General features: G+C 63.3%; 53 protein-coding genes and 1 riboswitch (2 of these 54 only partly in view). Of the genes, 17 read left to right on the forward strand and 36 right to left on the reverse strand.

Annotation, left to right across the window (positions count from 1 at the left end):
• The 3 genes in view from IB263_RS07995 to ccoN are tightly spaced (at most 13 nt apart) and all read right to left on the reverse strand, a layout consistent with a single transcriptional unit that may run on beyond the window.
• Positions 1-97, reverse strand: partial view of a CcoQ/FixQ family Cbb3-type cytochrome c oxidase assembly chaperone gene (locus IB263_RS07995; protein WP_034788377.1) — the 5' portion only. It extends 56 nt beyond the left edge of the window; the window shows 97 of its 153 coding nt (coding positions 1-97); it begins with the start codon at positions 95-97; the stop codon falls past the left edge of the window.
• 12 nt (positions 98-109) lie between these two features.
• The gene (gene ccoO / locus IB263_RS08000; protein ID WP_034788367.1) at positions 110-841 is read right to left on the reverse strand and encodes a cytochrome-c oxidase, cbb3-type subunit II; all 732 of its coding nucleotides are present in this window, start codon (positions 839-841) and stop codon (positions 110-112) included.
• Positions 842-854: 13 nt separating this feature from the next.
• Positions 855-2483 (reverse strand): cytochrome-c oxidase, cbb3-type subunit I, encoded by a 1629-nt coding sequence (gene ccoN / locus IB263_RS08005; RefSeq protein WP_060584907.1) that lies wholly within the window; start codon positions 2481-2483, stop codon positions 855-857.
• A 253-nt stretch (positions 2484-2736) separates the two neighbouring features.
• Here ccoN and IB263_RS08010 point away from each other — a divergent pair, with 253 nt between their 5' ends.
• The gene (locus IB263_RS08010; RefSeq protein ID WP_234852497.1) at positions 2737-3171 is read left to right on the forward strand and encodes a hemerythrin domain-containing protein; all 435 of its coding nucleotides are present in this window, start codon (positions 2737-2739) and stop codon (positions 3169-3171) included.
• Positions 3172-3265: 94 nt separating this feature from the next.
• On the opposite strand, the gene IB263_RS08015 is transcribed toward IB263_RS08010, so the two are convergent.
• The 8 genes from IB263_RS08015 to hemN form a co-directional block, all read right to left on the reverse strand.
• Positions 3266-3976, reverse strand: a complete 711-nt coding sequence (locus tag IB263_RS08015) for a PAS domain-containing protein (RefSeq protein ID WP_034788334.1) — start codon at positions 3974-3976, stop codon at positions 3266-3268.
• Positions 3977-4347: 371 nt separating this feature from the next.
• A complete protein-coding gene (locus IB263_RS08020; RefSeq protein ID WP_034788563.1) occupies positions 4348-5277 on the reverse strand; it encodes a lipid A biosynthesis lauroyl acyltransferase in 930 nt (309 codons plus the stop codon).
• 11 nt (positions 5278-5288) lie between these two features.
• On the reverse strand, positions 5289-6317 hold the full coding sequence (locus tag IB263_RS08025; protein ID WP_034788322.1) for a zinc-binding dehydrogenase: 1029 nt from the start codon (positions 6315-6317) through the stop codon (positions 5289-5291).
• 277 nt (positions 6318-6594) lie between these two features.
• Positions 6595-7878, reverse strand: coding sequence for a beta-ketoacyl-ACP synthase (locus tag IB263_RS08030; RefSeq protein WP_060520623.1), 1284 nt, complete (start codon positions 7876-7878; stop codon positions 6595-6597).
• A gap of 12 nt (positions 7879-7890) precedes the next feature.
• Positions 7891-9093 (reverse strand): beta-ketoacyl-ACP synthase, encoded by a 1203-nt coding sequence (locus IB263_RS08035; protein ID WP_113079775.1) that lies wholly within the window; start codon positions 9091-9093, stop codon positions 7891-7893.
• A 1-nt stretch (position 9094) separates the two neighbouring features.
• Positions 9095-9580 carry a 3-hydroxyacyl-ACP dehydratase FabZ family protein gene (locus tag IB263_RS08040; RefSeq protein ID WP_192438203.1) on the reverse strand — a complete coding sequence of 162 codons (486 nt, stop codon included), beginning with the start codon at positions 9578-9580 and terminating at the stop codon, positions 9095-9097.
• A gap of 115 nt (positions 9581-9695) precedes the next feature.
• Positions 9696-9980: an acyl carrier protein gene (locus IB263_RS08045; protein ID WP_089044188.1), complete on the reverse strand. Its 285-nt coding sequence runs from the start codon at positions 9978-9980 to the stop codon at positions 9696-9698.
• A 118-nt stretch (positions 9981-10098) separates the two neighbouring features.
• Positions 10099-11448: an oxygen-independent coproporphyrinogen III oxidase gene (hemN, locus tag IB263_RS08050; protein WP_034788311.1), complete on the reverse strand. Its 1350-nt coding sequence runs from the start codon at positions 11446-11448 to the stop codon at positions 10099-10101.
• Between the two features lie 216 nt (positions 11449-11664).
• On the opposite strand from hemN, the gene IB263_RS08055 reads away from it, so the two are divergent.
• Positions 11665-12402, forward strand: coding sequence for a Crp/Fnr family transcriptional regulator (locus IB263_RS08055; protein ID WP_192438205.1), 738 nt, complete (start codon positions 11665-11667; stop codon positions 12400-12402).
• A 232-nt stretch (positions 12403-12634) separates the two neighbouring features.
• On the opposite strand, the gene IB263_RS08060 is transcribed toward IB263_RS08055, so the two are convergent.
• The 6 genes from IB263_RS08060 to IB263_RS08085 form a co-directional block, all read right to left on the reverse strand.
• Complete coding sequence (locus IB263_RS08060) at positions 12635-13063, reverse strand: L,D-transpeptidase (protein ID WP_034788308.1); 429 nt, start codon at positions 13061-13063, stop codon at positions 12635-12637.
• A gap of 129 nt (positions 13064-13192) precedes the next feature.
• Positions 13193-14164: an adenosylcobinamide-phosphate synthase CbiB gene (gene cbiB, locus IB263_RS08065; RefSeq protein ID WP_192438207.1), complete on the reverse strand. Its 972-nt coding sequence runs from the start codon at positions 14162-14164 to the stop codon at positions 13193-13195.
• A 1-nt stretch (position 14165) separates the two neighbouring features.
• Positions 14166-15167, reverse strand: a complete 1002-nt coding sequence (gene cobD, locus IB263_RS08070; RefSeq protein WP_192438209.1) for a threonine-phosphate decarboxylase CobD — start codon at positions 15165-15167, stop codon at positions 14166-14168.
• Entirely contained in the window at positions 15164-16468 is a 1305-nt protein-coding gene (locus tag IB263_RS08075) for a cobyrinate a,c-diamide synthase (RefSeq protein WP_192438211.1), read from the reverse strand. The genes cobD and IB263_RS08075 overlap by 4 nt, the downstream gene beginning before the upstream one ends.
• Complete coding sequence (cobA, locus tag IB263_RS08080) at positions 16465-17304, reverse strand: uroporphyrinogen-III C-methyltransferase (protein ID WP_176960267.1); 840 nt, start codon at positions 17302-17304, stop codon at positions 16465-16467. Before cobA ends, IB263_RS08075 begins: the two co-directional genes overlap by 4 nt.
• Positions 17305-17434: 130 nt before the next feature.
• Positions 17435-17899 carry a cobalamin biosynthesis protein gene (locus tag IB263_RS08085; RefSeq protein WP_112976536.1) on the reverse strand — a complete coding sequence of 155 codons (465 nt, stop codon included), beginning with the start codon at positions 17897-17899 and terminating at the stop codon, positions 17435-17437.
• Between the two features lie 457 nt (positions 17900-18356).
• Between IB263_RS08085 and IB263_RS08090 the strand changes: the two genes are divergently transcribed.
• Positions 18357-19142: a TSUP family transporter gene (locus IB263_RS08090; protein WP_060584895.1), complete on the forward strand. Its 786-nt coding sequence runs from the start codon at positions 18357-18359 to the stop codon at positions 19140-19142.
• A 180-nt stretch (positions 19143-19322) separates the two neighbouring features.
• Here the strand turns inward: IB263_RS08090 and IB263_RS08095 are convergent, their stop codons facing one another.
• Positions 19323-19850, reverse strand: coding sequence for an HD domain-containing protein (locus IB263_RS08095; RefSeq protein ID WP_113187891.1), 528 nt, complete (start codon positions 19848-19850; stop codon positions 19323-19325).
• 115 nt (positions 19851-19965) lie between these two features.
• A complete protein-coding gene (locus IB263_RS08100; protein ID WP_192438213.1) occupies positions 19966-20298 on the reverse strand; it encodes a hypothetical protein in 333 nt (110 codons plus the stop codon).
• Positions 20299-20610: 312 nt separating this feature from the next.
• On the opposite strand from IB263_RS08100, the gene IB263_RS08105 reads away from it, so the two are divergent.
• Positions 20611-21204, forward strand: a complete 594-nt coding sequence (locus IB263_RS08105; RefSeq protein ID WP_060520613.1) for an isoprenylcysteine carboxylmethyltransferase family protein — start codon at positions 20611-20613, stop codon at positions 21202-21204.
• Between the two features lie 198 nt (positions 21205-21402).
• Here the strand turns inward: IB263_RS08105 and IB263_RS08110 are convergent, their stop codons facing one another.
• From IB263_RS08110 to cobU, 5 genes are all read right to left on the reverse strand, one after another.
• Complete coding sequence (locus IB263_RS08110) at positions 21403-21828, reverse strand: EamA family transporter (protein WP_060520612.1); 426 nt, start codon at positions 21826-21828, stop codon at positions 21403-21405.
• A complete protein-coding gene (gene cobO, locus IB263_RS08115) occupies positions 21828-22472 on the reverse strand; it encodes a cob(I)yrinic acid a,c-diamide adenosyltransferase (protein ID WP_043617391.1) in 645 nt (214 codons plus the stop codon). Before cobO ends, IB263_RS08110 begins: the two co-directional genes overlap by 1 nt.
• 146 nt (positions 22473-22618) lie before the next feature.
• A complete protein-coding gene (gene cobN, locus IB263_RS08120; protein WP_192438215.1) occupies positions 22619-26449 on the reverse strand; it encodes a cobaltochelatase subunit CobN in 3831 nt (1276 codons plus the stop codon).
• Between the two features lie 103 nt (positions 26450-26552).
• A complete protein-coding gene (gene cobW, locus IB263_RS08125; protein WP_192438218.1) occupies positions 26553-27617 on the reverse strand; it encodes a cobalamin biosynthesis protein CobW in 1065 nt (354 codons plus the stop codon).
• Between the two features lie 3 nt (positions 27618-27620).
• Entirely contained in the window at positions 27621-28145 is a 525-nt protein-coding gene (gene cobU, locus IB263_RS08130; protein ID WP_034788264.1) for a bifunctional adenosylcobinamide kinase/adenosylcobinamide-phosphate guanylyltransferase, read from the reverse strand.
• Positions 28146-28279: 134 nt separating this feature from the next.
• Positions 28280-28738, reverse strand: a riboswitch (cobalamin riboswitch).
• A 230-nt stretch (positions 28739-28968) separates the two neighbouring features.
• Between cobU and IB263_RS08135 the strand changes: the two genes are divergently transcribed.
• Positions 28969-29550, forward strand: coding sequence for a cation transporter (locus IB263_RS08135; RefSeq protein ID WP_034788257.1), 582 nt, complete (start codon positions 28969-28971; stop codon positions 29548-29550).
• 72 nt (positions 29551-29622) lie between these two features.
• On the opposite strand, the gene IB263_RS08140 is transcribed toward IB263_RS08135, so the two are convergent.
• Positions 29623-31080, reverse strand: a complete 1458-nt coding sequence (locus tag IB263_RS08140) for a cobyric acid synthase (RefSeq protein ID WP_192438576.1) — start codon at positions 31078-31080, stop codon at positions 29623-29625.
• A gap of 250 nt (positions 31081-31330) precedes the next feature.
• On the opposite strand from IB263_RS08140, the gene IB263_RS08145 reads away from it, so the two are divergent.
• The 4 genes from IB263_RS08145 to IB263_RS08160 all read left to right on the forward strand — a co-directional run bounded on the left by IB263_RS08145 (position 31331) and on the right by IB263_RS08160 (position 35499).
• A complete protein-coding gene (locus tag IB263_RS08145) occupies positions 31331-31474 on the forward strand; it encodes a hypothetical protein (protein ID WP_089044242.1) in 144 nt (47 codons plus the stop codon).
• 783 nt (positions 31475-32257) lie between these two features.
• A complete protein-coding gene (locus tag IB263_RS08150) occupies positions 32258-33256 on the forward strand; it encodes an ABC transporter substrate-binding protein (RefSeq protein ID WP_034788254.1) in 999 nt (332 codons plus the stop codon).
• 292 nt (positions 33257-33548) lie between these two features.
• On the forward strand, positions 33549-34460 hold the full coding sequence (locus tag IB263_RS08155) for a proline/glycine betaine ABC transporter permease (RefSeq protein ID WP_034788251.1): 912 nt from the start codon (positions 33549-33551) through the stop codon (positions 34458-34460).
• Positions 34453-35499, forward strand: a complete 1047-nt coding sequence (locus IB263_RS08160; RefSeq protein ID WP_060520608.1) for a glycine betaine/L-proline ABC transporter ATP-binding protein — start codon at positions 34453-34455, stop codon at positions 35497-35499. Before IB263_RS08155 ends, IB263_RS08160 begins: the two co-directional genes overlap by 8 nt.
• 248 nt (positions 35500-35747) lie before the next feature.
• On the opposite strand, the gene IB263_RS08165 is transcribed toward IB263_RS08160, so the two are convergent.
• The gene (locus IB263_RS08165) at positions 35748-36614 is read right to left on the reverse strand and encodes a D-alanyl-D-alanine carboxypeptidase family protein (RefSeq protein WP_192438220.1); all 867 of its coding nucleotides are present in this window, start codon (positions 36612-36614) and stop codon (positions 35748-35750) included.
• A 365-nt stretch (positions 36615-36979) separates the two neighbouring features.
• On the opposite strand from IB263_RS08165, the gene IB263_RS08170 reads away from it, so the two are divergent.
• Positions 36980-38338 carry an O-antigen ligase gene (locus IB263_RS08170; RefSeq protein ID WP_192438222.1) on the forward strand — a complete coding sequence of 453 codons (1359 nt, stop codon included), beginning with the start codon at positions 36980-36982 and terminating at the stop codon, positions 38336-38338.
• 65 nt (positions 38339-38403) lie between these two features.
• Entirely contained in the window at positions 38404-39420 is a 1017-nt protein-coding gene (gene bmt, locus IB263_RS08175; protein WP_192438224.1) for a betaine--homocysteine S-methyltransferase, read from the forward strand.
• Between the two features lie 89 nt (positions 39421-39509).
• Here bmt and IB263_RS08180 read toward each other — a convergent pair whose 3' ends face one another.
• From IB263_RS08180 to IB263_RS08190, 3 genes are all read right to left on the reverse strand, one after another.
• A complete protein-coding gene (locus tag IB263_RS08180) occupies positions 39510-41477 on the reverse strand; it encodes an acyltransferase family protein (RefSeq protein ID WP_192438226.1) in 1968 nt (655 codons plus the stop codon).
• A gap of 168 nt (positions 41478-41645) precedes the next feature.
• The gene (locus IB263_RS08185; protein ID WP_192438228.1) at positions 41646-42776 is read right to left on the reverse strand and encodes an aminotransferase class I/II-fold pyridoxal phosphate-dependent enzyme; all 1131 of its coding nucleotides are present in this window, start codon (positions 42774-42776) and stop codon (positions 41646-41648) included.
• Between the two features lie 104 nt (positions 42777-42880).
• Positions 42881-43516 carry a transcriptional regulator gene (locus IB263_RS08190; RefSeq protein WP_192438230.1) on the reverse strand — a complete coding sequence of 212 codons (636 nt, stop codon included), beginning with the start codon at positions 43514-43516 and terminating at the stop codon, positions 42881-42883.
• Between the two features lie 205 nt (positions 43517-43721).
• Between IB263_RS08190 and IB263_RS08195 the strand changes: the two genes are divergently transcribed.
• A complete protein-coding gene (locus IB263_RS08195) occupies positions 43722-44069 on the forward strand; it encodes a hypothetical protein (protein ID WP_034788228.1) in 348 nt (115 codons plus the stop codon).
• 315 nt (positions 44070-44384) lie between these two features.
• On the opposite strand, the gene IB263_RS08200 is transcribed toward IB263_RS08195, so the two are convergent.
• From IB263_RS08200 to IB263_RS08225, 6 genes are all read right to left on the reverse strand, one after another.
• A complete protein-coding gene (locus IB263_RS08200) occupies positions 44385-46427 on the reverse strand; it encodes a VWA domain-containing protein (protein ID WP_246810982.1) in 2043 nt (680 codons plus the stop codon).
• Positions 46428-46429: 2 nt separating this feature from the next.
• Positions 46430-46957 carry an RNA polymerase sigma factor gene (locus IB263_RS08205; RefSeq protein ID WP_090294020.1) on the reverse strand — a complete coding sequence of 176 codons (528 nt, stop codon included), beginning with the start codon at positions 46955-46957 and terminating at the stop codon, positions 46430-46432.
• Between the two features lie 134 nt (positions 46958-47091).
• Entirely contained in the window at positions 47092-47841 is a 750-nt protein-coding gene (locus IB263_RS08210; protein WP_113135775.1) for a phosphodiester glycosidase family protein, read from the reverse strand.
• 90 nt (positions 47842-47931) lie between these two features.
• Positions 47932-48483 carry a hypothetical protein gene (locus IB263_RS08215; RefSeq protein ID WP_134886575.1) on the reverse strand — a complete coding sequence of 184 codons (552 nt, stop codon included), beginning with the start codon at positions 48481-48483 and terminating at the stop codon, positions 47932-47934.
• Between the two features lie 129 nt (positions 48484-48612).
• Positions 48613-49317 (reverse strand): 4Fe-4S dicluster domain-containing protein, encoded by a 705-nt coding sequence (locus IB263_RS08220; RefSeq protein WP_060520598.1) that lies wholly within the window; start codon positions 49315-49317, stop codon positions 48613-48615.
• A gap of 107 nt (positions 49318-49424) precedes the next feature.
• Positions 49425-50999 (reverse strand): trimethylamine methyltransferase family protein, encoded by a 1575-nt coding sequence (locus IB263_RS08225; protein WP_034788211.1) that lies wholly within the window; start codon positions 50997-50999, stop codon positions 49425-49427.
• Between the two features lie 334 nt (positions 51000-51333).
• On the opposite strand from IB263_RS08225, the gene IB263_RS08230 reads away from it, so the two are divergent.
• Complete coding sequence (locus tag IB263_RS08230) at positions 51334-52029, forward strand: B12-binding domain-containing protein (RefSeq protein WP_034788208.1); 696 nt, start codon at positions 51334-51336, stop codon at positions 52027-52029.
• A 96-nt stretch (positions 52030-52125) separates the two neighbouring features.
• Here the strand turns inward: IB263_RS08230 and IB263_RS08235 are convergent, their stop codons facing one another.
• Positions 52126-52284, reverse strand: a complete 159-nt coding sequence (locus IB263_RS08235) for a hypothetical protein (RefSeq protein ID WP_034788206.1) — start codon at positions 52282-52284, stop codon at positions 52126-52128.
• A gap of 39 nt (positions 52285-52323) precedes the next feature.
• Here IB263_RS08235 and IB263_RS08240 point away from each other — a divergent pair, with 39 nt between their 5' ends.
• The 4 genes from IB263_RS08240 to IB263_RS08255 form a co-directional block, all read left to right on the forward strand.
• Positions 52324-52944 (forward strand): DUF1638 domain-containing protein, encoded by a 621-nt coding sequence (locus IB263_RS08240; RefSeq protein WP_060601047.1) that lies wholly within the window; start codon positions 52324-52326, stop codon positions 52942-52944.
• A 99-nt stretch (positions 52945-53043) separates the two neighbouring features.
• Entirely contained in the window at positions 53044-54033 is a 990-nt protein-coding gene (gene dmeF / locus IB263_RS08245; RefSeq protein ID WP_089044207.1) for a CDF family Co(II)/Ni(II) efflux transporter DmeF, read from the forward strand.
• 27 nt (positions 54034-54060) lie between these two features.
• Complete coding sequence (locus tag IB263_RS08250) at positions 54061-54336, forward strand: metal/formaldehyde-sensitive transcriptional repressor (RefSeq protein ID WP_034788200.1); 276 nt, start codon at positions 54061-54063, stop codon at positions 54334-54336.
• Between the two features lie 383 nt (positions 54337-54719).
• Positions 54720-54817, forward strand: the beginning of a protein-coding gene (locus tag IB263_RS08255) for a hypothetical protein (RefSeq protein ID WP_060601052.1). 136 nt of this gene lie beyond the right edge of the window; only the first 98 of its 234 coding nucleotides appear in the window; the start codon lies at positions 54720-54722; its stop codon lies off the right edge, out of view.

A 54817-nucleotide genomic window follows, 5' to 3' on the forward strand; every position in this document is an offset into this window, starting at 1 on the left:
GCCGGAAGATGAAGGCGACGACGCCCAGGAAGAAGAGCGTCATGGCAAGGAGCGCCCAGCTATCGGCGAACTGGCGCATGGCCGTATAGGTTTCCATGGTGCGGTCTCCTTAGCGATAGCCGGTGGTGTCGTCATAGGTGGAGAAGTCGACCAGCGTGCCGAGCATCTGCAGATAAGCGATGAGCGCGTCCATCTCCGTCAGCTTCTGCGGATCGCCGTCGAAGTCGCCGAGCTTGGCCTTCGGATAGCGGCCCTCGACGCCGGACGTGTCTGCGTTCGGATCTGCCTGCGCCTTGATGTCGGCAAGCGCGTTGTCGATCATCTCGTCCGTGTAGGGCACGCCGACCGCCTTGTTGGCCTTGAGGTTCGCGGCGATGTTGTTCACATCGAGCGGCGTCGCCTTGAGGAAGGCGTAGCTCGGCATCACCGATTCCGGCACCACCGAGCGCGGCTCGATCATGTGCTGCACGTGCCACTCGTTGGAGTAGCGGTCGCCGACGCGCGCCAGGTCCGGTCCAGTGCGCTTGGAGCCCCACTGGAACGGATGGTCGTACATGGATTCCGCCGCCAGCGAGTAGTGACCGTAGCGCTCCACTTCGTCGCGGAACGGGCGGATCATCTGGCTGTGACAGACATAGCAGCCTTCACGCACATAGATGTCGCGGCCGGCAAGCTCCAGCGGCGAATAGGGACGCATGCCCTCCACCTTCTCGATGGTGTTTTCGAGGTAGAAGAGCGGCGCGATTTCCACGATGCCGCCGACGGAGACGACGAGCAGCGAGCCGACGAGCAGCAGGGTCGCGTTGCGTTCGAGCGTCGCGTGTTTGTCGAGAATGGACATTCTCTATGCCCTCCTATTCCGCAGCCTTGAGCGCGGGCGTCGCACCGAAGATCGGGGCTTCATCGCGCACGCGGCCGAGGATGGTCATGGTTACGTTGAAGGCCATGAGCAGAGCTCCGGCGAGGAAGAGTGCGCCGCCAAGGGCACGCAGCACGTAGTAGGGAACCATGGCCGCGACCGATTCCGCGAAGGAATAGACGAGGAAGCCCTGGTCGTCGTACTCGCGCCACATCAACCCCTGCTGGATGCCGGCAACCCACATGACCGCCGCGTAGACGACGATGCCGAGGGTGGCGAGCCAGAAGTGCCAGTTGACCATGCGCACGCTGTAGAGGCGATCGCGGTTCCACAGCTTCGGAACGAGATAGTAGATCGCGCCGAAGGTGATGAGGCCGTTCCAGCCGAGCGCGCCGGAATGCACGTGGCCGATGGTCCAGTCGGTGTAGTGGCTGAGCGAGTTGACCGTCTTGATCGACATCATCGGACCTTCGAAGGTCGCCATGCCGTAGAAGGCCACGGCCATGACCATCATGCGGATGATCGGATCGGTGCGGATCTTGTCCCAGGCGCCCGAAAGCGTCATCAGGCCGTTGATCATGCCGCCCCAGGACGGCATCCAGAGCATGACCGAGAACACCATGCCGAGCGTCTGCGCCCAGTCGGGCAGCGCGGTATAGTGCAGGTGGTGCGGGCCTGCCCAGATGTACATGAAGATCAGCGACCAGAAGTGGATGATCGACAGGCGGTAGGAGTAAACAGGGCGATTGGCCTGCTTCGGGATGAAGTAATACATCATGCCGAGGAAGCCGGCCGTCAGGAAGAAGCCGACGGCATTATGCCCGTACCACCATTGCGTCAGCGCATCCTGCACCCCGGCAAAGGCCGAGTAGCTCTTGGAGCCGAGGAAGGAGACCGGAACCGCCAGGTTGTTGACGATGTGCAGCATCGCGATCGTGACGATGAAGGCGAGGTAGAACCAGTTGGCCACATAGATATGCGGCTCCTTGCGCGTCAGCAGCGTGCCGAGAAAGACGGCGAGATAGGCGACCCAGACGATCGTCAGCCACAGGTCCACATACCATTCCGGCTCCGCGTATTCCTTCGACTGGGTGATGCCCAGCAGATAGCCGGTGGCGGCCATGATGATGAAGAGCTGGTAGCCCCAGAACACGAACCAGCCGAGATTGCCGCCGAAAAGGCGGGCACGGCTGGTGCGCTGGACGATGTAGAAGGACGTTGCGATCAGCGCGTTGCCGCCGAAGGCGAAGATCACCGCCGAGGTGTGCAACGGCCGCATGCGGCCGAAGTTGAACCAGGGCTCGATGTTGAGGTCCGGGAAGGCAAGCTGGAGTGCAACCACGACACCGACGAGAAAGCCGACGACGCCCCAAAAGACGGTGGCGATCACGCCGTACTTGACCACCTCGTCAAAATACTCCGACTGGGGTGGCGGCGGTGACGCCCTGCCCGCGGAAGCCGGGCTGAACTCGATGCGGCGCATCAGGAGGATGGTGCCGGCAAGAAGCGTGAAGAACAGCACCCACATATGGGCTTCGAAGTGCCGGTCCTGGGCAAACCCGGCGCCGACAAGCGCCAGGAATGCACCGACCCCGAGCAGGATCATCTCGAATGTGTATTTCATGGTTGGGTCCCCAACTTTATCCGAACGCACGCGACAACACCCCGAAACGAGGGGTGTCACCGCAGCTTGCCCGAAAGTGTCAGAATCGGGGCAGCCCGGCCTTGATTCAGATCAAGGCTTTGTCACCTCGTTTGGATCATCCTCGGCAAACAATAGGGAGCGCCGTGGGAGCTGGCGTCTGAAGCCGATGAAAAAGACTTTTGAAGACGGACGAATCCGCAGCCGGCTGGACCCGGCCCCCCGGCGGGAGTCCGTGGCCGAGCCGTTTGCCTGGCTTGCCCGCGCCCACGAGGAGCAGCTTGCGCTCTGCAATTGCCTGGAGGAAATCGCCGACAGCCTGCCTGCGGAAATCGACCGGCAGAAATGCCTCTATGCCGCAAAGGTGCTGGAGCCGCTGATCCGCGAGATGCACTCGGGCGAAGAAAACCTCGTCTTCTCCTGGATCGAACGCACCTACCGCGGCGATCCGACGCTCGGCGCGACGCTGGAGCGGCTGAAATACGAACATTGCGAGGACGAGTGCTTCGCCGAGGAGCTGACCGAAATGCTGGAGCGCCTCGGCGCTGCCGACCAGACGGTCAATGCCGAGACCGCCGGCTACATGCTGCGCGGCTTCTTCACGAGCCTCAGGCGGCACGTCGGCTTCGAGCAGGAATGTCTGCGCAGCATCACCGCGCCGGTCGGGTGAACCGGCCTTCGCGGCAGGTGGACATGCAAGGCGGCCGTTACCCGGCCGCGCATCCCCTCATGCATTTTCGATTGATACCGCCGGAACCGGCGCCTCAGGCCGCGATCGCGCGGCGGCGGTCGGCATGTTCCTGGATCACTAGAATAGCGCCGATGAGCTTGCCGGTGCTCGACATGCACGGCGTCAGCCGGCAGCGCACGACGACCGTGCGCGCGTCGACCGTCTTGGCGAAGGTGTAGTCCACCACCTCGCCGGCGAAACACCGGTCGAGATAGGATTTCACCCGAAGCTCGAACCGCTGGATGCCGATGAACTCGACGATATGCCGGCCGATCAGGTCCATCGGGCGGCTTTCCAGATGCTCGGCATTGCGCGGATTGGTGTAAAGATAGCGGTAGTCGGGCGTGATCACCGCAAGCCGGTCCGGGAAGCTGTCGAGGATCGCCTCGTTGAGCAATCCTTCGTCCGCCCTGCCCTTGTTCGGCTGCGCCGGCAGGCGCTCCAGTTGCAGGTCGGCGAGGTTCTCCGCACCGGTCGCCGCAAAGTAGCGATTGATCAGCGATTGCAGCAACTGCGAATGGCGCAGCACGCAGGAAATGTCGTCGGCTTCGACGCGAAGAATGTCGATCAGGAACTGGAACTGAAGCCGGGCATCTTCGACGCTCACCGCCTTCTCGTCGTAGACGGATCTCAAGATCGGATCCAATTCGCGATCCAGAATGCTGATCAAATGCTCGTCTGCCGTACGAACGGCATACTGCAGCTGCGAATATTTGAACCAGAACAGCTCAATCAGTGCGTTCAATTCGAAACCCCAATTCCCCCACGGCAAAACCGCTTCGATGCACTTACAAAACAGGCGTAGATGCTCAGGACACTGATCTGGTTCTTGACGTTTCCCCCACCACTTCCGCGTAAAACCGCACTGCTCGGGTCATCCAAAGCGCTTGCAGGCATTTTCTCACGCGACAGGCATAAGTTTACACTCATTGCGATAGCGTTCAACAGCAGAAAGAAAAACTTAACGTTTACGCACGTTTTCGAGGGAAGATCGGTGCCAATACTCCCGCGTACTTGGCAAAACGCAAAGCCCGGCACACGGGGTGCCGGGCTTGCAGGAAGATCAAGCCTGCTAGCGCAAGACGCAATCTGGCTGGGGTCGCGGGCGAAGGAGAATCAGTCTTTCAGGTAGCGCTTGATGTGCCAGCGGTCGTGATACCAGAGCCATTGGCCGGGATATTCCCTCACCCAGCTTTCCACCTTGTCGTTCAGAACCTGCGCCGTAGCGGTCACGTCGACGCTGCCGTCGGCCTTGCGTGGGATGGCGATCGCCGGTTCGATCTCCAGGCGGAAACGGCCACCCGGCAAGCGGATGCAGCGGGCCGGATAGACCTCGCAGTTGAACTGGCGGACGAGCTTGGCGAGCAGCGGGTTGGTCTGCACGTCCTGGCCGAAGAACTTGGTCTTTAGACCCTTGCGGAACTTCTGGTCGACGAGAACCCCGACGCCCTGGCCGCGCTCCAGCTGGCGGGCGAGCGCAAAGGACGAGCCCGCATGCGACGGCACGAGCTTGCCCATGCGTTCTGCGCGGAAGTTGAAGACCTTTTCGGCCACGTATGGGTTGTTCGGCGGCCGGAACAGCACCGTCACGTCGAGCCCGAAGGCTGAGCCGGCGACCGGCAGCATTTCGAAATTGCCACTGTGCGCGGTAAAGACGATGAAGGGGCGCGGATTGTCGCGAAGCTCGAGGAACAAGGGAATGCCCGAGACTTCGATGCGCCCGGGCGTCGTGCGCTCCGGGTCGAAATCGAAGAGACGGTCGAGGAACACGTATTCGGCCGCCATGCGGCCCATGTTGCCCCAACTTTCGAGCGCGATCTGCTCGATCTCCGCTTCGCTCTTTTCCGGGAATGCATTGCGCAGGTTCGTCAGCGTCAGCTTCTGACGGCTGGTCTTCGGGCCGATGAACCGCAGGGCGCGATCCATGAAGTTGATCGCGCCGTCAGCGGGAAACATCTTCAGGATCGTCAGAAGCAGAAACACGAACTGCGCAATCAGCCACTGGCGGAAACGATCCGCCGCCAGCACCAGCCGTGTGATCAGCATGCGCACGTCGATCAATCCATCTTCAGGATGATCTTGCCGAAGATCTGGCGCGATTCCATGCGCTCCAGCGCGCGGTCGATCTCGTCCAGGCCGATTTCGGTGTCGATGACCGGATGTACGAGGCCGCGCGCCATCTTCTGCATGGCGTTGGCCATGTTTTCCATGCGGCAGCCGAAGGAGCCGAGCAGCTTCAGCTGCTGCTGGAACAGCATCATCAGGTTCATGTCGGTGGACACGCCCGAGGTGGAGCCGCAGGTAACGAGACGGCCGCCGCGCTTCATGCAGAGCATCGAGCCCGCCCAGGTGTCCTTGCCGACGTGCTCGAACACGACGTCGACGCCCTTCTTCTTGGTGAGCTTGCGCACCACGCCTTCGAAGCGATCGGTGCGGTAGTTGATGACGTGATCGGCGCCGAGCGCCTTGGCCTTCTCGATCTTGTCGTCGGAGCCGACGGTGGTGATCACGGTGCAGCCGATCTTCTTGGCAAGCTGGATCGCCGCCGAGCCGATGCCGGAACCGCCAGCATGCACGAGGATGGTTTCGCCGGGCTCAAGCTTGGCGTTGTCGAACAGCATGTGCTCGACGGTACCGAAGGTGACCGGAGCAAGGGCTGCGGCGACCGCGTCGACGCCCGGAGGTGCCGGTACCAGCAGGCGCGCCGGCAGGTTGATCTTCTCCTGTGCGAAGCCGTCGAGGTGGAAGCCGTGTACGCCGCCGACATGTTCGCAGAGGTTGTCGCGGCCTTCCTTGCACGGACGGCAGAGGCCGCAGGTGCGCGCGCCGTAGATCGAGACGAGCTGGCCCGGAAGCACGCTTGAAACACCGGGACCGATGCTGTCGACGACGCCTGCTGCCTCGGCGCCGATGACGAGCGGCATCTTGCGCTTGGCGAATGCCATGCCGCGCCAGCCCCAGACGTCGATATGGTTGAGCGCAACCGCCTTGACGCGCAGCGTCACCTCGCCGGGGCCCGGTGCTTCCGGTTCCGGAATGTCGGTGATTTCGAGCTTGCGGTCATCGAGCAGTTGCAGGGCGCGCATGGTTCTTCCTTTAAATGTTCAGATCGACAGGCGGCATATACACGTCTTGTGGGCATGTCGCCATTCTACAGAGAGTGGCGCGTTACCCCCCTCTGCCCTGTCGGGCATCTCCTCCACAAGGGGGGAGATTGGATGTGGCACCCCTTTGCCCTTCACGAAAAGCACCTAAATCGGGCCTTGTAATTGGAGCGATCGGCCGGCCGCGCGTCGATCTCCCCCTTGTTGGGGGAGATGGCCGGCAGGCCAGAGGGGGGTATTTCGTTTCACCAGGTCCGGCTCAAGCCGGCTCGGCCGTCATCACCAGGCTGGCGTTCTGGCCGCCGAAACCGAAGGAGTTCGACAGCACCGCAGACACCTGCTGGCTGCGCTTCACGTTCGGCACCACGTCGAGCACGATCGCCGGATCGGGGTTCTGGTAGTTGATCGTCGGCGGCAGCGTGCCCGTCAGCATCGTCTGGATCGAGAACACCGCCTCGACCGCACCGGCGGCCGTCAGGGTGTGGCCGATCATCGACTTGTTCGACGAGACCGGGATCGACGGCAGATGCTCACCGAAGACGGCAGACATCGACAGATATTCCATCTTGTCATTCTCGGGCGTCGAGGTGCCGTGCGCGTTGATGTAGCCGATGCCGCCTTCGTCGATGCCGGCGTCGGCAAGGGCCGCGCGGATCGTCGCAATCGCCGGGCCGCCGTCGGGCGACGAGCGCGTGCGGTGGAAGAGATCGGCCTTCTCGCCGCAGCCCTTCAGGATGCCGTAGACACGGGCGCCGCGGGCAACGGCAGCTTCCAGCGATTCCAGCACCAAGGTCGCAGCGCCTTCGGCGATGACGAAGCCGTCCCGATCCTTTGTGAAGGGCTTGGAGGCCTTCTCCGGCGGATCGTTCTGGGTGGAGAGCGCGGAAAGCAGCGCAAAGCGGATGAGTGCTTCGGCGCTGACCGAACCATCGGTCGCGACCGTCAGCGCACGATCGGTGCGCCCCTGGCGGATCGCCTCGACGCCGAGCTGGATCGCGGTCGCGCCCGAGGCACAGGCCGTCGAGAGCGTCACCGGCAGGCCGCGCGTGCCGAAGCGATCGGCAAGGCGCTCGGAGATCGAGCCGAAGAGCACGGCCTCATGGAACACCGGATCGGCCTTCTGGCGCATCGCGGCGAGGAAACGGTTGTAGGCATCGCCCGGCTGTTCGGAAGGCGGCGAGCGGTCGGCAAGCTCGAAGCGCGCGCTCCATTCCGGCTCGATCGGCGGGGCGGCCAAAAACAGCGGACCGTTGAAGTCGCCGGAAAGCCCCGCCTGCGCCAGCGCTTCCAGCGTCGTCTCGCGCGCCATGGCGTAGGAGCGCTCGACGGAGTTGGCCGCCGGCACCTCGATGAAATCGACCATGCCGGAGATGCGGGTGTTGAGACCCTCCGTCGGGAAACGGGTGATCTTGCGGATGCCGGAGACGCCGCCGGTCAGCGCCGACCAGTTGTCCTCGAGCCCCTGGCCGAGCGAGGTGATGACGCCCATGCCAGTGACGGCGACGATCGGACGACCGAGATGATCCTTGTAAGCGTTGCTCATCAATCGTTCCTCTTATTCGGCCGAAAGGACCGCGACGCCTTCGCCGCGTGAATGACCGACGGTGGTCACGACCGCCGACCGGGCAGCCGCCGTCATCGGCTTTTCGAAGCTGCCGTCGAAGGCCGGCACCTTGGCGCCGTGGCCGAGCGTGAGTGCAGCAAGCGCGAGGCCCGCCGGAAACTGCGCCTCGATGCTGTGCCCGACGATGCCGCCATAGGCACGCACCGGCGCGCCGGCCAGCTTGGCCTGCAGGAACGCCTTTTCGCTGGCGACGAGATCATGAAAGCCTGACGTGCCGGAAAAGACCACGGTGCCTGCCGGGTCGAGCTTTTCGGCCGGTTTCGCAAGGTCCGCAAGGCGTGCTTCGAGCTTGCCGTCAGCGCGGCTGCCGCGGTCGCTGCCGATCGCGTCGATCGTCGCATAGATGCGGGCACCACGGGCTTCGGCGTACTCGCGTGATTCCAGCACCAGGAAGGCTCCGACCGACCCGGGGATCATGCCGCCGCCGTTGTCGCGGCTGCGCGACCAGATCGGGTGCCAGTCACCGGTCGCCTGACCCTGGATCGCCTCGATCATCAGCATGATGTCGAGGCGCTCGGCCGAAAACGCGCCGCCGACGAGCGTATGCGTCGACTGGCCGGCCTTGATCCGGGCAAAGGCGGTTTCGATCGCCGAGATGCCGGCCGCTTCCTCGCCCATGAAGGTGCGCGACGAACCGGTGACCTTGTGCACGATCGAGATGTTGCCGGCGAGCAGGTTCGAAAGCTGGGCCAGGAACAGCGTGGGGCGCAGTTCGGTCGTCAGCTTTTCATTGAGGAGCTGTTCGCGGTCGTTGCGCTTCAGCGCCTCGTCGACGATCAGCGAATCGACGTTGATGTCACGCTCGCCGCCGCCGGCAGCGACGATCATGTCCATGCTGCCGCAGGCTTCGAGATTGTCCTTGAGACCGGCGTCATCGAGCGCCAGGCCCGCGGAAAAAACGCCGAGACGCTGCCAGTTTTCCATTTGCCGCTGGTCGCCACGCTTGGCGATCTGCTGCGACCAGTCGATCTCCGGCAGCGGGTGCACCGGATAGGGGCTGAACTTTTCGGTCTCGACGCGCACGGCCGGCGACGTGCCGGCGGTAAGCAGCGCCAGATGCGGCTCGACGCCGACGCCCTGGCTGGTGACGATACCGACGCCGGTAATGACAACGTCGTTTGCAGATTTGCTCATCTTACTTCTCCGAACCGGCTGCCGCCGAAAGCGCCGCCATCAGACCCACTTCTCCAGCCCGCTTGCGCACGATATCGCCGAGCGGAACCTGATCGAACGGCATCGTTCTCAGTTTCAGCTGGGCATCGCAGACCTTCTTGCCGCCGGAGGTGATCTTCGCCTTGGTGACGGCGAAGCCCGAACCTTCATGCTCGAGGAAAGCCTCGATCTCGAGTTCGGCCGAGGGCTCGACGAAGGTCCGCATCTTGGCGCCGTCGATCGACATCAGGAAGGGCATGGCGGCGAAATTGGTGGCGGCGAGCACCAGGAAACCGGAGGCCTGCGCCATGGTCTCGATCAGAAGCACGCCGGGCACCAGCGGGTAGCCTGGGAAATGGCCTTCGAACACCGGGCTCTTCTCCGGCACGACGGACCGCGCCGTCAGCCGGCCAGCCGAAAGATCGACCGTTTCGACACGGTCGATCATCTGGAAGTATTCAAGGAGCATTGAGGCTCACCCTGTTGGTTTCGGGCTCAAGTAAAAACGCCAATGCCGCCTGTCAAGCGCGGGGCGCGACGGGCGGCATTGGAAATCGAGTGGCAAGGCTCGGGCGAAAGCCCGATCAGCCCTTGGCAGCCCGCAGTTCGTCGATCTTGGCGCAGAGGTTCTTCAGAACGAAGTATTCTTCGGTCGAAACCTTGCCTTCGTTGACTTCCTGCGTCCACTGCTCGAGCGGAATCTTGATGCCGAATTCCTTGTCGATCGCAAACACGATGTCGAGGAAGTCCAGGCTGTCGATGCCGAGATCGTCGATCGTGTGGCTTTCCGGCGTAATCGTCTCGCGATCGATCTCGCTCGTTTCCGCGATAATGTCGGCAACCTTGTCGAATGTAGCTGTCACGCGCATACCTCTAATATTTTAAGTCGAGTCTCGGCGATCCTATAGGTAAATGCGCCGCAAAAGCCAATGGCCTTGATGGCAAAGGCTTTCGAATTGGAAAACGGTGTTGCGACAGAGCATGGGGTCAGACGGCCACCGAATGCCGGCCCCGGCCGTTGCCGAGATAGGCGTCGAAGGTGGCTGCAACCGAGCGGGCAAAGGGCCTGCCGCGTTCAGTCAGGCGGAAAACCCCGTTTTCGATCGTCGTCAGCCCATCCACGTCGCGCGCCCGAAACAGCCGTGCCTCCTCGATCACAGCCCCTGCCAGCCCGGGAAACGCTTCCTCAACCTCAGCAAAGGAGAAGGCAAAACGGCACATGACGTCGGCAATCACTTTTGCTCTCAAAGTGTCGTCCGGTGTGAAGCGATAACCGCGGACCGCAGCGAGCCCCGTGTTTTCAACATGGCGCAGATACTCACCGGTCGCCGGCATGTTCTGGACATAACCTTGACGAAACTGGCCGATCGCGGAGGCGCCAAGCCCGACGAGCGTTTCGGCGGCATCGTCGGTATAGCCCTGGAAATTGCGACGGAGACGCCCTTCCCGGCTGGCCCGCGCCAGGCTGTCGTCGGGCTTCGCGAAATGGTCGATGCCGATGGACTCGTAGCCGGCGGCAGCCAGCATTTCGGCCGCGCGGCTCATCTGCGCGAAGCGCTCGACGATGCCGGGCAGGCTTTCGTCCGGGATCATCTTCTGATGCGTCTTCATCCACGGCACATGGGCGTAGCCGAAGAGTGCGACGCGATCGGGGTCGAGCGAAAGCACTGCCTCCATGGTGCGCTCAAGCGACTGGAGGCTCTGATAGGGCAAACCATAGAGCACGTCGCAATTGACCGAATGCACGCCCCTTACCCGTGATGCCTCGATCGCGTCACGCGTCTGCTCGAAGGTCTGGATGCGGTTGATCGCCTTCTGCACGACGGGGTCGAAATCCTGGATGCCGAAGCTCGCCCGCGTCATACCGATCCCCGCCAGCGCATCATGGCGCGCTTCGTCGAGATCGTTCGGATCCATCTCGACGCTGATCTCGCAATCAGCCGCGAAGGTGAAGTGATCGGTAAAGGCGCGTTTCAGCGCGATCAGGTCGTCGGGCCTGACGAGCGTCGGCGAGCCGCCGCCGAAATGCAGGGCCGTTACCTTGGCTTCGCGGCTCACCCGCCCGCCGATCTCTGCAATCTCCCGATGCAGGCCCGTGAGGTAGGTTGCCACCGGATCATACCGCAGCGTCTGCTTGGTATGGCAAGCACAGAACCAACAGAGCCGGTCGCAATAGGGCACGTGAGCATAGAGCGAGATCGCCTCATCCGGACCGATCGCCCCGAGCCAGCTTTGATAGTCAACCGGCCCCACCGCTTCGGAAAAATGCGGCGCGGTCGGGTAGCTGGTGTAGCGTGGCACGGGATTCGCATGCTTGAGGATTAGCGCGTCGTCCATCAGTCTCTCCGCTGTCATGAAAACGGCTTAGGACGGATCGGCAATGAGGCCTTTGATTTTGATCAAGTCGGCGAATTAACACGTTAAAATTGACAATGCTCAAGCCAGCATGAGACATTGTTTCGCGCTTTCGGAATTAGCACCTGTCAACTCTTGATTTAACGACCCGCATCCTCTTTGGTCATCCAGGGAGCAATGGAATGCAGGTAGAAAGAATTGCAGATCGTGAACGAACATCGCCGCAAGGATATCCATAATTCGGACGTTCCAGCCGTCTGCTCCGCCTGCGAGGCGCGCCATGGCGGCGTTTGCGGTACGCTCTCTCCGGATCAGCTTCTCGACCTCAGCCGTCACTCCACCCGCCGCAGCATCGAGCCCGGCCGCGAGGTCATCGGCCAGGGAGAAACCACCGACAGCTACGCAAATATCATCTCCGGCGTCGTCAAGCTCAGCAAGGTGCTGGCCGATGGCCGTCAGCAGATCGTCGGCCTGCAGTTCGCCCCTGATTTCATGGGCCGGGCCTTCACCCGCGAAAGCGCGCTGACGGCGGAAGCGGCTGTCGACACCGACATCTGTTGCTTCCCGCGCAACGTCATCGAGCGGCTGGTCTCCGAGGCTCCCGGGCTGGAACACCGGCTGCACGAGCAGGCGCTGAAGGAACTGGACGAAGCGCGCGACTGGATGCTCACCCTTGGCCGCAAGACCGCGCAGGAGAAGGTCGCAAGCTTCCTCTACATCATCGCGACTCACATCGACCCGGAAAACGGCACCTCGAACGTGTTCGACCTGCCGCTGTCGCGCGCCGACATCGCCGACTATCTCGGCCTCACCATCGAGACCGTCAGCCGCCAGATCACCAAGCTCCGCAAGGAGAACGTCATCCGCATCGAAAACAGCCGCCACGTCACCGTGCCGAGCCTCGACCGGCTGATGCATGTGGCAGGCATCGACTGACGGTCGCCAGCGGCTCTTAGGTGCCTCATCAAGTGCCCGACAGAATTGCCCTTTCCTCGGGTTTAACCCGAGGAAAGCCAAGCAATCACGTTGAAGATGGGGACGCGCATTCTACCGTTCACTTCTTACGAAATGCTCGACGATGAAGCGGAAATAGTGCCTCGGATCCCTTCTCCCGTTCAAAACAGAGAGAAGGTCCCGGCAGGGGGATGAGGGGCTGGCTAGGCAGGCGTCACCGCGTAATTACGATCCGCGTGTTCTTCAGCCCATGTTCCCGCGTCAGCGCAAAAAACTCCGCCGCGTTGTTTGGATGGAGCCGCACGCAGCCGTGCGATGCCGGGCGGCCGAGGCGTTTGATGTCGTAGGTGGCGTGGATGGCGTAGCCGCCGTTGAAGAACACGGCATATGGCATCGGCGCGTCGTCGTATTTGCGTGAACGGTGATTGCGAGAGAGCCATTTGGCGCTCCAGCTGCCGCGTGGCGTCACATAGCCCTTGCGCGCCGTCGACACCTTCCAGCGATACATGACGACGCCGTATTGCCGCACGGTCATCGTCTGCGACGACAGGCTGATATCGGCAATGAGATTGGCGGCGTTCGCGGGTTGAACGGCAAACTGCAGCAGAGCGGCAATCAGCGCAGTCAGAAAGCTTTTGCGCATGCTTCTCTCTCCGGGAAGACGAACACGTACCGGTGGAACCAAACGTTCCAGGAGAATAACTGATCGAATATGATACGATCTTAATACATATGGAAAGCAGAGTCTTAATGCGAAGATCAACTTCCGCGATCAAATCATTGCGATTGCAAGAACAAACCCGGCCATGACCGTACAGGCGCCATAAAATACAGCAATACCGGCGTCGATGTCTTCGCTTGTTGCAACCGCTCGGCCCGGACCGTTGATCATCGGTTCGCTGACCTTGACGCCGCCATAGATCCGCGGACCGGCAAGCTGCAGATCGAGCGCGCCGGCCATGGCCGCTTCCGGCCAGCCGGAGTTCGGCGAGCGGTGCAGGCCATGGTCGCGAAGGGCCACGGTCAGCGCATCCTTGGCGGCGCTGGCGCCACGATGGATCAGCGCACCGGCTGAGATCAAAAGGATCGAGAGCCTCGCTGCCGGCAGGTTGGCGAGATCGTCGAGTCGGGCCGAGGCCCAGCCGAAGTGCAGATATTTCGGCGACTTGTGGCCGATCATCGAATCGGCGGTGTTCAGCATCTTGTAGGCAAGAAGCCCCGGCAGGCCGGCAACCGCGTACCAGAAGGCCGGCGCCACGACGCCGTCGGAGAAATTCTCGGCAAGGCTTTCGATCGCGGCACGGCAGACCGCCGGCTCGTCGAGCGTCTTTGGATCGCGACCAACGATCATCGACACGGCGGCACGTCCGCCTTCCAGCCTGTCCTGTCGCAAGCCCCCGGCCACGCGACGCACGTGATCGGCGAGGCTCTTCTGTGCCAGGAAGACCGCGACCAGAACCGCCTCGAGCAGAAAGCCGAGCGGTCCGAGGACGGCGAACAGGCGGTGCAGCAGATGGCCGAACCAGGCGCTGATGCCAAGCAACAGCAGGATCGCGACGACGCCACGAAATTTGCGGGCACCACCCTCGAGGTCCTCCCGGTTCAGCCGGGCGTCGAAAAAGCCGATGGCCTTGCCGAAAAACACGACCGGATGCGGCACGCGCGCCCAGAGCCAGTCCGGATCGCCGACAACGCGGTCGATCACCAGCGCCAGCGCGAGAATGAGCAGGATCGTCTCCGACACCTCAGAGCTCCATGCGGGCAAGCGCGTCCGCCAGCCGTCGGTCACCGGCCGCGTCAGGCGCCAGACCGACCCTGAGCCAGGTCGGGGCATAGTCGAACTTGCGCGTGAGAATATGGGCCTCGCAGAGCCGCTCCTGCAGCAGAGCCGCCCTGGGATGCTCGACCAGCGCGAATAGCCCCGTGCCGCCGATACGGTTGAGCCCTGCCCCATCGAGAGCCGCATCGAGGCCGGCGCGACGCTCGAGGATGCCCGCCGCGATCGCCTTCGTATCGCCCTGCATCAGCGCTTTCGAGATCGTCAACGCCGGGCCGGAGACAGCCCAGGGACCGAGCCAATCGGCAAAGGACGCAAGCACTGGCTCGGTCGCAACGACGAAGCCGAGGCGCAGGCCCGCAAGGCCGAAGAACTTGCCGAAGGAGCGGAAGACGATGAGGTTGCCCTGCCCTGGCACGTGACCAGCGACACTCAGTTGCGGCTCAAGATCGCCGAAGGCCTCATCGACCAGCAGCAGTCCGCCGCTCGCCTTCTGCCTTGCGGCGATCGCCAGAAGCTCCGCCGGCGCCAAGGCGCGGCCGGTCGGGTTGTTGGGGTTGACGACGATGACAAGCCCATGTTCGGCCGTGAGCGCGTCGGCATCCGCGACGCGATTGACAGCAAAGCCGGCCGCTTCAAGCACGCGGGCATACTCGCCATAGGTCGGCCCGAAGATCGCGACTTGCCTGTTGGCCGGAGCAAGACGTGGCAGGAGCTGGATCACCGACTGGGTGCCCGGCACCGGCAAAGGCAGCACGCCGTTGGTGCGGTAGTAGTCGGCGGCGGCGCTCCGCGCATCATCTACCGTCTGCCGATCCGGCAGCCGGTGCCAGGCGCGCTCAGGGACCGCGGGCAAGGCGACGGGGCATGGATTGATGCCGGTCGACAGATCGAGCCAGTCTTCGGGCCGGCCACCATAGCGCGTTGCGGCCTCGGTGATGCCGCCACCATGAACGATCGGTGCGCTCATGCAGCACCTGCGACGTCGATCAGATGCATGAAGGAACCGGCGACAGGGCCGCGCCGGAGGCCCGCCTGGCCGAGATCCTCGCCGGCGGCGTCGCTGACCGCAAACAGCCGATCGGCCGCCCCTTCGGCGACGATAGTCGCATAGTGGAATTCGTGCGCCGTCATGGGTCCATCGAAGAAGGCGTTGTCGACAGGCACGACGCGGCGATAGCCGAGGTGCCGCCTGCGTTCGGCAAAACTGGTTACGAGCGGCAGCAGGCCGAGCATGTCGTAGCGTGTGCCATCGGCAGCGACAAGCCCTTCACCGAGCACCATATAGCCGCCGCATTCGCCGAAGATGCGGGCGCCGCGTTCCGCCGCGAAATGCATGCCGGAACGGAATCGGGCGGCGGCGCTCAGCTGCCCCGCATGCAGCTCCGGATAGCCCCCCGGAAGATAGACGGCATCGGCTGCCGCATCCGGCGCCTCGTCGGCGAGCGGCGAGAAGAAGGAAATCTCCGCGCCGCCTTGCCGCCAGCCGTAAAGCAGGTGCTCGTAGCAGAAGGCAAAGGCGATATCGCGCGCGACCGCGATGCGCTGACCCAGCGGCCGCAAACGCTCGGCATCGGCCGCCGCGGGCACCTGCGGGAAAATCGTCGCGATCAGGCGGATGGCGTCGAGATCGCAGGCAGCCTCGACCCGCGCGGCCGCCGCCTCGATGAAGCCCTCAAGCGCTGAGTGTTCGCCCGCCTGCACGAGCCCGAGATGGCGCTCCGGCAGTTGCAATGCGCTGTCCTGCCGGAGCACGCCGAAGACAGGCATGCGCACCTTGCCGAGCGCATCGCGCAGCATCATTTCATGCCGATCGCTGCCGACCTTGTTGAGGATGACGCCAACCACCCGGATATCGTCGCGATGATCCGCATAGCCGCGCACGAGGGCGGCAACCGACTGGGACATGCGGGCGCAATCGACCACCAGAATGACCGCAAGGTTCAGCGTCGCGGCGAGGTCCGCTGGCGTTCCCGAGCCGTCGGCAGCACCGTCATGCAGTCCCATCATCGCCTCGACGATCAATGTGCGCCCGCCGGAGGCCACATGCGACGCATTGGCAAGCAGCAGTTCCGGGCGCATCGCCCAGGGGTCGTAGTTGAAGCAGGGCTCGCCGGTCGCTGCCGCGTGGAAAGCGGGATCGATATAGTCCGGCCCCGCCTTGCCGGGCGCGATCGCCACGCCGCGCCTCTTCAGGGCGCGCATCAGCCCGAGCGTCACCGTCGTCTTGCCGGAGCCGGACGCGGGTGCGGCAATCAGCAATCCGCTCATGCCGGGTTCCTGAGAATGCGATTGGCGAACGGGTCGGCGGCAAGCTTGCGCCCGTCCAGCGCGCCGATCCAGTCGAGCGCTGCGCGCAGCCTCACCACCTCGCCGACGACGACGATCGCCGGCGGCTCCAGCCCTGCCGCCGCAACATCGGCCTCTGCACGCGCAAGCGTCGTTTCCAGCACCGCCTGCTGCGGCGTCGCGGCGTTGCAGACGAAGGCGACCGGTTCGTCCGGCGAGCGGCCGCCGGCAATGAGGTTGGCGGTGATCGCGCCGATATGTTTCATCGCCATGTACATGACGATGACAGGCGAGCCGCTGGCGATGCCCTGCCAGTTGATGCGATCCGGCACCAGGCCGGAGGAATCATGGCCAGTCAGGAAAGTGACCGCGTGGTTGACCTCGCGATGGGTCACGGGAATGCCGGCATAGGCAAGCCCGCCGATACCGGCGGTGATGCCGGGCACGATGCGGAACGGCACCTGGTGCTCGACCAGCGTCAGCGCCTCCTCGCCACCGCGACCGAAGACGAAGGGATCGCCGCCTTTGAGGCGCAGCACCCGGTTGCCGGCGCGCGCGAGCTCGACGAGGCGAAGCGAGATGTCGCGCTGCTTCGGCGACGGCTTGCCGCCACGCTTGCCCGCAAACTCCAGCACGGCGCCCGGCCGCGCGAGCTTCAGGCAATCCTCGTTGACCAGCGCATCATGCACGATCACATCCGCCTGGCGCAGCGCATTGGCCGCATGCAGCGTCAACAGGCCGGGATCGCCGGGGCCGGCGCCGACCAGCCAGACCGAACCTTTTTCGAGCGCCGGCAATCCGGCAAAGAGGTCGTCGATCATGCGTGCTGTCCCACCTGTATTTCGGCGCCACCCAACGGCACGCCTGACGCGCTCTCTAAAGAACCGGATTCCACCTGAGAGAAACCCCGGGCAAAAGATTGATTCAATTCAACAACATAAGAATGCATCAGACAGCCTCCGCCGCCTGGATGCGCTTTTCGGCGCGCAAGGTCGCCGGCCCGGCAAGCGCGGCCGTCGCATGGGCGGAGACGATCTTCTGCACAATCAGCACGGCTTCGCGACCGGCACCGACGAGCGCTGCGCCCTCGGCAACGCCATGACAACCCGTGTAGGCAAAGACGATCTCGGAGGGGTTGGCGAGCCGGGAAGCTTCGGCTTCGAGCGTGGCGGCATCGTAGAACGCGGCCGGAACCGAGAAATGCTGAGCGGCCGCCAGGATCGCCGGCTCCTCGGCGCGAGCATCGAGCGAGGCGACCAGCCGCAGATCGCCGGGCGCAGCACCGGCATCGGCAAGCGCACGCTCGGCAAGGGCGATCACCTCTTCGGCCGGCGTGCGACGCTCGCAGCCGAGCCCGAGCACCAGCCCGGCTCCTGCTTTCGTCGTCTGTGCAGAGTGTTTGCCCGATGGCATCGGCGGCCGGCTCCCTTCGTTGTTCTCCTTAACGAAGCGCCGGCTGGGACGATCCGTCCCGGCCGATCTGGACAGCACCGGCTGATGGCCCCCTGGCTGGGTCGGCCGCACCGGACGCTCTTTCAGTCCGCCAAAGCGGACGCCGTCGCATATCCTTCATTTTTACCGGAGCGCGGAAGGCCGGTCAAACCGGATTGCGCCATCGCCATGTCGCGTTTGAGGAAACTCGTCTCCCCCTGCCGTATCGCAAGGACAGCCCTTCTTCGGCACCATGCGGGCGAGAGCGCCTCCATCCAGAAAGACAGCGAGCCGGAACAAGGCTTTGAATCTTTGTCGGTTTTTCAATTTCGACACCTGCATGGACCGCAACACCGCGACAGAAGGCTTTGCAAATCGCGCCGGGCTCTGACACAAGGCGGAAAATCCCGCCTGACAGCTCTCCTCTCGAGTCCCCGCCGTGCAAGATCTCGCCTTCCACCTGCTCGCCTTCCTGTTCGTCGCCGCCTTCATCGCAGGCTTCATCGATTCGATCGCCGGCGGCGGTGGCATGATCACCATTCCGGCCATGCTCATTGCGGGCATCCCGCCCTTGCAGACGCTCGGCACCAACAAGCTGCAGGGATTGTTCGGCTCCGGCTCGGCCACGCTGTCCTATGCCCGGCGCGGCCACGTGAACCTGAAAGAGCAGCTGCCGATGGCGCTGATGTCGGCCGCCGGCGCCGTGCTCGGCGCCCTGCTCGCAACCATCGTTCCCGGCGACGTGCTGAAGGCGATCCTGCCCTTTCTGCTGATCGCCATTGCGCTTTATTTCGGCCTGAAGCCGAACATGGGCGACGTCGACCAGCACAGCCGCGTCACCCCCTTCGTCTTCACGCTGACGCTGGTGCCGCTAATCGGCTTTTATGACGGCGTCTTCGGCCCCGGCACCGGCTCGTTCTTCATGCTCGGCTTCGTTACCCTCGCCGGCTTCGGCGTGTTGAAGGCGACGGCGCACACGAAGTTCCTCAACTTCGGCTCCAACGTCGGCGCCTTCGGCGTCTTCCTCTTCTTCGGCGCCATCCTCTGGAAGGTCGGCCTGTTGATGGGCCTCGGCCAGTTCCTCGGCGCCCAGGTCGGCTCGCGCTATGCCATGGCCAAGGGCGCCAAGATCATCAAGCCGCTGCTCGTCATCGTCTCGATCGCGCTCGCGATCCGGCTGCTCGCAGATCCGACGCATCCCTTGAGGATCTGGCTGGGGCATTGAGGCGCGGCGCGCTCGGCAAATTCTGCGCTGTCCTAACGGCCGCAACCGCGCAGCCTGTGAGGCGTGGCTGGGCCACACCGGCGGGCAAAACCGCACATGCATGTCCGTTCTGAGATCGTGGATGAGCGGTTGACCGGGTCGACATGGCGCAGACATGCTTGCCGATAGACGGCAGCACTCTCATTGCGGCGCCAATGCACGGGCCTTTGCGAGAAGGGTCTCGTCGCCGTCGCCCAAGACCTCCAGCAAGCGTTTCATCTCGGCGCCGAACACTTTCCAGAAATTCGGATCGCCGGCTTTGATCGCTATCGCATTGTCGATCAGGTCGGCGAGCTTGACGGTTTTCGCCGCGGCGGGCGCCGATGCGAGGTGCTGGCGATCCAGTTCCTTGCGCACCTGTCGGTTGCCGTGGAACGGAGTGGATATGTCGGTGAGCCACGCAACCAGTGTTGCGACCTTGGGGCCGAACGCTTCCTTGAGCTCCAGCAGCGTCGCGTCGGTATCTTCGACCGTATCGTGAAGCAGCGCTGCGGCGATCATTTCGGGCGTATGGGGCACGCTTCGAACAATCTCCGCCACCGCAATCGGATGAACGATATAGGGCCGACCGTCATACTTACGCTTCTGTTCGCCGTGTGCTCGCGTTGCAAACTGGAGCGCGCTGTTCTCGAGATCGGTCATTATTTTGCGTTCAACGCCGGCTTCCATCACCTAAACCCAATCCCAAGCTTTCAGAACGAACCAGGCGACCCGTGATTTCTATCGCGTCAGGCGTCGCTTCGAGCGACGCACGCTTGCCTGCCCGCGCGAATGTCGCGGGCGGTCAACGCCTGACAGTTATGCCAAGATCAGGCGCACCGGATTTCGACCAGCACGAGCACTGCTCTCCGACCGGACCTGCACCATAGCTGCATTCGTTCTCCCGCGTCTTGCAAATCCGTGGACGGCGCGCTTCGGCGAGCGCCTTGGCCTTGGCTTCATCCGCTGCCCTTTGCTTGCGCGTCATTTTAGTTTTCGGTTTCGCCTTCTGGCTGGTCGTCGTTTCTTGAGCTCGTGACGCCCCGCTCTTCACGGTTTGCGCCTGCCCAGCCATACCTGATGACAAGAACAGCAAGACCGATGCGACACCAACCGCAGCTCTGAGAGTATTCTTCAAGGTTCACCCGTATTTAGCCTGTCGACGGTCTAACATGGGTGCGGCCTCCTGCCTATGCAATCGCTCGACGGAAGGAGCAACCGTCAAGAGACGAATTTTGCCGACCTTCCGACACGGCGGGGGCGACGATGACAGCCTCCAACGCTTGGCAATAAGATCCGGTAACCACGACGAAAGTCGGACAGGTCCGGCGCTTGAACCTCTAGTTACTAGAGATTGCAAGGTGATCAGAATGCTTCGCCGGGTAGACGCTCATATGGGCCGCCTACCCGTCGTGCGCTCCTGTCTTGTCAGCTCGCTCCAGAGGTTTCCATGTCCACCACCCTTCCCGCCATCCTGATGCTCGTCGTGGGATTGTCCACGCTCGCGCTGGCGATCCTCCGCCGTGTGCAATCCGGCCGCTCGCCGGTCGTGCTGACCTATGGCGACGATGCGGAAGGGTTTGCGGGCAGGCTTTTCCGCCTGATCGTCGCAGCGCTGGTGATCCACCTGCTGGCGGTCGCCATGCTCCCGGCCTCCGTCGATGCTGCCCTCGGCCGGATCCCGGCGCTCGACACGCCCATCCTTCACGCCGTCGGCCTGGCGCTGATGACGCTCGGCGGCGGGCTGACGATGCTGTCGCAATGGGCGATGCGTCATTCCTGGAAGATCGGCATCCCTGAAAAGCAGGACGCGCCGCTTGTGACCTCAGGCCTCTATGCCTTCTCGCGCAACCCGATCTATGTCGGCATGGTGACCGCGCTGATCGGCACGGTGCTGGCGGTGCCCAACGTCATCTCGGTGGCGCTGGCGCTCTCCGCCTGGATCTCGATTTCCTACCAGATCCGCATGGAGGAAACCCACCTCGCCAAGGTCTTCGGCGACGCCTACGGTGCCTATTGCAGGCGTGTCCGCCGGTGGGTCTGACGCAGGGCTCACCCTCAGGCTGCGACGCTTCCAGCGTCTGCCGAACTGCGCGACGTGGCCCGACGGATCAGGAAGGCGCTCGCTCCAATTGCCTTCAATCTGCATGCCGTCCTCCCGCTCGTCACAACCACTGCATGTGTCGGGATTACGGATTGATTGAGGCGAGCATTCAGTGAACAGGCACCAGAGCAGGCGCGCTCAAAACACCGCCAGCAACAGCGCCCCGGCGGCAATGAAGGCAACGCCGAGCCAGTTCATCAGGTTGAGCTTTTCACCGAGGAAGAGCACGCCGAAGATTGCGACCATGACGATCGAGAGCTTGTCGATCGGCGCAACGCGGGCGGCGTCGCCGAGCTTGAGCGCGCGGAAATAGGCAAGCCAGGAGGCGCCGGTGGCAAGACCCGACAGCGCGAGAAACAGCCAGGTGCGTCCGGAGATTTCCGATGGCTTCTGCCACTGCCCTGTCGCCGCCACGATGGCGGCGATCACGCAGAGGATGACGACGGTGCGGATCAGCGTTGCGAAGTCGGAGTTGATCTGCGCAACCCCGACCTTGGCAAACACCGCCGTGAGCGCAGCGAAGGCGGCCGAAAGCAGCGCCCAGAACTGCCAGCTCTGGCTCATCAGAACTCCACGCCCTGCTGCGCCTTGATGCCGGAACGGAACGGATGCTTGATCAGCTCCATCTCAGTGACGAGATCGGCGATTTCGATCAGGTCTTCTTTCGCGTTGCGGCCGGTGAGCACCACATGCGTCATGTGCGGCTTTTCTTCCTTCAGGAAGCGCACCACTTCGGCGACGTCGATGTAGTCGTAGCGCAGAGCAATGTTGATCTCGTCGAGCAGCACCATCGAGTTGCGCTCGTCACGGATCAGTTCCTTCGCCTTCTCCCAGGCCTTTTCAGCCATCGCAACATCGCGGGCGCGATCCTGCGTTTCCCAGGTGAAGCCCTCGCCGAGCGTGTAGAACTGGCAGACATCGCCGAAATGCTTCTCGATCAACTCGCGCTCGCCGGTTGCCATCGCACCCTTGATGAACTGCACGACGGCGCAGGGCATGCCGTGGGCGATATGGCGGAAGATCATGCCGAAGCCGGCGGTCGACTTGCCCTTGCCCTTGCCGGTGTTGACGATGATCAGACCCTTCTCGTCGGTCTTCGTCGCCATGATCTTTTCGCGCGCTGCCTTCTTCTTCGCCATCTTCATGGCGTGGCGGGCATCGTCCTTCTCGGCCGGGGCTTCGCCGCCTACTGTCGTCTCGTCGCTCATGATCACTCCCTCAGTTCTCAAGTTCGGGATGGGCAGACGCCCTCGTCCCGCTTCGGTTCCTTTTCGCACTTCACTGAGCAGCGAAACGGAACCAGGTCTTTGTTTGCAAGCAATTCCGGACGGATTACCGCCAGCCCGGAACCGCTCTATTCATTGCCGGCACGAAGCCGGGTTGCTGCCGTGCCGATGCCGGCAAGTTCAAACCGCGCCGAATTCGAGCGCGGCGTCCAGAGATTGCGGTCGATTGCTTCAAGCAGGCGTTCGGCAAGCTCGGCAAAGGCGGCCGGGTTCTTGTCGCGCATGAAGTCAGCCACGCGCTCGTCGACGATGAACGCCTGATAAGCGGTCTCGAAATGATGGTCGCGCACCGCACCCGTGGTCGCGGCAAATGCGAACATGTAGTCGACCGTGGCAGCGATCTCGAAGGCGCCCTTGTATCCGTGGCGCATGACGCCATCGATCCACTTGGGATTGACGACGCGGGCCCGGACCACGCGACCGATCTCTTCTTCGAGCGACCGGATCACAGGCTTTTCCGGACGGGAATGGTCGTTGTGGTAGATCGCCGGACGGTGACCACCGAGCTGTTCGGCGGCAGCGCTCATGCCGCCTTCGAACTGGTAGTAGTCGTCGCTGTCGAGCAGATCGTGCTCGCGGTTGTCCTGGTTCTGCACCACCGCCTCTATCGTGCGCAGGCGCTCCTCGAAAAGATCGCGCTCGGCCTTGCCCTCCTCGCCGGCGCCATAGGCATAGGCGCCCCAGGTAAGATAGGCCTCGGCGAGATCTGCTTTGGTTTCCCAGCCCTTCTCGTCGATCAGCGCCTGCAGGCCGGCGCCATAGGCACCGGGCTTTGCGCCAAAGACGCGGTAGGAGGCGCGACGCGCGGCCTCGGCGGCTTCCACGCCTTCGGCCTCCAGCCGCCGGCTTTCCGCCCGCATGCGTGCGGCGATCATGTTGTCGACATCGTCTTCCTCAAGCGCGCCGACGGCGCGGATCGCCTTGTCGAAGAGCGCGATCTGGTCCGGGAAGGCATCGCGGAAGAAGCCGGAAATGCGCAAGGTCACATCGACGCGTGGGCGGCCAAGCACAGCGAGCGGCACGATCTCGTAGCCCATCACCCGGCGAGAGACCATGTCCCAGGTGGGCTTGGCGCCGATCAGCGCCAGGGCCTGGGCGATGTCGTCGCCGCCGGTGCGCATGTTCGCCGTGCCCCAGGCGGTCAGGCCAAAGGAGGACGGCCATTCGCCATGGTCCTGCAGGTAGCGGCGGATCAGCAGTTCGGCCGATTTCTTGCCGAGCTCATAGGCAGCCGGCGTCGGCACCGCGCGGCTATCCACGGAGTAGAAATTGCGCCCCGTCGGCAACACATCCGGCCGGCCACGCGTCGGCGCGCCCGATGGACCGGGGGCGACGAAGCGGCCGCTGAGACCGGTGAGGAAGCCGGTCATCTCGGCGGCACCCGAGTTTGAAATCGACGGCTTCAGGCGCGTTTCGATTTCGCCGAGCACGGCGCGGGTGTTGGCCCAGTGGTCCGGGCAAGCCAGTTCACCCGACACGAGATTTGCGGCAAGCAACTCGATGCGCTCGACCGTATCGCCGGCGGTGCGCCAGGGGGCGTCCGAGAGGTCAGCGACGATGGACGGTTTTGGGCCTGTCCAGGTGTCGGACATGACGCAGTCGAGCGGGTCGAAGGGTTGGGCGTCGCGTGCGGGGTTGGCCCCCGCCGAGGTGGGAATAGCAAACCCACGCAGCCCCGCATCCGCTGCGATCGCCCGCTGCAGGCTCTGGTCGCCGCCCTCGCCGAGACCGCGGGGCACGCGCGCCAGCGCTACGGTGAGGTCCGTCAACAACCGCCCTTCCGGCGCGACGCCGAAGATGTGCAGGCCGTCGCGGATCTGCATTTCCTTGAGGTCGCAGAGATAGGCGTCGAGCTTTTCCAGCGCCTTGTCGTCGCTGTCGCCCCTGTCGATGCCTGCGTCGCTGTCGAGGCCGATGTCGCGCACGAGATCGAGGATCTGGCGGCTGAGCAGCCTGAGGCGGCGCGGATCACCGCCGGCGGCATCGTAATACTCGTCGACGAGCGCCTCCAGATCCTTGAGCGGTCCGTAGGATTCGGCGCGCGTCAAGGGCGGGGTCAGGTGGTCGATGATGACGGCGCTGGTGCGGCGCTTGGCCTGTGTACCTTCGCCCGGATCGTTGACGATGAAGGGATAGATGTGCGGCAGCGGCCCGAAGATCGCTTCGGGATAGCAGGTTTCCGACAGCGCCAGCGCCTTGCCCGGCAGCCATTCGAGGTTGCCATGCTTGCCCATGTGGACGATCGCCTGCGCTCCGAACTGCTGGCGCAGGAAGGCGTAGAAGGCGAGATAGCCATGCGGCGGCACGAGGTCCGGCGAATGGTAGCTTTCCTTCGGATCGATGTTGTAGCCGCGCGCCGGTTGGATGCCGACGATCACCTCGCCGAAGCGGGCGAGCGGCAGCGCGAAGGCGCCATCGAGGAAGAAGGGATCGGCCTCCGGCACGCCCCAGCGACCGGTAACTTCATCCTTTATCTGTTTCGGAAGCGAATCGAAGAACGTTTTGTAATCGTTCAGCGAAATACGCTCGCGGATTTCGCGGTCATGGCTCGCCGCATTGGTCGGCCCGGCCATCAGATAGCGGATCAGCGCGTCGCCATCGGCGGGAACCTCACCGACCGCATAGCCTTCCCGCGCCATGGCGCTAAGCACCTCGACGGTACCGGCCGGCGTGTCGAGCCCGACACCGTTGCCGAGGCGACCGTCGCGGTTCGGATAGTTGGCCATGACGATGGCAATGCGGCGCTCGGCGGGCTCTGCCCGGCGCAGCTTCGCCCAGTTGACGGCAAGATCAGCGGCAAAGCGCACCCGGTCTTCGAGCGGCTCGTGGCCGACGATATTGGCCTCCACCTTGGCATCATAGATCGACGCCGCCTTGAAGGAGACGGCGCGCGCAAGGATGCGGCCATCGACTTCAGGTAGTGCCACGTTCATGGCGAGGTCGCGCGCCATCAGCCCCTGCGGCGACGTTTCCCATTGCGCCCGCGACGAGCCGGAGAAGATCACCTGCAGCACCGGCGCACCGGTCGATTCCAGCACCGTCGGCTGACGGTCGGCACCGGGCGACGAGACCGCAAAGCCAGTGGCGTTCATCACCACGTCGGGTGCGGCCTCGGAAAAAATCGCCTGCAGCGTGCCGACGGAAACGGCATCCTTGAGGCTTGAGACGAACACCGGCAGTGCCCGCACACCTTCAGCCTCCAGCGCATCGATCAGCGCCTCCACCGGCCGTGTCTCGCCACTCTGCACGAGCGCGCGGTAAAAGCAGATCCCAACCGTCGGGGGTTCGAATCCCTCCCCCGCTACCATCCGTCCCTGAACACGGGACTGCCATTCGCTGACGCCGATCACGCCAGCACCCGGCCACCAGATGCCGGCCTTCAACAGTGGCTTTGCCGGCTGCGGCTTCTCCGCACCCGTGACCAGTGCGGCCGCATAGTCGAGAAACAGCCCGGCATTGTCCGAGCCGCCTTCGGTGAAGTAAGCCCAAAGGCGCTGGCGGTCGTCGGCTGCGACGGTGGAGAAAGGCTCCAGCCCCGGATCCGGCTTGTCGTCACCCGGCAGAACCGCGATCTCGAAACGATGGGTGACAGCAGCCGCATGCAGGGCTTCCAGCAGATAACGGAAATAGCTGGCGCCACCGAGCGGCCGGACGACGATCAGCTTGGCGTGACGCGCCGTGCGCTCGACGTAAGTGTCGACCGACATCGGGTGCATCAGGCTCATCAGGCTGGCGATGCGCAGGCTCAAGCCTCCGTCGCGTCGGCCGTGAGCCGCGGCGATCGAGGAGAGCTCGGTGTCGGCGGCCGAGAGGAAAAGGATATCGGCCGGCGTTTGCCCAAGGTCGATCGCCTCGTTGCCGTCGGCGATCGTTCCTTTCTGGGCGAGAAGCAGATGCATTCGTCTTGTCCGGTGGGGCAATTCCGAACGAAAACGCTAAAAGCGTTTTCCATCCGGAACTGCATCATTTCAATGCGTTAGATCATTTCACTCAAAGAACGATCTAGACGAGCGCGGTAATCGCAGCGCGCACCGCCGCCTCGTCCATGTCGTGCAGGCCGATGACGACGAGGCGCGTACCGCGCTTTTCGCCGGCGCCCCAGGCGCGGTCGTAATATTGGTCGATGCGGGCGCCGACCGCCTGGATCAGGAGGCGCATCGGCTTGCCGGGCACGTCGGCAAAGCCCTTGAGGCGCAGAACGTCGTGCTCCGCGATCACGCCCTTCAGGCTATCGATGAACGCCGAGGGATCGGCGATCGAACCGAGCTCGACGACGAAGCTGTCGAACTCGTCGTGATCGTGCTCCTCACCTGCCTCGTGCTCCATCTCGTGATGCGACTTGCGGTTGGCGATATCGCTTTCCGTGCCGACACCGAGGCCAAGCAGGATGGCAGCGGCGACTTCCCCGTTCTTCGCCTCGATCATCGTGGGCTTGCGGCTGGTGCGCGAAGCCACCTCGTCGCGCACGGCCTTGAGGCCGGAGGCATCGATCAGATCGGTCTTGTTGAGAACGATGAGATCGGCAGCCGTCAGTTGGTCCTCGAACAGCTCCTCGATCGGGCTTTCGTGATCGAGATTGTCGTCCTCGACGCGCAGCGCATCGACCTTGTCGTGGTCGTCGGCAAAGCGGCCAGCGGCAACGGCGGCGCTGTCGACCACCGTGACGACGCCATCGACGGTCACTTCGCTGCGGATATCCGGCCAGTTGAAAGCGGCGATCAGCGGCTGCGGCAGGGCAAGGCCCGAGGTTTCGATGATGATGTGGTCAGGACGGTTTTCACGCTCCAGCAGCTTCGTCATGGTCGGGATGAAATCGTCAGCCACGGTGCAGCAGATGCAGCCATTGGTGAGCTCGATGATGTCGTCCTCGGTGCAGGCCTCGGCACCGCAGCCCTTCAAGACATCGCCGTCGACGCCGAGATCGCCGAACTCGTTGATGATCAGCGCGATGCGCTTGCCGTCGGCGTTCTGCAGCAGGTTGCGGATCATCGTCGTCTTGCCGGCGCCGAGGAAGCCGGTGATGACGGTCGCCGGGATCTTGCCCTGGTTGGCTCTCGCAGTGGTCATGGATCAACCCTTCATTTTCAGCGGCAAACCGGCCGCGACAAAGTAAACTTCAGCGGATTTCTCCGCAACGATCTGGTGAAGCCGGCCGGCATGGTCGCGAAACTCGCGGGCCATGCGGTTCTCGGGCACGATACCGAGGCCGACCTCATTGGAAACAAAGACGAGGCGCGCCCGCGCCTCGGGCAGATACGCAACAAGGGCGGCAAACTCCGCCGTCATGTCGCGCTCTTCCAGCATGAGATTGGTTACCCATAGCGTCAGGCAGTCGATCAGGACCACATGGCTGGGATCATCGATGCGTCTGAGGATGCCGACGAGATCGAGCGGCTCCTCATGCGTCGTCCAGCCCTCGCCGCGGCGCGTCCGGTGATGGTCGATGCGCTCGCGCATTTCGTCGTCCCAGGCGCGGCCCGTGGCGACATAATGCATGGTGAAGCCGGACGCTTCGACGAGCCTCTCGGAAAAGCTGGACTTGCCGGAACGGGCGCCGCCAAGGACCAGCACGGGCCCGGCGCTGAGACTGCTCATCGTGGCTGCCTCAACATTCCCAAATCAGCCGTCGGTGGCAAAAGCCATCGGACGCGCCACGGGCGCGTTCTTGAAAACATCTGCGAGCCAAAACAACCTCCGTGATGGCGTTGGAGACAAAAGTCCCCTCGGGCGGAATGCCCATGCCGGATGGCAGGTCTCCTGGCTCACGGCGTCACGGGCCGAACATCGCCTCGCCCTTAAACGGCAAGGTTCCGATGTCAGGGCCCGAGCGGCCCGCCTCACCTTCCCGGCGTCTTTCCGGTGCCACAGCGAACCTTTGCGCGTCGTCTCCGACGCATGGGCGCTGTGAGGGACATCGTGAAAGGCGGACGATTCGTAGAAGAAGAGGCGTCCAAACCCGGCTGATCACGATGCCACGCCAGTGGCTTTTCCGGTTTGATCCCCGACCTGCCCCGATTGCCCATGCAACCGGCCGACAGCCCGGCACCAAACCCGATGGCGAACCCTGACCGTTCTACAGTCGCGGGGTCGGCTGCGATAAGGATGCCCGATTTGGGTCCATCCGTCACATTCCCAATTATTCCCCCAGATCGCCACGACAAGGGGGAACCATCCAACACCTGATGATTAGGAAGCGGGCAGCCCAAAGTCAATCGACGCATGCGACGCCTCCCCGGCCGAGTTGCGCCACGCGACGATTTGTCGGGCGTCAGGCACGACGGCAGTGTGAACGGAACCGATGTCGAAACCTAGTGCTATGGATAGCAAACTGCTGCTAACACCTGTGCCAAAGTGCCGAGGGCGAATCTCGCCAAAAAAAGTGCCGAGGGCGAATCTCGCCAGAAAGGGAACCTTTCGAGTGGATACCGACCTGCGCCGCGTCGTCCTCATCGTCTCCCTGTTGAACCTTGGCTATTTCGGGGTCGAACTCCTTGTCGCGCTTTCGATCGGCTCGGTGTCCCTCATGGCCGACAGCGTCGACTTCCTCGAAGACGCCTCCGTCAACATGCTGATTTTCTTTGCTCTGGCCTGGACGGCGCGAACCCGCGCGCGGGTCGGCATGGCGATGGCGTTCATTCTACTGGTACCGGCGCTGGCCTTCCTTTGGACGGCCTGGGCGAAGTTCATGGATCCGGTCCCGCCAGAGCCCTTTGCCCTGTCCCTGACCGGACTTGGGGCGCTGGTGGTCAACCTCTTCTGCGCCTATCTGCTCGTCGCCTACCGTCACACGAGCGGCAGCCTCACGCGGGCAGCATTTCTCTCGGCCCGCAACGATGCCTTCGCCAATGTGGCCATCATCGCCGCGGGTCTGGCGACAGCCTATCTGTGGCAGTCGGCCTGGCCGGACCTGATCGTCGGCCTGGGGATTGCCCTGATGAACCTGGATGCCGCGCGGGAAGTCTGGGAAGCCGCAAGCGAGGAGCACGATGTCGCAGCGTAGTTCCGTCGGATAGGCTCGTTGCTCCTGTTGGGCCCGACGTACCGGACCTGCTGGCTGACCGTTGCCGCGTCCCTAGTGCCTGAGCAACTCGTCCAGCCAGCGCCGATCGAGCACAGCCTCCAGTTCGTTCGCGACATCGTCGAGCGCCGCATCGACCGATTGGCGGTAGTTGTTGGCGCCGCCTTCGATGCCGAAACTCTTGAGCAGCGCGCCGCGATAGGCGTCGCTGGTGAAGAGCCCATGCAGGTAGGTGCCCATCACGCGGCCATCGGCCGAAAGGGCGCCGTCGGCGCGATTGTCGATGCGCACCGACGGCCGGCCACAGTCCGCACCTTGCGTCTTGCCAAGATGGATTTCGTAGCCTTCGAGCGCCACATCATGCTCCAGCGACCAGGCGCGGCTGTTGCGCACCGTCTTTTCCGACGCCATCTCGGTCTCGACGTCGAGCAGCCCGAGGCCCTCGACCGCACGTTCGCCGCCCTCGATGCCGAGCGGATCGGTGACGCGCCGGCCGAGCATCTGGTAGCCGCCGCAGATGCCGATGACCCGGCCGCCCCGGCGCACATGACGTTCGAGGTCACGGTCCCACCCTTGCGCACGGAAATCGATGAGGTCGCCGATGGTCGACTTCGACCCGGGAATGACGACGAGGCCAGCGTCTGCCGGAATGGGACTGCCAGGCCGCACGAAGACGAGATCAATCTCCGGTTCGGCGGCGAGCGGATCGAGGTCGTCGAAATTGGCGATGCGCGACAGCACCGGGACGGCAACCTTCAGCGCCCGCCCCTCGCCGCGCGTCAGCTTCTCCAGCACGACGGAATCTTCGGCAGGCAGGCGTGCCGCCGCCTTCAACCACGGCACGACGCCGAAGCAGGGCCAGCCGGTGTAGCGGTTGACGGCAGCAATGCCGTCGTCGAACAGCGTGACGTCGCCGCGGAACTTGTTGATGAGATAGCCGGTCACCATGCGCCGGTCTTCCTCGGGCAGGATCGCATGCGTGCCGACCAGCGAGGCGATCACCCCGCCGCGGTCGATGTCGCCGACCAGCACGACCGGCACCTCGGCCCGTGTCGCAAAGCCCATATTGGCGATGTCGCCGGGCCTGAGGTTGATTTCGGCCGGCGAGCCGGCGCCTTCGACCACCACGAGATCGGCACCGGCCGATATTTGTTCGAAACTCTCCATGACGGCGCCCAGCAGCTTGGGCTTGAGCGCCTGATATTCCCGCCCCCTGGCCTGCCCGGCGACCTTGCCCTGAACGACGATCTGGCTGCCCACGTCCGACTGCGGCTTCAGGAGCACCGGGTTCATGTGCACCGACGACGGCACGCGCGCGGCCAGCGCCTGCAGCCATTGCGCGCGGCCGATCTCGCCACCGTCGTCGGAAACGGCGGCGTTGTTCGACATGTTCTGCGGCTTGAACGGCCGGACCTTCAGGCCCTGATTGGCGGCAAGCCGGCAGAGCCCCGCCACCAATACCGATTTTCCGACATCCGAGCCGGTTCCCTGCAACATGATCCTGCGTGTCATGCGGCCATCGGTAACACTGAAACGGGCAGCGGCAAAGGTCTGTTTCGACACGATTTCGCCGCAATTGACAAAGCCCTTTCACGCATTGTTTCGCGCTTTCGCAAGGCTTGTCGAAAATGTCGCGGCCGATAGCCAGAATGCGACATGGCGTGGCGAGTTTGGCATTCAATTTTTTGCAGCGCACACCTATATCAGCGGCATAGCAACACGCCCCGGAGGATAGGCCTCCGGCCTCTCAAGGTTCATGTCCATGCTGTATATTTTCAGCAAGCCCAATTTCGTTCAGATCGCCTGGAACTCCAAGGTTCCGTCCAGCCAGTCGCGCGTACGCAACCTCGTCGTCGACGCGCCCTTCGGCCCGCTCGGCGTCATCCGCACGTCGAACGTCGGCTGAGGCCAGCGATCGGGGCGGAAGCCCCTTCGAGCTCTCCTCCCAGAGCCTCCTCCACCGCCCCTCCGGGGCGGTTTTTTTATGTCCGGCATTGGCTCTGAAATGCGAAGGCCGCATCAACCTCTTCAAGAGGGATGCGGCCGCCAAAAAACGCCTGGTCACTTCGGAAAAACACACCGAAGGTTCGCTCAAAGTCCGGGACGCACAAACCTGATCCGGACCGACGGCAGTCCCCCGCCGCGAGAAGAACAATTAGCTGGACATCGTTACCGGATGGTTATTGAGGATTTAACCAAAGATGAATTCCGGACTTTTTTGTAAATTTTTCGCGACATGCGCGCCATTTGGCGTGACGCAATCACGACAGGAAACGTCAGGATCTCGACAGGGTTCTGAGGTCCGTGGCGCCCAGCGCCATTTTTTGCGGCAAGATTTGTCGCTATTGCTTAAATTCGGGGTCTCTCACGCACAAAATACGCGCTTCGGCGATGTCGCAGACAGAACGCACGAGACCCCGTCCTTCCCGGTCAACCGATTGAAGAGGTTGATTTCTCAGCGAGAAACCTTAGGCTTGGTTTGCGGTATAAGAGGAGATTGGCTGGCGACAGGGTTCCGCGGCCAGGGCTGAATACGAACTCCCGCACCGTCCGCAGCAAGGGTGAACCTTGGCTTGTTTGATGCCGAACCCCCGGCTGCATCGTTGTTTCGGGTGACGGAGGATGTCGCGTCCGCCGTGGATTCCCGTTTGGATCTTGGCTGCAAAATAAGACTGGGAGGTCTTGCAACATGAAGAAACTCCTCGCTTCCACCATTCTCGCCGCTGGCCTCTATGCCATGGCGGGTTCCGCGCAGGCCGCGGAATGCGGTGAAGTCAGCATTGCCGAAATGAACTGGGCTTCTGCCGGCGTCGCCGCCCAGGTGGACAAGTTCATTCTGGAGAACGGCTACGGCTGCACCGTGACGCTGGTCACCGGCGACACCATGCCGACCTTCGCTTCCATGAACGAAAAGGCGCAGCCCGACATGGCGCCGGAACTCTGGGTCAACGCCGTGCGCACGCCGCTCGACGCTGCGATCAAGGAAGGCCGTCTCATCGAAGCCGCCAAGATCCTGAGCGAAGGCGGCGTCGAAGGATGGTGGATCCCGAAATTCCTCGCCGATGCGCACCCGGACATCAAGACGGTGCAGGACGCGCTGAAGCACCCGGAACTCTTCCCGGCACCGGAAGACTCGTCGAAGGCCGCAGTTCACAATTGCCCGTCTGGCTGGAACTGCCAGGTCTCGACCGCCAATCTCTATCGCGCGCTGAACGCGGAGAAGGACGGCTTCCTGCTGGTTGATACCGGCTCGGCTGCCGGCCTCGACGGCTCGATCGCCAACGCGTTCGAAAAGAAGACCGGCTGGCTCGGCTACTACTGGGCACCGACCGCCATCCTCGGCAAATACGAGATGACCCGCCTCTCCTTCGGCGTCGATCACGACAAGGCCGATTGGGACGCCTGCACCGCCGTGCCGGATTGCCCGAGCCCGAAAGTCAATTCCTACCCGGTTTCCGACGTTTACACCGTCGTGACCAAGTCCTTCGCCGACAAGGCGAGCGTCGCCATGGACTACGTCAAGGCGCGCAAGTGGGACAATGGCACCGTCAACAAGGTTCTCGCCTGGATGGACCAGAACCAGGGCACCAACGAGGACGGCGCCAAGCACTTCCTCGCCGAGTTCCCGGATATGTGGACACAGTGGGTGAGCCCGGAAGTGGCCGAAAAGGTCAAGGCAGCGCTCTGACCGAAAATGACGGCAGGCAGACCGTGGAATCGGCCGCCTGCCCGTTCCGGTTTTGATGCCGGGACAGGGAACGATGGGGCGTCCTTGCGGGTTTCGTTTGAACGTTCATCGTCTCAGAGGCGGCGAACCGGGAGCCTTCGCGTCGCTATCAGGTAAGCGGGCGACACATTTCGCTGCCACAGTTTAAGTGCCGGGACCCAAAGAGGTCACCCAAGTGTGCGCCGTCATCGACCCGTTCGATGCCGAGACGCGGCCGGCTTAAAAAAAACTTCCGGCCAAGAAGGGGAAACAAATGGCCTCCATCTGCAGTGTCTTGCCAGCGTTGCTCTGCAAGTTCCCTGCCATTGACGAGAGCACGATCCGGCTCGCCCGCAAGGCTGTCGATGATAGCTTCAAGGGCTTCGTGCGATCCTATGGTAACGCCATCGACACGGTGGTCCAGCCGCTTCAATGGTTCCTGAACTACCTCGAAAGCCTGTTCGTCGGCTCCCCCTGGATTGTGATCCTGGCGGCGATGACCGCGATCGTCTATTTCGGCAGCCGCAACATCAACGTCACCATCGGCACCGCGCTGTCGATGATCGCCATCGGTCTTGTCGGGCTTTGGAATGACACCATGGTCACGCTCGCCATGGTCACCGTCTGCACACTGATCTCCATCCTCATCGGCATTCCGATCGGTATCCTGATGGCGCGCTCGGACCGGGTGCAGTCCTTCGTCAATCCGATCCTCGACGTCATGCAGACGATGCCGAGCTTCGTCTACCTGATCCCGGTCGTCATGATCTTCGGCATCGGCAAGGTGCCGGGGCTGATCGCCGTCGTCATCTACGCGGTGCCGCCGATGATCAGGCTCACCAATCTCGGCATCCGCCTCGTCGACAAGGAAGTGCTGGAAGCGGCCGACGCCTTCGGCTCCTCGACCTGGCAGAAGCTGAAGAACGTGCAGATGCCGCTGGCGTTGCCGACCATCATGGCCGGCATCAACCAGACGATCATGATGTCGCTGGCGATGGTCGTCGTCGCATCGATGATCGGCGTCGGCGGCCTCGGCAAGAACGTGCTGCAGGCGATCGCCAACCAGTTCTTCACCGTCGGCTTCCTCAACGGCTTTGCCCTTGTCGGTATCGCCATCATTTTCGACCGTACCAGCCAGGCCTTCGGCAAGCGGCTGCAAAAGCACTCGGAGGTTATCCATGGCTAGTCACGCGATCGAGGTGAAGAACCTCTACAAGATCTTCGGTCCCCGCGGCGTCGACTTCGTCGATGCAGTCAAGAAAGGCATGGGCAAGGCCGAGCTCAACGAGCAGCACGGCCACGTGCTCGGCCTGCAGGACATCAACATTTCCATGCCCGCCGGCAGCGTCATGGTGGTCATGGGTCTCTCGGGCTCCGGCAAGTCGACTCTGATCCGCCACATCAACCGGCTGATCGACCCGACCGCCGGCGAAGTGCTCTATGACGGCGTCGACGTCTGCAAGATGAACGACAACGATCTGCGCGAATTCCGCCGCCACAAGACGGCGATGGTGTTCCAGAAGTTCGCGCTCCTGCCGCACCGCACCGTGCTGGACAACACGGTCTACGGTCTCGAAATCCAGGGTGTGGAACGCAAGGAGAGCGAGAAGCGCGCCCGCGGCTGGATCGAGCGCGTCGGTCTCAAGGGCTTCGAGAACCACTATCCGAACCAGCTGTCGGGCGGCATGCAGCAGCGCGTCGGTCTCGCCCGCGCGCTGACCAACGATGCCGACATTCTCTTGATGGACGAAGCCTATTCGGCGCTCGACCCGCTGATCCGCGTCGACATGCAGACGGTGCTTCTCGACCTGCAGAAGGAACTGAAGAAGACCGTCGTCTTCATCACCCACGACCTCGACGAGGCGCTGCGCCTCGGCGACAAGATCGCGATCCTGCGCGATGGCCGCGTGGTGCAGCAGGGTACCGGCCAGGAAATCGTGCTGTCGCCGGCCGACGACTACATCACCGCCTTCGTCAAGGAAGTGAACCGCGGCCGGGTGATCAATGTCGAGACCATCATGCGGCCGATCTCCGGCAATGCCGAAGGCGTGCCGCTTGCAACCGGCACTGTACTGGAATCGGCGGCGCGCACGATGACCGCTGCCCGTGTGGGAACCGCCCACGTGGTCGATGAAAACGGCCGCCCGATCGGCGCCCTCGACCTTTCGACGGTCATCGCCGCGATGGTCACGCCGGTCAGCCACGAGGATCGCGCTGCGGCTTGAGACAAGCGATGATTGGGGCAGCGACCGACGCGGCCCCTCATCCGCCAGCCGGCACCTTCTCCCCGTTATGACGGGAAGAAGGGACTCGTAGCGCCCGCTCGCCTGGACACGAACGCCGTCGTATCCCGTCCGCCTGGACGTCGTCGCGGATGGTGGCCCGATGCGAAACGCGGCCGTAGCCCTCGTCCCCTCGCCCCGGGTGCGGGGAGAGGGTTAGAGTGAAGGGCAAATCTCAGTGGTCTGAGAGATCAGTTCGTGGTGGTCGTCGCCGCTGCAGCAGCCGGTTCAGTGATGCTGGCAGCGCTCGCGTCTTCCTTCGGCGGCAGGAACTTGTCGAGCAGCGCGATCATGTCGTCGTCGCGCGATTGCGCCGTCTTGCCGCCCATGACGACGGCGACGAGGCGGGTGTCGCCGCGCTTGGCCGAGGTCACGAGATTGTAGCCGGAGGCGTCGGTGTAGCCGGTCTTGATGCCGTCGACGCCTTCGTAGCGCTTCATCACGCCGTTGTGGCCGCGCAGCTTCATACCGCGAAACTCGATCGTCTTGTTGGCGAAGAGCTGGAATTCCTGCGGAAAGTCGCGCATCAGCGCGAGGCCGAGCGTCGCCATGTCGCGCGCCGTGGTTACCTGGGCCGGGTCCGGCAGGCCGTTGGCGTTCTTGAAGACGGTGCTGGTCATGCCGAGCGTCTTGGCCTTGCGGGTCATCATCTGGCCGAAGGCGGTCTCGTTGCCGGCGAGCGTCTCACCGATAACGACGGCTGCGTCATTGGCCGAAAGCACGACCATGCCCATGACCGCTTCGCGCACGGTGATCTGGCGACCGGCGCCGACGGCAAGCTTGAAGGGCTCCAGGCTGTTTGCGTGCTCGGAAACCGTCAGCTTCTGGTCCCATTGCAGGGTGCCGCTGCGGAGCGCTTCGAAGGCGAGATAGATCGTCATCATCTTCGTCAGCGACGCCGGGAAGTTCAGCTCGTCGGCATTGTCGGCCTCAAGGATCGAGCCAGTGTCGGCGTTGACGACAAAATGAGCCTGCCCGGCGGCGGCAAAGGATGCGCTGCCAAGCAGCAGGCTTACGGAGACCGCCGCGGACGCGACCATACGGATAAGGGACTGCATATCGTGTTTTCTCGTTTCGACGCTATCGAACGACCTCGGAACGAAAATCGAGATCGAATTATGGAAGACGGACCGCGAAATACGGCAAGGGCCGCGATTTCCACACGGCCAATATACCCTAGCCTTTTAAGGGCATGGCGACCGGGCGGCAAGCACCTGCGGCAATCGGCGCGCAAATATCGGGACCGGTAATGCCGCGCCTGCCGATCCTGCCCGGGCGGCCCGTCCACCGTTTCACCGAGGTTTAACCTGATTGCGCCAAGGTGCGGATCTCCCAAGGCCGGCCCTGTCCGAACGGCAGGACCGCCCGGGGTCATGATCACCGATGCCGAACCGCGTCCCAGTCATTCGTTTTTTAAGCCGCCATGCACCCGAACACAGCCACGGCAGACACCTCCACCGCGCGCCAGCGCGTGCCGGAGGCGTTCGATGCCGGGCTGGCGGAACTCGTCAACGGCCTTGCCGCGCTGCTTTCGGGCCTTGGTCTGTTCCTCATCGTCTTCACGCTGATCCCGTTTCAGGGCGCGGTGACGACGGATCCGAACGCGGCGAACGAAGGCAACATCATCAACCAGGTCGGCTACCTGGTGCTCGGCGCGGTCTATCTCTTCGCCATGCTGCTCACCGTCGACCGACGGGTGCTCGCCCGCCTCGTCTCGCCGGCCTGGATCGCGATCTTCGCCATCGCCTACCTCTCCTGCCTGCAGTCCTATGACCCGGCCGCCTCCGCCCGCGGCCTGACGCTGAGCCTCGTCGCCATGATCATGGTGGCGGGCGTGCTGGTGCTGCCGAAGAGCGAGCGCGATTTCGTCAACGCCGGCGCCAATGCGATCCTGCTTCTGATCCTGATCGACTACGCCGCTCTCTTCGTGGCACCCGACCGCGCCATCCATTCGGCCTTCGGCGACGAGCCCTGGCATGCCGGTTTCTGGCGCGGCCACCTCCTGCACAAGAACGTCTCGGCGCCGGTCTTTTCCATCCTCTGCATGTTCGGCATTTATTGCCTGCGCGCCGGCGCGCCGCTTCGCGGCTGGGCGATCACGCTGCTGGCGGCCAATTTCGTGCTGCACACGGGATCGAAGACGACGATCGGATTCCTGCCGATCGCGATCGGCCTCGTCTTTGCCGGCCGCGCGGTGCGCAGCCCCGGGCTGATGATCCTTGCCCATCTCGCCATGTCAGTGCTGGTCTTCGGCCTGACGCTCGGTACCATCTATTCCGACACGCTGCTTTCGATCACCAAGGGGCTGATCGACGATGCGACCTTCACCGGCCGCGACGACATCTGGAAATTCGCGAGCGCCAGCATCGCCGAGCGCCCCTGGCTCGGCCAGGGCTATGCGAGTTTCTGGCTGTCGCCCGTGATCATGGGCATGGAGGCGAATTTCGAGGCGAGCTGGGACGTGCGCGGCATCGTCACCGGCCACAACAGCTATCTCGACGCGGTGCTGATGTTCGGCCTGCCCGGCGGCATCCTCATGACCACCCTGCTTTTCGTCAAACCGCTCTTCGACTACGCACGAGCCTATCGCCGGCCGCAGGGCCGCATCTTCGCCGATTTCTGCGTCATGGTGGTGATCTTCATGACCTACAACGCCATGCTCGAAAGCTTCTTCCTCAATCGCGCCGATCCGATGTGGCTGCTGACGGCACTTGCCGTCTTCGGCCTTGGGCTCGCCGGCCGCATGAGCATGCGCGCCGAACCGGAAGCCTCCCGTCGCTGAACGCTTGCCAAGACATAAAGATATCTTTATATCTTGTTGCAATCTATTCTAGCCGGGAAAAACCGATGACCGCAGCCTCCAATGCCCTCTCCGCTCTCATCGCCGAAAAAGGCGTTCTTCTCGCCGACGGCGCCACCGGCACATCGCTCTTCGCCATGGGCCTCGAAGCAGGCGAAGCGCCGGAACTCTGGAACGAAACGAAGCCGGAGAACATCACCAAGCTGCACCAGGATTTCGTCGACGCCGGCGCCGACATCATCCTCACCAACACCTTTGGCGGCACCCGTCACCGGCTGAAACTGCACCAGGCCGACGACCGCGTGCATGCGCTGAACAAGCGCGCCGCCGAGATCGCCCGTGCGGTTGCCGACAAGGCATCGCGCAAGGTCATCACCGCCGGCTCCGTCGGCCCGACCGGCGAACTGCTGATCCCCCTTGGCGCACTTTCCTATGAAGATGCAGTTACCGCTTTCGTCGAGCAGATCGAGGGCCTGAAGGCTGGCGGCGCCGAAGTCGCCTGGATCGAGACCATGTCTTCGCCGGACGAGATCCGTGCGGCCGCCGAAGCGGCCGCCAAGGTCGGCCTTCCCTACGTCTATACCGGCTCGTTCGATACCGCCGGCAAGACGATGATGGGGCTGCACCCGAAGGATATCCATGGCGTTGCCACCGAGTTCGGCGACGGCCCGGTCGCCGTTGGCGCCAATTGCGGCGTAGGTGCTTCCGACATTCTCTCCTCGCTGCTCGACATGACGGAGGCAGCACCCGCGGCAACGGTGATCGTCAAGGGCAATTGCGGCATCCCGGAATTCCGCGGCTCGGAGATTCACTATTCCGGCACGCCGCCGCTGATGGCCGAATATGTGCGCCTTGCGGCCGATGCCGGCGCCAAGATCATCGGCGGCTGCTGCGGCACCACCTGCGACCACCTCGCCGCCATGCGCGTCGCACTCGACGAACATGTGCGCCGCGAACGCCCGACGCTCGACCTGATCATCGAAAAGATCGGCCCGCTGCGCAACAAGACCGCCAACGAAACGGCGGCCGCGCCTGCCCGCGAGCGCCGCAGCCGCCGCGCCTGATCAAGCCAGGCAAGGCAAATCGACAAGCAAACGCCCCGGCATCGAAAGATCCGGGGCGTTTTCGTTTATGCGTCGATGTGGCGGCTGTCTTAAAGCGCGGCGTTGTCGAAGGCCTTGGCGTCCGTTGCCCGCTCAGCCACGGGCCTGCCCTTCGCCGCCTCGATGAAAGCTCGGTAGAAATCGAAGGCGCGTCCCATCTGGCGGGACCCTTCCTTGGAGAAGTGCCCGAAGTCCTCGAAGAGCGCGACGCCCTTGTCCTCGATCTTGCAGCTGTCGTCGTCGCAGAGATAGTCCATGAAGCTGACGACGGGATACTCGTCGGCGATATCCGCAACCACGTTCAGGACATCGCGGTCATATTCGCGAACGGTCGTTAGCACCGGCTCGCAATGCCGGTCCGACAGGCCGAGCAGACGGGCTCTTGCAACGCAGAGCCCGGTATCGCGGCCATCATGCGGCGTCGGCGCGACGAAGACGGGTTCGAAGCCGTTCGAGCGCAGCCAGGCAAAGGTTGCCCGCAGGCCGTCGATGAGAAGCTTCGAATCGGTCGTCACCTCGCTGCGGCCATCGACCAGCACCTTCTCCTCCTTCAGGTACTGGCTGAGCTGCGAGGACAGAACGACGTAGCGGATCGACCGGTTGGCAAGCAGGAAACGGCGGACCTCTTCGTTATAGCGGGCGCAATCGTCGGACCAGTCGCGACCGAGCCGCGGCATGATCGGCGACAGGTTCAAAAACGGCCCGCAATTATTCTTGGCAAGCTGCACCAGTCGCACGTCCGGCTTCGACGCGATAATGCCGTCGACGAGGTGCCGGGCGAAGGAATCCCCCCAGACCGCGACCTCGGGTTTCGGGTTAGAGGCGCAGCGCAGGTCGGCGACGGCATCGCATTTCTTGCCGAGGCCGACGCTCGGCTCCGAAAGCTGCGCAAGTTCGCGGTTCCGGGCGGCGAGACCGTCGGAACCGTCGAGCGTGAAGCCGAAGGCGATCGCCGCCGATCCGGCCGCAAGCGTGGCGCCAAAAACCGCGCGACGGCTGAAGCGGCCCGGCTTGCGGAAGGGCTGCTCGACGAGACGCCAGCTGAGATAGGCAAGTACGAAGCAGAGCGCGATCAGGAGCGCGTAGCCTTCGGCCGGAATGTCCTCGATCGACCGCAGGCGCGCGAAGGCAAAGACCGGCTGATGCCAGAGGTAGAGGCTGTAGCTGATGAGCCCTATCGCGACCAGCGGCTTCAGCGACAGCAGCCGGCCGACGACGGTATCGCTGCGGCCGAAGGCGAGAACCAGCGCCGTGCCCAGAACCACCGGCACGGTCGTCCAGCCGGGATAGAAGGCCGATTCCACCACGAACAAATAACTCGCGACGATCGCCAGCAGACCGAGGGCTGACAGAAGCTCGCGGCTGCCTTTCGAAAGATCGAGCTTTTCGACGCCGACGAGCGCAAGCAGCGCACCGACGCCGAGTTCCCAGAACCGGCTTGGCAGCAGGTAGAAATTCGCGGCCGGGTCCAGGTTCGCAAAGACCTGGGTCGCCGCAAAACTCAGGAGCACGAGCGCCGCCACCACCTTCAACAGCGTTGCCCGCGAGAAGCGGTGAAGCAGCAAAAGCAGCAGCGGGAAGACCAGATAGAACTGTTCTTCGACCGCCAGCGACCAGGTGTGCAGCAGCGGCAGCAGCGCCGTGCTCGGCGCGAAATAGCCGGCCTGGTCCCAGAAGAAGAAGTTCGAGGCGAACAGGTTCACCGAATAGAGGCTCTTGCCGAAGCTGTTTAGCTCCTCCGGCAGCATCCACATCAGCGCGAAGGGAATAGAGACGGCGCAGACCAGGAGCAGCGCCGGTGCGAGCCGACGGGCACGCCGCTCGTAGAAGCGCACGATGCTGAAGTTCCCGTCGCTGATCTCGCGGTGGATGATCGCGGTGATGAGGTAGCCGCTGATGACGAAGAAGACATCGACGCCGGCAAAGCCGCCAGAGACAAGGCCGAAACCGGCATGGAACAGGAGGACCGGGACGACGGCAAGCGCGCGCAGTCCATCGATTTCGGGTCTGTATTGCATCAGCAGAGGAAACACTCGGTGGCGGGGGCCGCTCGTTAACACAATCTTGACAATGGAACCATTGTCGCGCGGTCCGTATCCACATGCGTGCGTTCCAAGGCTCCCGGGGCATACGCCCGGGAGCGGGACCTGCGGGTAACTAGCCGGCCGAAGATGGCGACACTGGGGCTATCGCCGAATATGCCGGCGCCAGGCATCGAGCCCGACCTCGATATCCTTGCGGCCGAAACCGACGCGGAAGCGATCGGTGGCGACCGGCAGCAGATCGGATACGAAGAGGCTCGACGGCAAGAGCAGCACGCCAGCCTCCTCCACCAGCCCCCGGCAATGGCTCTCGACGCCATCGGCGCCGAGATAGCGGGCAAAGCCGACGCAGCCCCCGTCAGGTGCCCGCCACTCATAGAGATGCGGGAATTCCGCAAAGAAGGCGCCGAGCCTCTCGAGATTGGCGGCAACGAGCGCCCGGTTGCGATCGAGGATAACGGCACGCCCCTTGAGCGCGATTGTCGCCAGCACTTCCGACGGCCGCGAATTGCAGATCGACAGATAGTGCTTCATCTTCTCCATGCGTTCGAGAAGCGCATGGTCGCGGCAGGCGATCCAGCCGATTCTCAGGCCCGGCAGGCCATAGGCCTTGGACATGACATTCAGCGAGATTCCACGGTCAAAAAGTTCGGCCGCCTGCGGCAGGCGCAGCGAGGCGTCACGCTCCAGCCCGCGATAGACCTCGTCGCTGAAGAGATGAATGGCGCGCTCCGCGCAGAGCTTGGCGAGCGCCGCGAAGGTTTCCTGGTCGGCAATGGCACCGGTCGGATTGTTGGGGAAATTCACACAGATCAGCTTCGTGTTGGGTTTCAACGCCGCACGCACGTCGGCGATATCGAGCCGCCAATTGTTCTCGGGGCGAAGCGGCACGCCGGTCACCGCGCCGGCGATCGTCACCGGCAGGGTCTCCATCGACTGGTAGTTCGGCACCGTCACGATCGCGTGGTCGCCCGGCCCGAGCAGCGCCAGCATGGCGCAATAAAGCCCCTCCTCCGCACCGGCAAAGCAGAGGATATCGGCAGCCGTCAGCCCTTCATAGGTCGCAGCGATCGCTGCCCTCAGCGCCGGTGCGCCATAGGTCTCGGTATAGCCGAGCGTGATGTTGTCCCAGGCGGCGCGGTCCTCCGCGTCGGCAAGCGCCAGAAGATCGCTCATGCTGGTCGTCTGGCTGTCGCTTGCGGTCATATGGTGGCGGGCGCTGAACTCCCAGCGGGAGAAATGGGTTTCGAGCCGGAAATCGGGCAAGGTCGTCATGGATATTTCCTCCTCTCGCGGCTGAGGCGCACGCGAACGGTTATGGGTCAGGCAAGTCCGAAGAGCCGCGAAGCGGTCTCTGTCCGAAATATTGCGCACAGCAATCAGGGCGCCTCGCCGCGAGCCGCAGCGAGATAGTTGTAGATCGACGCGCGCGAGGCGCCGATGAGGCTGGCAAGGTGATCGACCGCGTTGCGCGTCTGGAAGAGACCGCGTTCGTCGAGCGCTGCCACCAGCGTCACGCGATCGCCGCGCTTGAGCGCCGAGAGCGCCAGCCCCCGCTCCTTCAGCCAGCCATGCAGGGTCGCGTTGATCTCCTCGCGCCAGTCGCGCGAAAACAGCGCCTGCGGCTTCGGCTGCTCGGCGCCGGCGAAAGCCGAGAGCAGCTTCACCGCCTGATCGATCATCGACATGTCGAGATTGATGCAAAGCAGGCCGACCGCGTCGCCCGTCCCGTCGCGCAGAACGGCTGAGATCGACTTGAAGCGCCGGCCATCCCCGCCGGTCTTCTCATAGGGCCCGAGCACTGCGTCAGTGCTGCCGAGGGCTGAAAATTCCTCTTCGATCAGCGAATCTTCGCCGACCGCGCGACCGGAGAAACAGTTCCAGATCCCCGCGATCGTACCGGTTCGGAAATCGTGCAGCACAACCTCCCCGTGCGGATAAAGAAGCGCGCTGATCGCAGCCGCCGTCGGCGCGTGCGTTGCAAGGATCGAGTTGAAGGCGGGTGCTATGGTCATGGCTCGCATATGCCCACACTTGGACCATTTGTCAATATTAGACTATATGTTCAACACCTGCATATTCGCCACCGCTTGCGCACCCGTGACCGCTGGCCTATCCCCAATGAAAGAGAGATTCGCTGCTTGCAGCGGTTCAACGTGCCACACCGCGCCCTTGCGTCCCGCAGAACGCACCGCGCGGCCGCAGACGGGAGACAGTGACATGAACGCCGGCCCAGCCTCCTTTCCCGACCGGGACACGGTCGCCGAAAAATTCGGGAGTTTCAGCGAAGCCGACCAGTCCTTCCTGCGCCTGCTGATGGAAAACCCCGAGCAGGACGAGCGCCTGATGGACGGCCTCTACCGCCACCTCGACATCGCCTCGGAGGCGAAGTTCCTGAATTCGCTGAAACTCGAAAAGCTCGGCCAGTGGCTCGGCAGCCATGCACCGGCGCGGCTGCAGATGCGCCTGATGGAAGCCGGCCGCTCCAGCCAGCATGCGGCCTACCAGGCGTTCAAGGCGGGCCTGTCGAAGGCCGGTGGGCTGGAACGCGCCTTTCCGAAGGCTTGAGGCGACAGGGGATCGACGCTCGCGCGTGACGGGTGCCCCTCACTGTCCTGCCGGACATCTCTCCCCGCAGGCGGGGAGAGAGCCGCTAGGCGCACCCTCCGGTGCCAGGCCTCAACGTCAGCGACAATCTCAGCCTTCACGATGGGCGAAACGGTCGACACTTGCTCCCTTCTCCCCGCTATAACGGGGAGAAGGTGCCGGCAGGCGGATGAGGGGCAAACCCTGACCACGCGCGGATGAGGGGCATCCTCACCACGTAGATGAGGGGCACATCCTCACCACGCGGTTAGGGGCTGATCCCCGCCCCACGCGACATCACTTGCCGGAACCGCCGAGCCCCTTGGAGAGCCGCACCAGATTGACGAATTCGCTGCGATAGCCGAACGGATCGGCGCCCTTGGCGGCTGCGGCGAGATCGATGACTGCGTCATAGGAATAGTCAGCGAGCGCCGTCACGCCTGCAAGCTTCTGCCCGAAGGCCGCCACTGCCACCGAGAAGCGCACGTCATTGGACGCCTCGGCGAGCGACGGCACCGCATTCGCCTCGGTCACCGGCGTGGTGATCAACTCGCTCTTGTCGCCGTCCGGCTTCTTGTAGCGAATCTTCAGGAAGGCAAGTTCGCCGCTGTTCGGGCTTGCCTCTGCCACCGACTTTTCCGCCTCTGCATAGCGCAGGTCGTCGTTGAGCACCGCCGGGCTGCCCTTCGGCGTCACCTCGTAGATCGCCGTCACGCTGTGACCGGAACCGATGTCGCCGGCGTCCACCTTGTCGTTGTTGAAGTCCTCGCGCTTCAAGGCGCGTGTCTCGTAGCCGATCAGCCGGTATTCGGCGATCGCGGCCGGATTGAACTCCACCTGCAGCTTGACGTCCTTGGCGATCGGGAAGAGCGAGGACCCCGCCTCCTCCACCAGCGTCTTCTGCGCCTCGGCCAGCGTATCGATATAGGCGGCCGTGCCGTTGCCGTTCTGGGCGATCGTCTGCATCAGCGCGTCGTTATAATTGCCGCGGCCGAAGCCGAGCACGGAGAGGAAGATGCCGCTTTTGCGCTTCTCCTCGATCAGCCGCTTCAGGTCCTCGTCGCTCGACGGGCCGACATTGAAGTCACCATCCGTCGCCAGCATGATGCGGTTGACCCCGCCCTTGACGAAGGCCTTCTCGGCAAGCCCGTAGGCCGCGTCGATGCCTTCCGCACCGGCGGTCGAGCCGCCGGGCTGCAAGGTATCGATCGCAGCGAGGATCTTTGCCTTGTCCTTGACCGCCGTCGGCTCCAGCACGGTTCCGGCGTTGCCTGCATAGGTGACGATCGAGACCGTATCCTCGGGCTTCAGCTTCTCGACCAGCAGCCGGAAAGCGCCTTTCAAGAGCGGCAGCTTGTCGGGCTCGTCCATCGAGCCCGATACGTCGATCAGGAAGACGAGGTTCGCCTTCGGCGCTTCCGCCGGCACGACGTCGTAACCCTTGATCGCCACATGCATCAGCCGCGTGCCACCATTCCACGGCGTCGGCGTCAGCGTCACCGTCGCCTTGAAGGGTTCGGCAGCGCTTGCCGGCCGCGGCCAGTCATAGGGAAAGTAGTTGACCATCTCCTCGACCCGCACGGCGTCGCGCTCGGGCATCTGCCCTTCCATCAGCGAACGGCGCACGAAAGCATAGGATGCCGTGTCGACGTCGACCGAGAAGGTCGAGACCGGATCGGTCGCAACGCTCTTCACCGGATTGGCGTCCGCCTTGCCGAAGCGCTCGCGGTTTTCCACGGGTGCCGGCTGCATCTCATCCTGAATCGTGGGCGCCGGCAGGTACGTCATCTGCGGCTGCGCACCGCCGACAGCCGAGAGCGGAGCGACGCTGTCGCGCGCAACACTGTTGGCCATCGCATCGGCCTGCGCGGCAGGAGCCGCAGCCTCGCTCTCGGCCTCTACGGTCGCGGGCACCTCCACGGTTTTCGCTTCCTGCTGGCGCGCGCGTTCGTCGGCGGCCGCCTTCCTGGCGGCGACCTGGGGCTCCGGCTTTTGCCGCGCCTCTTCCTTGGTGAGTTCACCCTTCAGCGCGATCTCCTGCGCAGGCTCGCCGAAGGGCGCACCGTCGCGCGTGAGTTCAAACGTCAGGAAAGCGGCGGCGGGCACGACGAGAAGGGTTGCCAGTGCCGATCCGGCGAGCAGTTTCCGGTTCATGATGGGGCTCCATATCCGGTTGAAGATGGAGCTTTGACGAACCGGCCGAGCCGATCCTTGGGTGGCATTCGAATTTTCTTGCTGCTCGTCGAAGGCCTGCATGGCCGAGGCGAGCGCACGGGCGCGCGCTTCCGCAGAAGCCTTCGGCGGGTTCATCCGGCCAAGCTTTTCGAAATCGTCGCTCATGGTCACACTGCCTCCTTGCCGAGCAATGTCTTCAGACGCTTGCGCGCTTCATGCACATGCCAGGATATGGTTGCCTCCGAACAGCCAAGCACGTCGGCGGCCGCCGCATGGCTCAAGCCTTCGGCATAAACGAGCAGCACCGCATCGCACTGCTTTTCCGGCAGTTCCCGGACCGCGGCCCAGAGCGCCTCGCGCTGCTCTTCGTCGGGATCCTGAGGGGGCGCTGCCGTCGCCTGTTCGCTGGCATAGGCCTGCATGCGGCTGATATCGCGCACCTGCCGCCGCCTATGGTCGCGCGCGGCGTTCAGCGTCAGCGTATAGAGCCAGGTGCGAAACCGGCTGGTGCCGCGAAAGCCGCGAATGGCGGCACCCAGCCGCAGGCAGACATCCTGGGCGATGTCCTCTGCGTCAGAGATGTTTCCGGACCATCGCCAGGCGACCGCATGGACAAAATCATAGTGTCGCTCGACCAGCTGGCCGAAAGCCTGTCGGTCTCCATCCACCGCCTTTTCGACGAGTTCAGCGTCCAAATCCGTGCCCGCCCTCACCTCATTTGAACCTTAGACGTTGCAGGCTGCCCGTTCCTTGGGTGGGCGGCACATTTTTTTTCGGGGGAGGAGGAAAAGTGTGCGGTTTTCCGCCCGAATCCCGCGCCCAAGGAAAGTCAGCGTGGAAATTTTCCGACGACGGCGATGATCGGCCCCATCGGAAACAGCCGATCGTGGCGGTTGATATCAGGCGCATAGACGCTCGAAATCGTGCCGTCGAGGAAGAGCGCATTGGGGCAATCCAATGTATCGCGAAACAGCGTCGCGAAATCGTGGAACCGCACCGGCCGCTTCGATACGACGAAAACCACCTCGCCCTCGGCCGTCACGCCGACGCCGTTGCGGGTCTTGTAACTGGTGCTGTCGGGCAGGAAGCGAGGATGCAGCGTGCCGTCGATGACCAGCATCGGTCCGGATTGCGTCGCAAATCGCGGCGTGAGCCTGGCGTCGCGATAGGCGTCCGCCGCCATTACCCCCGCTTTGCCGTCGTCGACATAAAACACCCCGTTCGGCAAAAGGTGGAAATTGCCCCAGCCGGAATTGGTGTTGAGCGGCGCCTGCTCGCGCCCCTCCTCGATATGCAGGCCGACCGGCGACAGATCGTCGTGATACATGCCGCCGTTCATGGCGAAGCGCATATATTCTTCGCGATGGCGCAGTTCGAGCGACAGCGCCCGGAAGGAGCGGAAGGGCACGCCCGCCTGATCCTTGTTGTAGAGGCGGATATCGGTTGTCGCCGGATCGAAGCTGCAGGCGACATAGTCCTGGCCAAGGTGGCTGACATCGCGGCAGGCGCCGAGCGCAGGCCCGGCAAGACCGGCCGAAAGAACGGCACCGACGAGAAAGGGTTTTGGAAAAAGCGGCATGGCGAAAGGTCCAATCGAATCAGCCGCCAAGCATGCCTGAGATTGCGGCTTATTCTGGCGCGGGCACAGGCGAAATCATACGCTTGGCGACTAGCCGCCAACGATCGCCGCCATGGTGGTGACGAGACCGGCGATGCCGGCGAGACTTGCAAGGCCGAAGATCGCGCAAAGGCAGGCAAAGCCGCCGACGCCTGCAAGCAGATAGGATTTGGGATCGCGGTTCAGCACATCCTGCGACAGCGACAAAAGCAGCCGCTTCTCTCTGAGCGTCGTTGCCACCTTCACCGCATGGCGCCTCGCTTCTTTCTGGACCTCGCCGTAATTGTTGCCGATCGCCCAGAACGTGAGGAACAGGCCGAGCGCGCTGACGGTAAGCGCAAATTTCCTGAGGATGTCGATGGCATCGGGCAGAAGATCGCCGGTGAGAACCGATCGGTCCACCAGCGCATCGAAGCCTGCAATGCAGGCGGTGATGACGGCCGCATGGCCGGCGCCGATCGCCAGCAGGCGCTTGAAAGCGTCCCCCAAAACCTGGCTGTTGGCCGCGTGAATACTGTCAAGCCGAGATATCTGCGCTTGCACGTCCTCGCGCGACAGGTGCGGAGGATAATTGCTCACGGATACGACTGGGCTACCTCTCATACGATGGACTCCAACGCCACGCCGTCCAGATCGTTATAAATTCGATAATATTACCTTTCCACGACACCTCCAATTTTAGTCATTTTGGAGATTTGCACCATCTTTGCGCGCCAGAGTGGAGACCGGCGCTCACACTTCAAGCGCAGACATATGGAAGCGCAACTGCTCGGGCGGGTAGCGATATTGGCTCCCGATGGGACAGGCAGCGCGCGACAGACAGCCATTCGCAAGGCAGCCGGCCCTGCCCGCGTCCGTGCGCAGATGGCCACGACAACGCCCGACATCGAAGCGTTCCCCTGCAAGCGCCGACGCCGGACAGCCTGAGATGCACGGCTTTTCGAGACAGTGGTCGCAAGGGTGGCTGGCGCTCGCTTCACCCGTCTCGCCAAGCGGGATACCGAAAGCAAGTGCGCCGCGGTAGCCGTGCCACAGGCCGAAACGCGAATGGATGAGAATGCCCAGCGGCGACGGTTTCAGGCCTTCGGCCCTCATCGCCCACTGCTGGAACGGCTGCCACGGGGGATCCGACGGAAAGAAGGCGGTCGCCCCCTGCTCGCCGGCGACCGGATTGATGACGGCCTTCGACCAATTGTCGAGCGGATCGGCGCCGCCGCCATCCGACCGGGCTTGCCGCCACGCGCTGAACGGCTGCCACAGCGAACCGCCGATATTGCCAATCAGCACCACGCTTGCCGCCAGGCGGCCATCGACGAGCAGCGGTGCGACCTCACCGGAGGCGAAATTCACGGTTCCGCGCAAAAAAAGACCGTGCGGCGCCAGCGCCGCACGGATCGTTTCGATTGTCTTGTCCGCTGTCGCGGAAGGCGCCGTCATTTCGGTTTCGGCCCCTGGTGTTCGTAATGCGGGCGCCAGACCTCCTTCTGGATCATGTCGGCCACCTGCGCCGCGCCGCCTTGCTCCCTGGCTCGCTCGGGACCCTTTCAGGTGAAAGCGTCCGGCATCGAGTCCTTGCGGCTGGCGATGAACGCCTTCAGCTTTTCGTCGATCTCGGGATCGAGGTAAGGCGCCTCGTAATGCTCCAGCCAACTGCGGCAGAGGGCATTGGCGCGTTGCTCGATGCGCTTTTCGCCTTCCACTTCCCACTGTTCGAAGGAATTGTTGTCGGCGAGCGGCGAACGGTAGAACGCCGTCTGGAAGTTGGCCTGGGTATGCGCGCAGCCGAGATAGTGGCTGCCCGGACCGACTTCGCGGATCGCGTCCAGCGCCTGGGCGTTTTCCGAGAGATCCACGCCTTCGGCCATCTTCTGCATCATGCCGAGCTGGTCCTGGTCGATCATGAACTTCTCGTAGGACGAGATCAGACCGCCTTCGAGCCAGCCGGCCGCATGCAGCACGAAGTTGGTGCCGGCAAGCAGCGTCATGTTCAGCGTGTTGGCCGATTCGTGCGCTGCCTGCGCATCCGGAACCTTGGAGCCGCAGAGCGAACCACCGGTACGGAACGGAAGCTTCAGGCGACGCGCGAGCTGGGCTGCGCCATAGGAGACGAGCGACGGCTCCGGCGTGCCGAAGGTCGGCGCGCCCGACTGCATCGAGATCGAGGCGGCAAACGTGCCGAAGAGCACCGGCGCGCCCTTGCGGATGAGCTGGGTGAAGGAGGCACCAGCGAGAACTTCTGCAAGGATCTGCGTCAGCGTGCCGGCGACCGTCACCGGGCTCATGGCGCCCGACAGGATGAACGGCGACAGCACGCAGGCCTGGTTATGGCGGGCGTAAACCTTGAGCGCGCCCACCATGGTCTCGTCGAAGACCATCGGCGAGTTGGCGTTGATGAGGTTCAGCGTAACGCAGTTGTTTTCGACGAAGTCGTCGCCGAAGACGATCTTCGCCATGGCGATCGTGTCTTCCGCCCGCTCCGGCGCCGTCACCGAGCCCATGAAGGGTTTGTCGGAATATTTGATATGGCTGTAGACCATATCGAGGTGGCGCTTGTTGACGGGGATGTCGACCGGCTCGCAGACCGTGCCGCCGGACGAGTGCATCGACGGCGCCATATAGGCGAGCTTCACGAAGTTGCGGAAATCCTCGATCGTCGCATAGCGGCGATTGCCTTCCAGATCGCGCACGAAGGGCGGGCCGTAGACCGGCGCGAAGATCGTCGCCTTGCCGCCGACCTGGGCGCTGCGCTCCGGATTGCGGGCATGCCAGGTGAATTCGGAAGGTGCCGTTTTCAGAAGCTCGCGGCAGAGACCCTTGGGGAAATGCACGCGCTGGCCGCGCACGTCGGCGCCGGCCTGTTTCCAGAGTTCGAGCGCCTCGGCGTCGTCACGGAACTCGATGCCGATTTCCTCGAGGATCGTATCGGCATTGCGCTCGATCAGCTGCAGGCCTTCCTCGTCGAGCACCTCGTATTCGCGAATCTTGCGCTGGATATAGGGCAAAGACGGCCCCGGGCCGCCGCCGGTGCGCGATGCGCGCCTTGCTGCTGCTCCCCGTCCCTCGCCGCGTGCGCGGCGACCGCCGCCTTCAACCGCGCCCTGATCTGTCACGTCGCTCATTCGCTTTTCCTCTCCCGCGCATCACTTTTTGCGCCTTCAAGCATCATTTGACCTTAATGCTACCAAGCATCGGGGGCCTTGCGGGTCTCAATGCGCCAAGGCGTGGCGCAACTCGAACACTGCCGAGCGGCGACAAGGGGGCGCAAAAACCGCGTGGCGCGAATATATTGTTTTTGTTAAGAATATACAGGCGGCAAAAGAAGCCGCCCTCCCGTCGCTTTTTGTCATATGCGACGTCGCTTTCGAAAACAGATTTTTAGACATCGACCGCTATGGATTGATGGACGCGTCCGAAAATTTCGCGCGACCGTGCCAGGAACCGAGGAACCCCAATATGGCAGACGATGAAATCATTCTCGAGGACCTTTCCGACGAAGAACTCGTGCAGCAGATGCACGACGACCTCTATGATGGCCTGAAGGAGGAAATCGAGGACGGGACCAACATCCTGCTCAAGCGCGGCTGGACGCCTTACGACGTCCTGACCCAGGCGCTGGTCGAAGGCATGCGCATCGTCGGCATCGACTTCCGCGATGGCATCCTGTTCGTGCCGGAAGTGCTGCTCTCGGCCAACGCCATGAAGGCCGGCATGACCATCCTGCGCCCGCTTCTCGCCGAAACCGGCGCGCCGAAGCTCGGCAAGATGGTGATCGGCACCGTCAAGGGCGACATTCACGACATCGGCAAGAACCTCGTCGGCATGATGATGGAAGGTGCGGGCTTCGACGTCGTCGACCTCGGCATCAACAACCCGGTCGAAAACTATCTCGAAGCGATCGAGCGCGAGCAGCCGGATATTCTCGGCATGTCCGCGCTTCTGACCACCACCATGCCCTACATGAAGGTCGTCATCGACACGCTCAAGGAAAAGGGCCTGCGCGACGACTACGTCGTTCTCGTCGGCGGTGCGCCGCTGAACGAGGAATTCGGCAAGGCCGTCGGTGCCGATGCCTATTGCCGCGATGCGGCGATTGCGGTCGAAACCGCCAAGGACTTCATGAAGCGCAAGCACAACCGCCTGGCCGGCTGAGCTTCGGACAATCCGAAATGACAAAGCCGGCCGCGTGGGTGAAATCCGCGGCCGGCTTTCCTATGTCTGGCGAGCGTGCCTGGCAGGTTTGCCGGGTTAGTTGACGGAGTTTGCCACCTTCTTGCCGGCCGACTGTGTCGCGTTGACCGTGTTTGCGGTATCCTGTCCGATGCCGCGGATGGTGTTGCCGCAGGCGGTAAGCGTCGAAAGGGCGACGAGAACGGCGCCGACGGTTGCAAGGGTCTTTACTGTCATGGTCAGGGTCCTTCCCGCTGATAGCCACATGGAATCAAGATGGAAAAAGTATCGCCCGCAATAGAACGTGCACAACCGGAAAAAGTTCACGTGATCGGTTGCGGCGCCATCGCCCGCGAAATCCTGGCGATCTGCGAGGCGAACGGGCTTCAGCATATCGACCTCAACTGTCTGCCCGCCATCTGGCACAACACGCCCGACAAGATCACCCCGGGCATTCGCGACGCCATTGCCAAGGCCCGCGCCGAAGGCTTCGAGCGCATCTTCGTCGCCTATGCCGACTGCGGCACCGGCGGCCAGCTCGACCGACTTCTGGAGGAGGAAAAGGTCGAGCGTATCCCCGGTCCGCACTGTTACTCCTTCTTTGCCGGCAACGATGATTTCGCCCGCCGTTGGGACGACGACCTCACCGCCTTCTTCCTCACCGACTTTCTCGCCCGCCAGTTCGAGGCCTTCGTCATCGAACCGCTCGGCCTCAACCGGCACCCGGAGCTCCGGGACATGTATTTCGGCCACTACCGCAAGCTCGTCTATCTCTCGCAGCAGGAGGATGCAGGCTTGCAGGAGAAGGCGAGGAAGGCCGCCGAGCGGCTCGGGCTCGAATACGAATATCGGTTCACCGGTTACGGCGATCTGACGACGTCGCTGCTGAAGGCGTGAATTAGCGACATCATCAAGCTGAAATCGCAGACCCGAAACAGAGACTTTACGTCGAATCCAATATAGGGTACCCCCCTATATAATATTGGAGGCATCGACATGGGCAATCACGACCGCGACCATCATCACCACCACGGACACCACGGGCATTCGCATGACGACGCGCGCGTGCTCGCGGCCAGCCATGATCACGTCTTCCTCGGCGGCAATCACGAGCGCAACGAGCGGCGGACCTGGATTGTCATCGCGGTGACCGCAACGATGATGGTGATCGAGATCGCGGCAGGTCAGATCTTCGGCTCGATGGCGCTGGTTGCCGATGGCTGGCACATGTCGACCCATGCGGCCGCGATGCTGATCGCAGCGCTTGCCTATCTCTATGCACGCAAGCATTCGAACAATCGCCGCTTTACCTTCGGCACGGGAAAGCTCGGGGACCTCGCCGGTTTTTCGAGTGCCATTGTGCTGGCCCTGATCGCGCTTCTGATCGGCTGGGAGAGCCTGCGCCGCCTACACGCTCCGGTGACGATCGATTTCAGCGAGGCGATCCTCGTCGCTGTTGCCGGCCTCATCGTCAATCTCGTCTGCGCCTGGCTCTTGAAGGACGATCACGACCATCATCACCACGATCATCACGGCCACCACCATGGGCACCATGGTGGGCAGGATCGCAACCTGCGCGCCGCCTATCTGCACGTCCTTGCCGACGCGCTGACCTCGGTGCTCGCCATCGTCGCCCTTGGTCTCGGCGCAATCTATGGCTGGCTGTGGCTCGATCCCGCCATGGGCATCGTCGGCGCACTTGTCATTGCGCGCTGGTCCTTCGGCCTCATTCGCGATACCGGCGCGACATTGCTCGACTATATCCCCGATGGCGAAGACCTGCCGGACGAGATCGGCGAGATCGTCGCCAGGGAAGACGCCGAGATCGTCGATCTGCACGTCTGGCAACTCGGGCCCGGCCACCACGGTGCAATCGTCTCGCTCGTCGCCGACAACCCGCGGGCACCGTCCTATTATCGCGAAAAGCTTGCCGCCATTCACGATTTGTCGCATGTGACCGTGGAGGTGGAACCACGGGCCGCATAGCGGCGGCGCCCGAAACCGGAGTTTGCGATGACCCATACCATCCGCGAGAAGCAGAAGCTCATCAACAGGGTCCGGCGCCTGCGCGGCCAGATGGAGGCGGTCGAGCGGATGCTGGAGGAGGAGAAGGGCTGCGCCGAGGTCATGCAGGTGATCGCCGGCATCCGCGGCGCGGTCAACGGGCTGATGGCGGAAGTGGTCGAAGACCATATCCACATGCATGTCGCCGCAGCCGAGCTGTCGCAGAAGGACCGGGAGGAAGCGGCGGCCGAACTGGTGGATGTGGTGCGCGCCTACCTGAAATAGCGTCGCTGCCGCGCACTTTGCCAAGGTCACCGTTGCCGCCGAGAACCATGCTGTGCTCGGCGATGGCGACCGGTCATGCTTTCTGCCAGCTCACAGACTGACCGCGAAGTCCTGCCGGCCGCACGCTTCCGGCCGCAACAGCACGTCGTCCGCCTGATCGCCGGTGATCACGTTCCGTCAGAAGCCGACGATCCGGCTTCCGCCCGGGCCCCTCATTGCCAGGCCCCTTGCCCGGTCCCCTCCTTCGCCGTCTGAACTCTTAATTTGAAACCATGTCCGCGCCAGCCCGTTTAGCTGGCGTACCTCATCCCTGACGCTTCCTCAGCCGCCTGACAATTGGCCGTCTTTGCGCCAAGCACGGAGCCAGAACGCGGGAGCGTCCCATGACCAAGAATTTCACGCACGACAAAAAGAGACTGCTTCATGGCTGGGATGCGGTCTACGATCTCGAAGAGTTCATTCTGGCCTATCAATTGGCACC

The sequence above is a fragment of the Ensifer sp. ENS03 genome (assembly GCF_014852035.1).
Taxonomy (GTDB): Bacteria; Pseudomonadota; Alphaproteobacteria; order Rhizobiales; family Rhizobiaceae; genus Ensifer; species Ensifer adhaerens.

What these genes read in the sequence shown, in the direction of transcription:
- IB263_RS08040 (WP_192438203.1), bottom strand. Translation starts at nt 9,580, where the DNA reads ATGCTCCTTGAATACTTCCAGATGATCGACCGTGTCGAAACGGTCGAT.
- IB263_RS08200 (WP_246810982.1), bottom strand. Translation starts at nt 46,427, where the DNA reads ATGAGCGACGATTTCGAAAAGCTTGGCCGGATGAACCCGCCGAAGGCT.
- IB263_RS08020 (WP_034788563.1), bottom strand. Translation starts at nt 5,277, where the DNA reads ATGCTGATCACACGGCTGGTGCTGGCGGCGGATCGTTTCCGCCAGTGG.
- IB263_RS08045 (WP_089044188.1), bottom strand. Translation starts at nt 9,980, where the DNA reads ATGCGCGTGACAGCTACATTCGACAAGGTTGCCGACATTATCGCGGAA.
- IB263_RS08155 (WP_034788251.1), top strand. Translation starts at nt 33,549, where the DNA reads ATGGCCTCCATCTGCAGTGTCTTGCCAGCGTTGCTCTGCAAGTTCCCT.
- IB263_RS08105 (WP_060520613.1), top strand. Translation starts at nt 20,611, where the DNA reads ATGTCCACCACCCTTCCCGCCATCCTGATGCTCGTCGTGGGATTGTCC.
- IB263_RS08075 (WP_192438211.1), bottom strand. Translation starts at nt 16,468, where the DNA reads ATGAGCGGATTGCTGATTGCCGCACCCGCGTCCGGCTCCGGCAAGACG.
- dmeF (WP_089044207.1), top strand. Translation starts at nt 53,044, where the DNA reads ATGGGCAATCACGACCGCGACCATCATCACCACCACGGACACCACGGG.
- cobU (WP_034788264.1), bottom strand. Translation starts at nt 28,145, where the DNA reads ATGAGCAGTCTCAGCGCCGGGCCCGTGCTGGTCCTTGGCGGCGCCCGT.
- IB263_RS08165 (WP_192438220.1), bottom strand. Translation starts at nt 36,614, where the DNA reads ATGCAGTCCCTTATCCGTATGGTCGCGTCCGCGGCGGTCTCCGTAAGC.
- hemN (WP_034788311.1), bottom strand. Translation starts at nt 11,448, where the DNA reads ATGGACGACGCGCTAATCCTCAAGCATGCGAATCCCGTGCCACGCTAC.
- IB263_RS08235 (WP_034788206.1), bottom strand. Translation starts at nt 52,284, where the DNA reads ATGACAGTAAAGACCCTTGCAACCGTCGGCGCCGTTCTCGTCGCCCTT.
- IB263_RS08250 (WP_034788200.1), top strand. Translation starts at nt 54,061, where the DNA reads ATGACCCATACCATCCGCGAGAAGCAGAAGCTCATCAACAGGGTCCGG.
- ccoO (WP_034788367.1), bottom strand. Translation starts at nt 841, where the DNA reads ATGTCCATTCTCGACAAACACGCGACGCTCGAACGCAACGCGACCCTG.
- IB263_RS08160 (WP_060520608.1), top strand. Translation starts at nt 34,453, where the DNA reads ATGGCTAGTCACGCGATCGAGGTGAAGAACCTCTACAAGATCTTCGGT.
- IB263_RS08190 (WP_192438230.1), bottom strand. Translation starts at nt 43,516, where the DNA reads ATGACCATAGCACCCGCCTTCAACTCGATCCTTGCAACGCACGCGCCG.
- IB263_RS08215 (WP_134886575.1), bottom strand. Translation starts at nt 48,483, where the DNA reads ATGAGAGGTAGCCCAGTCGTATCCGTGAGCAATTATCCTCCGCACCTG.
- cobW (WP_192438218.1), bottom strand. Translation starts at nt 27,617, where the DNA reads ATGACCACTGCGAGAGCCAACCAGGGCAAGATCCCGGCGACCGTCATC.
- IB263_RS08110 (WP_060520612.1), bottom strand. Translation starts at nt 21,828, where the DNA reads ATGAGCCAGAGCTGGCAGTTCTGGGCGCTGCTTTCGGCCGCCTTCGCT.
- IB263_RS08030 (WP_060520623.1), bottom strand. Translation starts at nt 7,878, where the DNA reads ATGAGCAACGCTTACAAGGATCATCTCGGTCGTCCGATCGTCGCCGTC.
- bmt (WP_192438224.1), top strand. Translation starts at nt 38,404, where the DNA reads ATGACCGCAGCCTCCAATGCCCTCTCCGCTCTCATCGCCGAAAAAGGC.
- IB263_RS08180 (WP_192438226.1), bottom strand. Translation starts at nt 41,477, where the DNA reads ATGCAATACAGACCCGAAATCGATGGACTGCGCGCGCTTGCCGTCGTC.
- IB263_RS08060 (WP_034788308.1), bottom strand. Translation starts at nt 13,063, where the DNA reads ATGCGCAAAAGCTTTCTGACTGCGCTGATTGCCGCTCTGCTGCAGTTT.
- IB263_RS08195 (WP_034788228.1), top strand. Translation starts at nt 43,722, where the DNA reads ATGAACGCCGGCCCAGCCTCCTTTCCCGACCGGGACACGGTCGCCGAA.
- IB263_RS08170 (WP_192438222.1), top strand. Translation starts at nt 36,980, where the DNA reads ATGCACCCGAACACAGCCACGGCAGACACCTCCACCGCGCGCCAGCGC.
- ccoN (WP_060584907.1), bottom strand. Translation starts at nt 2,483, where the DNA reads ATGAAATACACATTCGAGATGATCCTGCTCGGGGTCGGTGCATTCCTG.
- cobN (WP_192438215.1), bottom strand. Translation starts at nt 26,449, where the DNA reads ATGCATCTGCTTCTCGCCCAGAAAGGAACGATCGCCGACGGCAACGAG.
- IB263_RS08210 (WP_113135775.1), bottom strand. Translation starts at nt 47,841, where the DNA reads ATGCCGCTTTTTCCAAAACCCTTTCTCGTCGGTGCCGTTCTTTCGGCC.
- cobD (WP_192438209.1), bottom strand. Translation starts at nt 15,167, where the DNA reads ATGAGCGCACCGATCGTTCATGGTGGCGGCATCACCGAGGCCGCAACG.
- IB263_RS08225 (WP_034788211.1), bottom strand. Translation starts at nt 50,999, where the DNA reads ATGAGCGACGTGACAGATCAGGGCGCGGTTGAAGGCGGCGGTCGCCGC.
- IB263_RS08145 (WP_089044242.1), top strand. Translation starts at nt 31,331, where the DNA reads ATGCTGTATATTTTCAGCAAGCCCAATTTCGTTCAGATCGCCTGGAAC.
- IB263_RS08150 (WP_034788254.1), top strand. Translation starts at nt 32,258, where the DNA reads ATGAAGAAACTCCTCGCTTCCACCATTCTCGCCGCTGGCCTCTATGCC.
- IB263_RS08230 (WP_034788208.1), top strand. Translation starts at nt 51,334, where the DNA reads ATGGCAGACGATGAAATCATTCTCGAGGACCTTTCCGACGAAGAACTC.
- IB263_RS08095 (WP_113187891.1), bottom strand. Translation starts at nt 19,850, where the DNA reads ATGGAAGCCGGCGTTGAACGCAAAATAATGACCGATCTCGAGAACAGC.
- IB263_RS08185 (WP_192438228.1), bottom strand. Translation starts at nt 42,776, where the DNA reads ATGACGACCTTGCCCGATTTCCGGCTCGAAACCCATTTCTCCCGCTGG.
- IB263_RS08220 (WP_060520598.1), bottom strand. Translation starts at nt 49,317, where the DNA reads ATGACGGCGCCTTCCGCGACAGCGGACAAGACAATCGAAACGATCCGT.
- IB263_RS08025 (WP_034788322.1), bottom strand. Translation starts at nt 6,317, where the DNA reads ATGCGCGCCCTGCAACTGCTCGATGACCGCAAGCTCGAAATCACCGAC.
- IB263_RS08085 (WP_112976536.1), bottom strand. Translation starts at nt 17,899, where the DNA reads ATGCCATCGGGCAAACACTCTGCACAGACGACGAAAGCAGGAGCCGGG.
- IB263_RS08140 (WP_192438576.1), bottom strand. Translation starts at nt 31,080, where the DNA reads ATGACACGCAGGATCATGTTGCAGGGAACCGGCTCGGATGTCGGAAAA.
- cobO (WP_043617391.1), bottom strand. Translation starts at nt 22,472, where the DNA reads ATGAGCGACGAGACGACAGTAGGCGGCGAAGCCCCGGCCGAGAAGGAC.
- IB263_RS08240 (WP_060601047.1), top strand. Translation starts at nt 52,324, where the DNA reads ATGGAAAAAGTATCGCCCGCAATAGAACGTGCACAACCGGAAAAAGTT.
- IB263_RS08035 (WP_113079775.1), bottom strand. Translation starts at nt 9,093, where the DNA reads ATGAGCAAATCTGCAAACGACGTTGTCATTACCGGCGTCGGTATCGTC.